General features: G+C 54.7%; 47 protein-coding genes and 1 tRNA gene (1 of these 48 running past the window's edge). 26 read left to right on the top strand and 22 right to left on the bottom strand.

The window, feature by feature from the left end:
* From ACFOWX_RS03010 to ACFOWX_RS02985, 6 genes are all read left to right on the top strand, one after another.
* Positions 1 to 1210 carry the 3' portion of a hypothetical protein gene (locus tag ACFOWX_RS03010; protein ID WP_381421166.1) on the top strand. The gene continues 131 nt to the left of window position 1, outside the view, so the window shows 1210 of its 1341 coding nt (coding positions 132-1341); its start codon lies beyond the left edge, outside the window; its stop codon occupies positions 1208 to 1210.
* A gap of 63 nt (positions 1211 to 1273) precedes the next feature.
* Complete coding sequence (locus tag ACFOWX_RS03005; protein WP_381421164.1) at positions 1274 to 1732, top strand: MaoC family dehydratase; 459 nt, start codon at positions 1274 to 1276, stop codon at positions 1730 to 1732.
* Positions 1729 to 2391 (top strand): hypothetical protein, encoded by a 663-nt coding sequence (locus ACFOWX_RS03000; RefSeq protein ID WP_381421162.1) that lies wholly within the window; start codon positions 1729 to 1731, stop codon positions 2389 to 2391. Before ACFOWX_RS03005 ends, ACFOWX_RS03000 begins: the two co-directional genes overlap by 4 nt.
* 73 nt (positions 2392 to 2464) lie before the next feature.
* Positions 2465 to 3568 carry a glycoside hydrolase family 43 protein gene (locus tag ACFOWX_RS02995; RefSeq protein ID WP_381421160.1) on the top strand — a complete coding sequence of 368 codons (1104 nt, stop codon included), beginning with the start codon at positions 2465 to 2467 and terminating at the stop codon, positions 3566 to 3568.
* A 121-nt stretch (positions 3569 to 3689) separates the two neighbouring features.
* Complete coding sequence (locus tag ACFOWX_RS02990; RefSeq protein WP_381421158.1) at positions 3690 to 5570, top strand: potassium transporter Kup; 1881 nt, start codon at positions 3690 to 3692, stop codon at positions 5568 to 5570.
* 215 nt (positions 5571 to 5785) lie between these two features.
* The gene (locus ACFOWX_RS02985) at positions 5786 to 7264 is read left to right on the top strand and encodes a S41 family peptidase (protein WP_381421156.1); all 1479 of its coding nucleotides are present in this window, start codon (positions 5786 to 5788) and stop codon (positions 7262 to 7264) included.
* A 42-nt stretch (positions 7265 to 7306) separates the two neighbouring features.
* Here ACFOWX_RS02985 and mutL read toward each other — a convergent pair whose 3' ends face one another.
* The gene (gene mutL / locus ACFOWX_RS02980) at positions 7307 to 9154 is read right to left on the bottom strand and encodes a DNA mismatch repair endonuclease MutL (protein WP_381421154.1); all 1848 of its coding nucleotides are present in this window, start codon (positions 9152 to 9154) and stop codon (positions 7307 to 7309) included.
* 187 nt (positions 9155 to 9341) lie between these two features.
* On the opposite strand from mutL, the gene ACFOWX_RS02975 reads away from it, so the two are divergent.
* The 6 genes from ACFOWX_RS02975 (at position 9342) to ACFOWX_RS02950 (ending at position 15134) form a co-directional block, all read left to right on the top strand.
* On the top strand, positions 9342 to 10379 hold the full coding sequence (locus tag ACFOWX_RS02975) for a rod shape-determining protein (protein WP_381421152.1): 1038 nt from the start codon (positions 9342 to 9344) through the stop codon (positions 10377 to 10379).
* 15 nt (positions 10380 to 10394) lie between these two features.
* The gene (mreC, locus tag ACFOWX_RS02970; protein ID WP_381421150.1) at positions 10395 to 11309 is read left to right on the top strand and encodes a rod shape-determining protein MreC; all 915 of its coding nucleotides are present in this window, start codon (positions 10395 to 10397) and stop codon (positions 11307 to 11309) included.
* A complete protein-coding gene (locus tag ACFOWX_RS02965) occupies positions 11306 to 11902 on the top strand; it encodes a rod shape-determining protein MreD (protein WP_381421148.1) in 597 nt (198 codons plus the stop codon). Before mreC ends, ACFOWX_RS02965 begins: the two co-directional genes overlap by 4 nt.
* Positions 11903 to 11915: 13 nt before the next feature.
* Positions 11916 to 13850: a penicillin-binding protein 2 gene (gene mrdA / locus ACFOWX_RS02960; RefSeq protein WP_381421146.1), complete on the top strand. Its 1935-nt coding sequence runs from the start codon at positions 11916 to 11918 to the stop codon at positions 13848 to 13850.
* On the top strand, positions 13847 to 14965 hold the full coding sequence (gene rodA, locus ACFOWX_RS02955; protein ID WP_381421144.1) for a rod shape-determining protein RodA: 1119 nt from the start codon (positions 13847 to 13849) through the stop codon (positions 14963 to 14965). Before mrdA ends, rodA begins: the two co-directional genes overlap by 4 nt.
* Before the next feature lie 93 nt (positions 14966 to 15058).
* Positions 15059 to 15134: transfer RNA gene (locus tag ACFOWX_RS02950), tRNA-Lys, on the top strand.
* A 125-nt stretch (positions 15135 to 15259) separates the two neighbouring features.
* Here ACFOWX_RS02950 and ACFOWX_RS02945 read toward each other — a convergent pair.
* The 3 genes from ACFOWX_RS02945 to ACFOWX_RS02935 all read right to left on the bottom strand — a co-directional run bounded on the left by ACFOWX_RS02945 (position 15260) and on the right by ACFOWX_RS02935 (position 19562).
* A complete protein-coding gene (locus ACFOWX_RS02945) occupies positions 15260 to 16741 on the bottom strand; it encodes a DUF3883 domain-containing protein (RefSeq protein ID WP_381421142.1) in 1482 nt (493 codons plus the stop codon).
* A 235-nt stretch (positions 16742 to 16976) separates the two neighbouring features.
* The gene (locus ACFOWX_RS02940) at positions 16977 to 18221 is read right to left on the bottom strand and encodes a DNA methyltransferase (RefSeq protein ID WP_381421140.1); all 1245 of its coding nucleotides are present in this window, start codon (positions 18219 to 18221) and stop codon (positions 16977 to 16979) included.
* Complete coding sequence (locus ACFOWX_RS02935; RefSeq protein WP_381421138.1) at positions 18222 to 19562, bottom strand: DNA methyltransferase; 1341 nt, start codon at positions 19560 to 19562, stop codon at positions 18222 to 18224.
* A gap of 493 nt (positions 19563 to 20055) precedes the next feature.
* On the opposite strand from ACFOWX_RS02935, the gene ACFOWX_RS02930 reads away from it, so the two are divergent.
* Both ACFOWX_RS02930 and ACFOWX_RS02925 read left to right on the top strand, forming a co-directional pair.
* On the top strand, positions 20056 to 20676 hold the full coding sequence (locus ACFOWX_RS02930) for a hypothetical protein (RefSeq protein ID WP_381421136.1): 621 nt from the start codon (positions 20056 to 20058) through the stop codon (positions 20674 to 20676).
* A gap of 557 nt (positions 20677 to 21233) precedes the next feature.
* Positions 21234 to 21533, top strand: coding sequence for a hypothetical protein (locus ACFOWX_RS02925; RefSeq protein WP_381421134.1), 300 nt, complete (start codon positions 21234 to 21236; stop codon positions 21531 to 21533).
* A 132-nt stretch (positions 21534 to 21665) separates the two neighbouring features.
* Here the strand turns inward: ACFOWX_RS02925 and ACFOWX_RS02920 are convergent, their stop codons facing one another.
* The 4 genes from ACFOWX_RS02920 to ACFOWX_RS02905 form a co-directional block, all read right to left on the bottom strand.
* On the bottom strand, positions 21666 to 23378 hold the full coding sequence (locus ACFOWX_RS02920; RefSeq protein ID WP_381421244.1) for a bifunctional DNA primase/polymerase: 1713 nt from the start codon (positions 23376 to 23378) through the stop codon (positions 21666 to 21668).
* A 50-nt stretch (positions 23379 to 23428) separates the two neighbouring features.
* Positions 23429 to 23635, bottom strand: a complete 207-nt coding sequence (locus tag ACFOWX_RS02915; RefSeq protein WP_381421132.1) for a hypothetical protein — start codon at positions 23633 to 23635, stop codon at positions 23429 to 23431.
* Between the two features lie 224 nt (positions 23636 to 23859).
* The gene (locus ACFOWX_RS02910) at positions 23860 to 24462 is read right to left on the bottom strand and encodes a hypothetical protein (protein WP_381421130.1); all 603 of its coding nucleotides are present in this window, start codon (positions 24460 to 24462) and stop codon (positions 23860 to 23862) included.
* Positions 24446 to 25594: a tyrosine-type recombinase/integrase gene (locus tag ACFOWX_RS02905; RefSeq protein WP_381421128.1), complete on the bottom strand. Its 1149-nt coding sequence runs from the start codon at positions 25592 to 25594 to the stop codon at positions 24446 to 24448. The genes ACFOWX_RS02910 and ACFOWX_RS02905 overlap by 17 nt, the downstream gene beginning before the upstream one ends.
* 371 nt (positions 25595 to 25965) lie before the next feature.
* Here ACFOWX_RS02905 and ACFOWX_RS02900 point away from each other — a divergent pair, with 371 nt between their 5' ends.
* Positions 25966 to 28257 carry a Rab family GTPase gene (locus ACFOWX_RS02900; RefSeq protein WP_381421126.1) on the top strand — a complete coding sequence of 764 codons (2292 nt, stop codon included), beginning with the start codon at positions 25966 to 25968 and terminating at the stop codon, positions 28255 to 28257.
* A 351-nt stretch (positions 28258 to 28608) separates the two neighbouring features.
* Positions 28609 to 29955 (top strand): hypothetical protein, encoded by a 1347-nt coding sequence (locus ACFOWX_RS02895; RefSeq protein WP_381421124.1) that lies wholly within the window; start codon positions 28609 to 28611, stop codon positions 29953 to 29955.
* Between the two features lie 44 nt (positions 29956 to 29999).
* On the opposite strand, the gene aroC is transcribed toward ACFOWX_RS02895, so the two are convergent.
* From aroC to ACFOWX_RS02870, 5 genes are read right to left on the bottom strand one after another with little or no spacing between them, the layout of a single operon-like run.
* Positions 30000 to 31076: a chorismate synthase gene (aroC, locus tag ACFOWX_RS02890; RefSeq protein WP_381421122.1), complete on the bottom strand. Its 1077-nt coding sequence runs from the start codon at positions 31074 to 31076 to the stop codon at positions 30000 to 30002.
* The gene (fabI, locus tag ACFOWX_RS02885; RefSeq protein ID WP_381421120.1) at positions 31073 to 31900 is read right to left on the bottom strand and encodes an enoyl-ACP reductase FabI; all 828 of its coding nucleotides are present in this window, start codon (positions 31898 to 31900) and stop codon (positions 31073 to 31075) included. Before fabI ends, aroC begins: the two co-directional genes overlap by 4 nt.
* 18 nt (positions 31901 to 31918) lie before the next feature.
* Positions 31919 to 32887 (bottom strand): YihY/virulence factor BrkB family protein, encoded by a 969-nt coding sequence (locus tag ACFOWX_RS02880; protein WP_381421118.1) that lies wholly within the window; start codon positions 32885 to 32887, stop codon positions 31919 to 31921.
* Positions 32887 to 33810 (bottom strand): DnaJ C-terminal domain-containing protein, encoded by a 924-nt coding sequence (locus ACFOWX_RS02875; protein WP_381421116.1) that lies wholly within the window; start codon positions 33808 to 33810, stop codon positions 32887 to 32889. Before ACFOWX_RS02875 ends, ACFOWX_RS02880 begins: the two co-directional genes overlap by 1 nt.
* Before the next feature lie 55 nt (positions 33811 to 33865).
* Positions 33866 to 34342 carry an ABA4-like family protein gene (locus tag ACFOWX_RS02870; RefSeq protein ID WP_381421114.1) on the bottom strand — a complete coding sequence of 159 codons (477 nt, stop codon included), beginning with the start codon at positions 34340 to 34342 and terminating at the stop codon, positions 33866 to 33868.
* Between the two features lie 55 nt (positions 34343 to 34397).
* On the opposite strand from ACFOWX_RS02870, the gene pdxH reads away from it, so the two are divergent.
* The 3 genes from pdxH to ACFOWX_RS02855 are packed head-to-tail and all read left to right on the top strand — an operon-like array spanning position 34398 to position 36825.
* On the top strand, positions 34398 to 35006 hold the full coding sequence (gene pdxH, locus ACFOWX_RS02865) for a pyridoxamine 5'-phosphate oxidase (RefSeq protein ID WP_381421112.1): 609 nt from the start codon (positions 34398 to 34400) through the stop codon (positions 35004 to 35006).
* A complete protein-coding gene (locus ACFOWX_RS02860; protein WP_381421110.1) occupies positions 35003 to 35986 on the top strand; it encodes a cation diffusion facilitator family transporter in 984 nt (327 codons plus the stop codon). The genes pdxH and ACFOWX_RS02860 overlap by 4 nt, the downstream gene beginning before the upstream one ends.
* Positions 35987 to 36009: 23 nt before the next feature.
* Positions 36010 to 36825 carry a PhzF family phenazine biosynthesis protein gene (locus ACFOWX_RS02855; protein ID WP_381421108.1) on the top strand — a complete coding sequence of 272 codons (816 nt, stop codon included), beginning with the start codon at positions 36010 to 36012 and terminating at the stop codon, positions 36823 to 36825.
* A gap of 105 nt (positions 36826 to 36930) precedes the next feature.
* On the opposite strand, the gene ACFOWX_RS02850 is transcribed toward ACFOWX_RS02855, so the two are convergent.
* From ACFOWX_RS02850 to ACFOWX_RS02840, 3 genes are all read right to left on the bottom strand, one after another.
* Entirely contained in the window at positions 36931 to 38100 is a 1170-nt protein-coding gene (locus tag ACFOWX_RS02850) for a glycosyltransferase family 4 protein (RefSeq protein ID WP_381421242.1), read from the bottom strand.
* Positions 38101 to 38111: 11 nt separating this feature from the next.
* Positions 38112 to 39011, bottom strand: a complete 900-nt coding sequence (locus tag ACFOWX_RS02845) for a UDP-2,3-diacylglucosamine diphosphatase (RefSeq protein ID WP_381421106.1) — start codon at positions 39009 to 39011, stop codon at positions 38112 to 38114.
* Between the two features lie 196 nt (positions 39012 to 39207).
* Complete coding sequence (locus tag ACFOWX_RS02840) at positions 39208 to 39657, bottom strand: peptidylprolyl isomerase (protein WP_381421104.1); 450 nt, start codon at positions 39655 to 39657, stop codon at positions 39208 to 39210.
* 230 nt (positions 39658 to 39887) lie between these two features.
* Here ACFOWX_RS02840 and mgtE point away from each other — a divergent pair, with 230 nt between their 5' ends.
* The 3 genes from mgtE (at position 39888) to ACFOWX_RS02825 (ending at position 42585) form a co-directional block, all read left to right on the top strand.
* Entirely contained in the window at positions 39888 to 41249 is a 1362-nt protein-coding gene (mgtE, locus tag ACFOWX_RS02835) for a magnesium transporter (RefSeq protein WP_381421240.1), read from the top strand.
* 6 nt (positions 41250 to 41255) lie between these two features.
* Positions 41256 to 41672 (top strand): DUF1489 family protein, encoded by a 417-nt coding sequence (locus ACFOWX_RS02830; protein WP_381421102.1) that lies wholly within the window; start codon positions 41256 to 41258, stop codon positions 41670 to 41672.
* A 109-nt stretch (positions 41673 to 41781) separates the two neighbouring features.
* The gene (locus tag ACFOWX_RS02825; RefSeq protein ID WP_381421100.1) at positions 41782 to 42585 is read left to right on the top strand and encodes a CPBP family intramembrane glutamic endopeptidase; all 804 of its coding nucleotides are present in this window, start codon (positions 41782 to 41784) and stop codon (positions 42583 to 42585) included.
* A 2-nt stretch (positions 42586 to 42587) separates the two neighbouring features.
* On the opposite strand, the gene ACFOWX_RS02820 is transcribed toward ACFOWX_RS02825, so the two are convergent.
* From ACFOWX_RS02820 to ACFOWX_RS02805, 4 genes are read right to left on the bottom strand one after another with little or no spacing between them, the layout of a single operon-like run.
* Entirely contained in the window at positions 42588 to 43256 is a 669-nt protein-coding gene (locus ACFOWX_RS02820) for a DsbA family oxidoreductase (protein WP_381421098.1), read from the bottom strand.
* Between the two features lie 3 nt (positions 43257 to 43259).
* Positions 43260 to 44129, bottom strand: coding sequence for an NAD(+) diphosphatase (gene nudC, locus ACFOWX_RS02815; protein ID WP_381421096.1), 870 nt, complete (start codon positions 44127 to 44129; stop codon positions 43260 to 43262).
* A 9-nt stretch (positions 44130 to 44138) separates the two neighbouring features.
* Positions 44139 to 45434, bottom strand: a complete 1296-nt coding sequence (locus tag ACFOWX_RS02810) for a serine hydrolase domain-containing protein (RefSeq protein WP_381421094.1) — start codon at positions 45432 to 45434, stop codon at positions 44139 to 44141.
* Between the two features lie 55 nt (positions 45435 to 45489).
* Positions 45490 to 46554, bottom strand: coding sequence for an A/G-specific adenine glycosylase (locus tag ACFOWX_RS02805; protein ID WP_381421092.1), 1065 nt, complete (start codon positions 46552 to 46554; stop codon positions 45490 to 45492).
* Positions 46555 to 46576: 22 nt separating this feature from the next.
* On the opposite strand from ACFOWX_RS02805, the gene ACFOWX_RS02800 reads away from it, so the two are divergent.
* Genes ACFOWX_RS02800 through smc form a run of 4 tightly spaced genes read left to right on the top strand, consistent with a single transcriptional unit; the run spans position 46577 to position 52140 of the window.
* A complete protein-coding gene (locus tag ACFOWX_RS02800) occupies positions 46577 to 47131 on the top strand; it encodes a DUF721 domain-containing protein (protein ID WP_381421090.1) in 555 nt (184 codons plus the stop codon).
* On the top strand, positions 47128 to 47919 hold the full coding sequence (locus ACFOWX_RS02795; protein WP_381421088.1) for a thioredoxin domain-containing protein: 792 nt from the start codon (positions 47128 to 47130) through the stop codon (positions 47917 to 47919). The genes ACFOWX_RS02800 and ACFOWX_RS02795 overlap by 4 nt, the downstream gene beginning before the upstream one ends.
* Before the next feature lies 1 nt (position 47920).
* The gene (locus ACFOWX_RS02790; protein ID WP_381421086.1) at positions 47921 to 48661 is read left to right on the top strand and encodes a thioredoxin domain-containing protein; all 741 of its coding nucleotides are present in this window, start codon (positions 47921 to 47923) and stop codon (positions 48659 to 48661) included.
* Positions 48662 to 48714: 53 nt separating this feature from the next.
* On the top strand, positions 48715 to 52140 hold the full coding sequence (smc, locus tag ACFOWX_RS02785) for a chromosome segregation protein SMC (RefSeq protein ID WP_381421084.1): 3426 nt from the start codon (positions 48715 to 48717) through the stop codon (positions 52138 to 52140).
* A 522-nt stretch (positions 52141 to 52662) separates the two neighbouring features.
* Here the strand turns inward: smc and ACFOWX_RS02780 are convergent.
* The gene (locus tag ACFOWX_RS02780; RefSeq protein ID WP_381421082.1) at positions 52663 to 53430 is read right to left on the bottom strand and encodes a hypothetical protein; all 768 of its coding nucleotides are present in this window, start codon (positions 53428 to 53430) and stop codon (positions 52663 to 52665) included.
* 7 nt (positions 53431 to 53437) lie between these two features.
* The coding region (locus ACFOWX_RS02775; RefSeq protein ID WP_381421080.1) for a putative toxin at positions 53438 to 57671 on the bottom strand (4234 nt) is incomplete at its 5' end.

Raw genomic sequence — 57671 nt, 5'->3', positions numbered from 1 at the left:
CGAAAAACCGGTCGATCATTCGAAAATGGATCATTCAAAGATGCAGCATGATATGTCGTCAATGGGTGATACGGCACGGGCAAATGCAACAGGCTCCGGCACGGCGCTACTGCCCGGCAATGAAGGCGGTCATCATGGGTTGCATCTCGCGACGGGTGATTGGATGGTGATGCTGCACGGCTTTGCGAACGGCGTGTATACCAAGCAAACCGGCCCGCGCGGCGATGACAAGGCCTATGTGCAATCCATGCTTATGCTGTCTGCGGAGCATGATACCGACTGGGGCAAAGTCCAATTCCGCACTATGAACAGCCTGGAACCTTTAATGTCCAATCGCGGCTATCCTAGTCTGTTCGCCACCGGCGAAACGGCGGGCGGCGCGCCGCTGGTCGACCGGCAGCATCCGCATGATTTCTTCATGGAGCTATCGGCGCGGGTGGATGTGAATATTGGCGATGCCGCAAGCCTCTTCGTCTATGGCGGCCCGGTGGGCGAACCTGCGCTTGGGCCATCTGTCTTTATGCACCGGAGCAGCGCCAAGCTGAATCCCGAAGCGCCGATCACGCATCATTGGTTTGACAGCACGCATATCACCTACGGCGTGGTGACCGCTGGCGTAACCACGGATACATTCCAGCTGGAAGCGTCCGCCTTTCGCGGGCGTGAACCTGATGAGGAACGCTGGGGCATCGAAAAGCCAAAGCTGGATTCGTGGAGCGTAAGGGCTACCTATAACCCATCGCCGGCATGGGCGATGCAGGTCAGCACCGGCCGCCTGAAAAGCCCCGAAGTTTCGCATCCCGATGAGGATGAGCAGCGGACGACCGCATCGGTGCATTATGCAAATACGGGCGGTTTTTCGGCGATGGCGGCCTATAGCAAAAAGAACATCATCGGCGGCGATGACAGCACCGCATTGGTGGCCGAGATGAATTGGGATATCACCGATCATCACACTGTCTTTGGCCGATTTGAAAATGTGCTAAACCGTGAATTATTTCCCGATGAGGCAGACCCGCGCCACGAGGATTCTTTTCGCGTGAGCAAATTTCAAGCGGGCTATGCTTACCGGCTGCCGCTGACCGGGCCTTTGAATCTGGCGTTAGGCGGCACGGTGTCTGCCTTTGCCAAGCCTTCCGCGCTGAACAGCGTCTATGGCAATAGACCGATGGGATACACGCTATTTACGCGGTTATCGATCGGCCATTAACCCAATTTAATCTCCCTTGCGCCCCCGCGATTATTGCGCAATTGAAGCGCAAGGGAGATTGTCATGCTATATTGGGAAGATATTGAAATCGGCAAGGTCAGCCGCTTTGGCAGCTATCCGGTCACGCGCGAGGAAGTGATCGATTTTGCCAGCAAATATGATCCGCAGCCTTTTCACCTTGATGACACCGCCGCCGCCGCCACGCATTTTGGGCGGCTGTCCGCCAGCGGATGGCACACCGCCGCGATGGCGATGCGGATGATGGTCGATAATATGAAAGAGAATGCGCAAGCTGGGCTTGGCTCCCCGGGACTAGATCGGCTGCAATGGAAAAAGCCCGTCTATCCCGGTGACACGCTGCGCTGTGAGAGCGAAGTGTTGTCTAAACGGCGGAGCAAGAACCGGCCCGAAATGGGCATCTTCAAAGGCGTAACGCGCGTCTATAATCAGCATGACGAGCTGGTTATGGAAATGGAAAGCAACGGCTTGATTCAGGTGCGTGATCCACAAGTCAGCGCATGAGATATCTAAGTCTATTTTTGGCGGCAACATTATGGGCAGCTTATCCTGCATTCGCCAAAAATCCCATGGAATTGCCGCCTCCTGCGCCTTTGCCGATCGAGATTGCACCGCAACGAAATCTGCCACCTGTGCTTGATATCGAAGCGGATCGGGAAAATCCGGAACAGGGCCCTGCCCAAGTCGCCAGTGATGGTGAATTGTCCATCATGCAAATAATGGCGATGGATTGTCAGGGGCAGGAGCAGTCCATGTTTGATCGGCATGCAATGCTGATTGAAAAGGCACAAAGCCTGCGGGCTGCGACGCTTAATGACCGGATCGAGCTCTATCACGCGGCAAAGGGATGCAAGACAGAGGCAAACGGCCTCTGCTCGCTAGCTTTAACGATCCAGTTTTTTAGACCGGATGGCACGTTACACAGCGGTGATGGCGAGCCGCAAATATTCGATTTTAAGCCCACACCCGAATTTGCCATGTTTACCTTCAGTCACATTTTCTTTTTTGATGAAAACGATAATCCTGGGACCTATCGCATAGCCACAACGCTGGCCGATCTGAATGCGGACAAGACGGTTACGTCAAACAGCCTAATCGAAATAGGTAAGGGCGACCCCGCCAATAGCCCAGCGCGTTGCCCGGTTACGGCAACTGCAGCATGAGCAAAGGATATTGCACGCGGCGATAATCCATGTCAGAGGCCTGCCATTCATAAAATTGAGATGGAGAATTGAAATGTCGGGGCGTTTGAGTAAATTTGGTAGCGCTATCATTGGGCTTTTACTTGCTTCGTGTCAAAGCTACAGCGCGGAAAATTCGCAAATAGCCCAAGCCGCTCCGCCTCCCGCTGCTGAAGGGAATTATCTCGCGCAGCCGCTAATCTCCGAAATTTACACCGCCGATCCCAGCGCCCATGTTTGGAATGATGGACGGATTTATATTTATCCCAGCCATGATATTGAAACCGGCGTTGCAGAGGATGGCGCAGGCAATCATTTTGCCATGCGGGATTACCGCGTTCTGTCGATGTATAAAGTCGGCGGTAAAGTGACGCTGCATGACGTGGCGCTGGACATAAAGGATGTGCCATGGGCCGGGCGGCAAATGTGGGCACCCGATGCGGCGTATAAGGATGGCAGTTATTATCTTTATTCTCCGGTAAAGGACAAATCCGGCATTTTCCGCTTGGGCGTGGCGACGTCGAAAAGTCCGACAGGTCCATTCAAAGCGCAGCCGCAGCCGATGAAAGGCAGCTATTCCATTGATCCTGCCGTTTTCCGGGATGATGATGGTGCGCATTATATCTATTTTGGCGGCATATGGGGCGGCCAGCTGCAAAAATGGGCCACCGGCAGCTATGATCCCAATGGATCGGAAAGCGACCTAGGTCAGCCCGGTGCCCCGGCCATTGCTCCCAAAATAGCACGGCTGCGCGGCGATATGCTGGAATTTGATGAAGCGCCGCGCGACATATTGATCACCGATGAAGCCGGCAAGCCGCTGCTTGGCGGAGATTTGGATCGCCGCTTTTTCGAAGGTGCGTGGGTGTTTAAGCGGGATGGCCTCTATTATTTCACCTATTCCACCGGTGAGACACATTATCTTGTTTATGCCACGGGCACGTCCCCCTATGGCCCATTTACCTATCGCGGCACGATATTGGAGCCAGTGGAAGGTTGGACCACCCATCATTCCATCACCCAGCATGACGGCCAATGGTATCTTTTCTATCATGACACCCAATTGTCGGGAAAAACCCATTTACGGAATGTGAAAGTTGCCCCGCTCGAATTTGATGAAAATGGCCAAATTCGGACGTTGGACCCCGGCGGTAAATGACGCGGCACTGGGCACTTCGCGCAGGGGGCGGTTTTTATCTATTTCCCAAGATTAAAAATAGCGATAAAGCGCCCCTCTTTGGACGACTCGGTGCAGTGGTCCGCCGCAGGATCATGATATTTTGAGCCAACATACCGAAAAAGACCAAAAAACAATACCGCTTACCTTGGGTGCGCTTGGCATTGTATTTGGCGATATTGGAACCAGCCCGCTATATGCTTTCCGGGAAAGTTTTTTGGGTCATGCGCATTTGGAAGTAAGTCCGTTCCATGTGTTCGGCGTTTTGTCGATGATCACCTGGTCGCTGATCCTCGTTATCTCCATAAAATATATTATGGTTGTTATGCGCGCCGACAATGGCGGCGAAGGCGGGATCATTGCGCTCGTATCGCTGCTGAAAAAGAAGAGCGACGATAATAGCAATTTCAAAAAATGGCTGATTATCGCGGGGCTATTCGGCTCTGCACTGCTATATGGTGATGGCGCAATCACGCCTGCTATCACAGTATTGGGCGCGATTGAGGGTCTGGAACTGGTCAGCAACCGGTTTGAACCCTTTATCATCCCGATTACTATCGGCATCATCATTGGGCTATTTTCTATACAGCGTTTTGGCACCGGTAAAATCGGTAAAGTATTTGGGCCATTACTGCTCATTTGGTTCTCCACGTTGGCGCTACTGGGGATACGCGGCATTTTCTTGAATCCCGGCGTGTTGGTGGCGCTCAGTCCGCATTATGCCCTCGCCTTCCTGTTCAGCGAGCCGGGCACCGCTTTACTCGTTCTGGGCACGGTATTCCTGGTGGTGACAGGCGGTGAGACGCTTTATGCTGATATGGGACATTTCGGCGCCCCTGCCATCCGCCGGGCGTGGTTCTTCCTCGTCTTGCCCGCGCTGCTGCTTAACTATTTTGGCCAAGGCGGATTGGTGCTGTCCAACGCTGCCGAGGTCGCCAATCCCTTTTACCACCTCGCCCCCGAATGGGCGCTGATCCCGCTAATCGTGTTGGCTACATTGGCCGCAAGTGTGGCGTCGCAAGCCGTGATTTCTGGGGTATTCTCGCTAACGCGGCAGGCCATGCAGCTCGGCCAATTGCCAAGGATGCAGGTTGTGCAAACGGATGGGCAAGCCTTTGGCCAGATTTACATCCCGCTGGTAAACTGGATGCTGTTGGTTGCGACGGTGCTGTTAGTGTTGATGTTCCGGTCATCGGGCAATTTGGCTGCGGCCTATGGTATCGCCATCGCGCTGGATATGGTGATCACCACGGTGATCGTGCTCGTGGTGCTGTATGGTTGGGGCTGGCGGCGGCCATTGCTGGCTCTCTTGGCGCTGATTTTCCTGCCGCTCGATATTATCTATCTGGGCGCGAACCTCGTCAAATTCTTCGACGGCGGCTGGTTCCCGGTCATTGTGGCGCTGTCGATATTTGCTTTGATGAGCATCTGGGCAAGCGGGCGGCTGCGGCTGCGCAGCGCAACGCAGGCAGATTTGATGCCGGCACAAACATTTGTGGATCGTTTACCGAAAAGCTCGATCCTGCGCACACCGGGCACGGCCATATTCCTAACTTCGTTGAGCGACGGCGTTCCGACCGCCCTGCTCCATCATTTGAAACATAATAAGGCGCTGCACGAAAATGTAGTGCTGCTCCATGTCGAAGTGTTACCGACCGGCCGGATCAAGCAGGATCAGAAAATATCTGTGGAAAAACTCGGCCCTAATTTCCACCGCGTGACATTCAATTATGGATTTAACGAACGCATCGACGTGCCCCGCCGGTTGCGTCAGTGTAAGCCCATGGGGCTGGATATCGATCCAGCGCAAGCCAGCTATTACCTCGGCCGTGAAACAATCACATTCAAATCAAAAGGCAGCTTAATCCGCAAAATCAGCAACAGCATTTTCGCGTTTCTGAACCGCAATGCCGGCCGGGCCACGATATTTTTCCGCATCCCGCCCAACCGAGTGGTCGAAATGGGCGCGCAGGTTGAAATCTAGCTGGTATTTACGTCGAAATAATTTCTCAACATCGCTTAGCGATCGCTTCAGCCAATTGCCTGGGCAGGGTCCTCTGCGCCATGTGAGGGTGCCGGAATTGACCTTTAACGATGATGGCAGAATTCAGACGTTGCAACCTGGCGGAAAATAATGCTTAAATAGCGCTGGCGTAAGGAATCCATGGCAGGGATCAGCCAGCAAGAAAGCTATAGTCTATGATGCTAACAAGACGATCTGTGGTTCATTTGGGTTGCTCCGCTGCTATACTGGGCATGGGGGGAACAGGACAAAAATTATTCGCAGAAGCGCCAACAAATGCCAAAACATATGCGGATGACATAACAATTTTGCGCGAGGCGCTTACCGCGCTCCACCCCGGTCTTTATCGTTATCTTTCACCGCGGCAAGCCGATGCAGGCATAAAGGCGCTGGAACGCAGTTTTGTCAATGCACCCGATCTGGCTCAACGCTATCTTGCCCTTTCCCGCTTCCTTGCCAGCATCCGCTGCGGGCATAGCTACGCCAATTTTTACAATCAAAGCGAAGCTGTTCAAACGGAGCTGTTCAAACGAAAGACGCGTCTGCCTTTTGCGTTCCAATGGATCGAATCCGCGATGGTGGTTACCGCCGATCATGGCAGCGGCATTGCCTTACAGCCTGGAACGCAGGTGCTGCGCATTAACGGCGTGCCTTCGAAAAAGATACTGGCCGCACTCCTGCCCTATGTGCGGGCTGATGGACATAATGATGCCAAACGCCGGGCATTATTATCCATTTCTGGATATGAAGATTTTGAAACATTCGATGTTTTTCACGGGCTGATTTACGGCGCGCCCGCCAACGGGATGCATGAAATTGACATGCTATTGCCCGCAGGCCAACGAAAAATAGCGATGATACCCGCGATTTCATATGAGGACCGGCAATCATATCGCCGATCAAAAGCGGTGAAGGCTGATGAACCGTTATGGCAATGGGACATGCGGCCAGACGGCATTGCGGTTTTGACGATGAATGATTGGGGAACGTATAACAGTAACTGGGATTGGCGGGCATGGTTGAACGATCGGCTGAACACGCTTGAAAATGCGCGCGGATTGATTGTTGATATCCGCGCTAACGAAGGCGGCGAAGATTGTGGCGATGAATTGATCGCCCGCTTTGCGAAGAACAATGTGCCATTGACCGACGAGATAAAGCTCGTTAGCTACCGAACAACGCCCAAGGCAATCGATCCTTATCTCGACACATGGGATGACAGCTTCAGGACATTGGGCGAAGGCGCTACGCCCCATGACACACGGCTTTTTGCGTTGGCGCGGAGCCAGGAAGAGACACGCATTGCACCGCGCGGCCCGCGTATTGTTGCGCCGATGATAATACTCACCGGGCCGCAAAACAGCTCTGCCACTTTCCGCTTTTCCTCCCTTTGCAAGGGAGCGGGTTTTGCGACGCTGGTGGGTGAGCCGACCGGCGGTAATCAGCGCGGGATCAATGGCGGCCGGTTCTTCTTTGTGAGATTGCCTGCATCTGGATTAGAATTTGATTTGCCTTTAATTGGCTTTTTCCCCAAAAATCGGGCGCCAGATAAAGGGATTGAGCCGGATTTCTTGGTCAAAACAAAGCCAGCGGATATAGCAAATGGACGCGATGTGATTATGGAGACAGCATTAAATCTGCTTAAATCCAAATAGCATTGCGTGTAATGGCGCAATGCGTCCTAGAACCAGACAGGCTCATTTCCTCCCGAACAATTTCTCCACATCGCCCAGCGCGAGTTTCACCCATGTAGGCCGCCCGTGATTGCACTGGCCTGAATGCGGCGTGACCTCCATTTCGCGCAAAAGGGCATTCATCTCATCCACGCGGAGCACCCGCCCAGCCCGTACGCTGCCATGGCATGCCATGGTGGAAGCGACCAAGTCGATCCGCTCTTTCAGCGACAATGCCTCGTCATAGGCCGCCAAGTCATCGGCGAGATCCTCAATCAGCGCGCGGACATCACCCCCGCCCAGCACAGCTGGAGTAGCGCGCACGAGTATCGCAGCCGGGCCAAAGCGTTCAATATCCAGCCCGAAGTCAGACAGTTCCTCCGCCCGCGCCTCAAGCCGGTCGCAGGCAGGCTCGTCCAGTTCGACAACTTGCGGCATTAACAATGCCTGCGACGGCACTGCGCCGCCCGCCTGCGCCATGGCTCGGCGCATCCGTTCAAGCACCAGCCTTTCATGCGCGGCGTGCTGATCCACGATAACGAGCCCGTCCTCGGCCTCCGCCACAATATAGGTGTTGGCCACCTGCCCCCGCGCGATACCTAGAGGATGGCGCTTGCTTTCGGGCACAGCCTCATGCGCTTCGGCGGCGCGGCCCATCAACGGGGCGAGGTCTTCGCCTGTTATCCGGCCCATATCGGCGAAGCTGCTGCGGCTTTCGGCAAGCGACGAAAAAACCCCGCTTGGCGGGCGCGATTGATAGTGGCCAGAGGGTTCATAGGCCGGATGCGGCACCTGTCCCTGCGGCGTAAAAATATTGCCTTGCGGGTCCGGGATAGCTGCAATTTCCTCGCGCTGCCAATTGACCTCGGCGGCGCGCTGCACGCTGCGGAAACCGGATTGGTCGAGCGCGTGGCGCAGGCCCGATACAATCATGCCTCGGATCAAATTGGGCTCACGAAAACGCACCTCGGTCTTCGCTGGGTGGACATTCACATCAACCTCGCTTGGCGGCAGGTCAAGGAATAGCGCGACAACCGCATGCCGGTCACGCGCGAGCATTTCGGCATAGGCGCCGCGCACCGCACCGATCAGCAGCCGGTCCTTCACCGGGCGACCATTCACGAACAGAAATTGATGATCGGCAATGCCGCGATTAAATGTCGGCACGCTGGCAATCCCGCCCAGCCTGACGCCTTCGCGTTCATAGTCGAGCGCAACGCTGTTATCCGCCAAATCCTTCGATGTCAGCGCCGCGACCCGCGATGGGCGGTCCATATCGCCCTGCACCTGCAACGCCCGCCTGCCATCATGCTCCACGGTAAAACCAATATCAGGACGCGACATGGCCAGCCGCTTCACCACATCCATCGCCGCGCCATATTCGCTGCGCGCCGAGCGTAAAAATTTGCGCCGCGCCGGGATTTTGGCGAACAGATTTTCTACCCGTATCTTTGTCCCCGGCGGGATTGCCGATGGTCCTTCCTGTGCCAAGACGCCGTGATCAACCACCCGCCGCCAGCCATCTTGACCGCGCACCCGGCTTTCGATGGTCATCATCGACACGCTGGCAATGGAGGGCAAGGCCTCACCGCGAAAGCCCAATGTTTCAACCAGCTCAATCGCCTCGTCGGGCAATTTCGAGGTCGCATGGCGTTCCAGAGCCAGCGCTATGTCGTCGCTGCGCATACCGCAGCCATCGTCGATCACCTCAATCAGGTCCAAACCGCCGGCAGACAGCCGGATTGCGATATTTGCGGCACCAGAATCGATTGAATTTTCGATCAGTTCCTTTAACGCACTGGCCGGTCTTTCCACCACTTCACCGGCTGCGATGCGGTTGATGAGTATCTCGGGGAGTCTTCTTATTGACATATCGTTAATCCTAACCCAAGTGGGCGTCGCAAGCGACTCCTAATCGCCCTGTCCTGCTAGGTTTGATCCGACAAATATCTGTTTCGAAAAACAGCAATTTCCGCTAGGACAGCGCGATTGGACGGCGCTTAATTTGACCAAGTCTAGACAGGGGCCGCCCGCTCCTGCAAAAATTGATGGATTATATATGTTTAATAAGTTTTTCCGCTTTGCTTCCCAAGATATGGCAATCGACCTCGGCACCGCCAACACGGTCGTTTATGTCCGCGGCCAGGGAATTGTTTTGAATGAGCCGAGCGTTGTTGCGATTGAGACGCTGAACGGGATTAAGCGGGTAAAAGCTGTGGGCGATGATGCGAAGCTGATGATGGGTAAAACCCCAGACAGCATCGAAGCCATCCGCCCCCTTCGCGACGGGGTGATTGCCGATATTGACGTGGCTGAGCAGATGATCAAGCACTTCATCCACAAAGTGCACGGCAAACGCCGGATGTTCAGTTATCCCGAAATTGTCATTTGTGTTCCATCGGGATCGACCAGCGTGGAACGCCGCGCCATTCGCGATGCCGCATCCAATGCCGGCGCATCGGAAGTGTTCCTGATCGAAGAGCCGATGGCTGCGGCTATTGGCGCGGATATGCCGGTTACGGAACCCATTGGTTCGATGGTGGTCGATATTGGCGGGGGCACAACCGAGGTTGCCGTCCTATCGCTGCGCGGCTTGGCCTATACCACGTCGGTCCGCACCGGCGGGGACAAGATGGACGAAGCCATCGTGTCTTATGTCCGCCGCCACCACAATCTGCTGATCGGAGAATCGACTGCTGAACGGATCAAGAAGGATTTTGGCACCGCGCAGGCACCGGCCGACGGCATTGGCCATACCATTCACATCAAAGGCCGCGACCTTGTAAATGGCGTGCCCAAAGAGATTTCGATCAACCAAGGTCAAATCGCTGAAGCACTAAGCGAGCCGATTGGCACGATTATAGAAGGTGTGCGGATTGCGCTCGAAAATACTGCGCCTGAACTGGCCGCAGATATTGTTGACCAAGGCATCGTCCTGACCGGCGGCGGCGCGTTGATGGCAGGCCTAGACGAATTTATGCGTGATGAAACGGGGCTGCCGGTGACGGTCGCCGAGGACCCGCTTACCTGCGTAGCCATTGGCACCGGCAGGGCGATGGAAGACGAAGTCTTCCGGGGCGTCCTGCTGACCGCTTAACCGGCGCTGCGCCCCATGGCGCCGTCCAAAAACCGGCCTTCGGGTTTTTCCCGTAAAGCGCAATATAGCCTGTTCGCGGCCTATGTGCTGACGATTGCGGGCGCGGTTTTTGCGGGCCTATTGCTCGTCATTTCGGTCATTGACCCGACCGGATTTGCCGCGCTGCGTAAAATCGGCACAGAGGTGACTGCGCCGGTTGCCCGCGTGTTCGATAGTCTGCGCCGGTCGGTCAACGATCTGGGCAGCAACACATCTGCTTATTTTGACGCTGCATCAAAAAATGCTGCACTGACAAAAGAGGTAAAGGCAAACCGCACCAAGATTATCGAAGCGCGGGCGGTGAAGCTTGAGAATAAACGGCTGCGCGCTCTGTTGCAGCTGAAAGAGACGGAGACGGGCCATATCGCCATTGGCCGGCTGATTAGCAGCAGCGCGAGCAGCAGCAGGCGCCTTGCGACCTTATCCATCGGCGCAAATTACGGCATCGAAACCGGACAGCCGGTGCGCGGTCCCGAAGGGCTGATCGGCCGGATTGTTGAGGTTGGCCCGACGACTGCGCGCGTTCTGTTGATCACCGATGCGGGCAGTCCGGTTCCGGTCATGCGGATCGCCGATGGCATAGCTGCATCAGGCGAAGGAACCGCCAATGGCATGGTCATGATCCGGCCGGTCAACCTAGGCATTAACCCATTCAAAATTGGTGATATAGTTGTCACTTCTGGTAATGGCGGCCTGTTTCGACCCAATATCCCCTATGCCAAAGTGGTAAAGATTATCCCCGATGGCGCATTGGCCCGCCCGCTCGCCAACCCTGCTTTCACGCCCTATGCCATGGTTCTGCCGATTTATGAGCAGGAAGCGATGGAAACGCTGGCCATCCCGGGTGACCAACCTATGGCGCCGGGCGAAGCGGCAGAGGCTCCGGAATGAAACGGGCAGATAACAGGTTAAAAAAACGCCCGATCAGCCGATTGACCAAAAGCCCGATTGCGGCATTTAAACGTCCGGGGCGAACCTATGAGTCGCGGCTTTACCGGGAACAATCCCGGCTGTCGATGATCGCCATTCCCATTGCCTCTGTGCTGCTGGGGTCAATGGTCACTGCAATGCCCATCATTGAAAGCCAGCCGATATTGCCACCATTTGGCCTGATGATATTCCTTGCTTGGCGGCTGCTGCGTCCCGGATTATGGCCGATGTGGGCTGGCCTGCCCTTTGGCATGTTTGACGATATATTCAGCGGACAACCATTTGGCAGCGCCGCATTGATATGGTCGCTGATCATGATCACGCTCGAAATTATCGACATCAGGGCGGTTTGGCGCGACCATTTGCAGGACTGGCTGATTGCGTCCTTCATGATGGTCCTTGCCCTATTCGGCGGGCTTTTATGCGCTGGCCTCGTATTTAAGGCGCGTCCGGATGCGATCGTGCTATTGCCGCAGATCCTGCTATGCTTGCTGTTATATCCGTTAATAGTAAGAATTGTCGCGCGGCTTGACAGGTGGCGGCTATCGACATGATAATGGCCCTGTCATGAAATCTCCCAAGCCGGTTTCTTCTGCCCAGCAAAATTTTACTTTCACGCGCCGAACCATGTTCATCGGCGGCGTGCAGGCGGCGCTTGGGCTCGTGCTGTCCGCTCGCATGGCCTATATTGCGGTGGCGGAAAATGAAAAATATAAGCTATTGTCGGAAAGCAACCGGGTTAATCTGACGCTTATTCCGCCGCGCCGGGGCTGGTTTATCGACCGTTACGGCAAGCCCATCGCCACCAACCGCGCCGATTTTCGGGTCGATTTGATCCCTGAACGTGTGGTCAATAAAGAAAAAACCGTTGCTACGCTGAGCAAGCTGTTGAACCTGTCGCAGGATGCCACCGAACGGGTCAGCCGGGAATTGAAAAAGGCAAAGGGGTTTCAGCCAATCCAAGTGGCCGACGGCCTAGATTATGATAGCTATGCCAAGGTCAGCGTGCGTTTGCCCGAACTGCCCGGTGTATCCCCGCGGCAGGGTTTTTCCCGCTATTATCCCAGCGGCCCGGCCGTCGGTCATTTAATCGGCTATGTCGGCGTTGTATCGGCCGAAGAATATCAGGAGCGACGCGATCCCCTGTTGATCACGCCAGGTTTCAAAATCGGTAAGGCCGGACTTGAGAAAAGTTATGAGGAACAATTGAAGGGGACACCCGGCGCAAAAAGGGTGGAGGTGACCGCACGCGGTAAAATCGTCCGTGATCTTAGCACCAAAGGCGATATTCCGGGCGACCCAGTGCAGCTGACGATCGACATTGATCTCCATAATTATGCCGCCCGGCGTTTGGGACAAGAATCGGGATCGGTGATAATTTTTGATTGTTGGACCGGTGATCTATTGTGCATGGTGTCCATGCCGAGCTTTGACCCCAATAGTTTCTCGGATGGCATTGGCTCGCTCGAATATAAATGGCTGCGCGAAGATGATCATATCCCGCTGCTCAATAAATCATTGCAGGGGCTCTATCCCCCCGGATCGACTTTGAAACCGATGGCTGCGGTCGCTTTCCAAAAACATGGTATTGACCCCGATGAAACCGTATTTTGCGGCGGGGGTTACCGGCTTGGCAACCGTGTGTTCAAATGCCTCGGCCATCATGGCACGATGAATATGCGCAATGCGATCATGAAAAGCTGTAACACCTATTTCTATTCGATGGGCAACCGCGTTGGTTATGACGCAATCGCGCCTGTGGCCCGCGAGTTTGGACTGGGTCAGGAATTTGATCTGCCTTTCCAATCGCAATATTATGGCACCATCCCCGATAGCGAATGGATGAAGCGCAAATATGATAAAGAGTGGGCCCGGTCAGATACGCTGAATGCCGTGATTGGTCAGGGCTATGTGCTGACCAGCCCGTTGCAGCTGGCGGTTATGGCGGCGCGAATTGCATCGGGGTTAAAGGTCGATCCCCATATCCTTTATAAAAAGCGTAAAGCCGCGCCGCACTTGCCTTTTCCTGAGGAACATTTGGCGGTGGCGCGCGATGGTATGGATTTGGTCGTCAATGGGGCAGGCACAGCGGTGCGGAGCCGCCTTGATATCCCCGATGTGAAATTGGCGGGCAAAACCGGTACGGCGCAGGTGCGAGCTATCACCGGCAGTTACCGGGGCAAAGGCGGGCTTTGGAAGCACCGCGACCATGGTCTGTTCGTATGTTTCGCGCCGGTGGGAAACCCCCGTTATGGCGCGTCGGTTGTTATCGAACATGGGATGGGAGGCGCACGCGCTGCGGCTCCGGTGGCCAAGGATGTGCTGACATTCCTCTATGACCGGGAACAAGCGATGGCGACGCTTGAATCGCTTGAAGCAGGCTGGGGCGGCACACCGGAACAACGCATGGCGCGTTCGCTCGCTGCCTTTACCGCAGCCAGCAATGGACCAAGCAAAGCCGACAGCGAAGCCGCGCAGAAAAAAGAGGCCGACCCGATATGACACGCGGCATCATTCCTGCCCCTATCGCCTCGCTGCCTTGGCGTCTAATCCTGCTGTTATTCACCATGACCAGCTTTGGCACTATGGTGCTTTATTCGGCGGCCGGCGGAAGTTTTCAGCCATGGGCCGGGCAGCATATGATCCGCTTCCTCGTTTTTCTGGCGATGGCCATTGTAATGTCCCGGTTTCCATTGGATTTTTGGAAAAAACTCACCTGGCCGATTTACGTTGGTACTTTGGCGATGCTGTTCATTGTGGAAATGATCGGGCAAGTTGGCGGCGGCAGTCAGCGGTGGATCAACATCGGATTTATGACGATCCAGCCGTCTGAGCTGATGAAACCAGCGGTCGTGCTTGCGGCTGCATGGTTTTTTGACCGGCTACCGGCGACAAAGATTAACAGCTTTGACGCAATATGGCCGCTTGGCCTGCTCATTGCCCTACCCAGTGCGCTGGTGATCCTGCAACCTGATTTGGACTCTTCCATCGCCTATATTTTCGGTGTAGCCGTCGTCGGCTTTCTGGCGGGCTTACCGCTGATCTATTTTTTGGGGGCTGGCGGCGCATTAGCGGTCCTTACGCCGCTCGTCTATTTTTTCGGGATGAAGGAATATCAGCAAAATCGCGTTTTGATATTCCTGGATCCAGAAAAAGATCCGCTAGGCGCAGGATACCATATCACTCAATCGAAAATTGCGATTGGTTCGGGCGGTATATTCGGCAAAGGTTTTGGCAATGGCACGCAAAGCCATTTGGATTATTTGCCCGAAGGTCACACCGATTTCGTCTTTGCCACCATGTCCGAGGAATGGGGCCTGATGGGCGGGCTGTTCACGCTATTCTGCCTGTTCCTGCTGTTCCGCTGGGGCTTGCGCGTCTCTATGGCCAGCAAATCCCGTTATGGGCAGCTGGTGGCGGCCGGGCTGACTTGCACGATATTTTTCTATGCGGCGATTAACCTGTTGATGGTGGTGGGATTTGCACCGGTCGCTGGCCTACCGCTTCCGTTTATGAGCCATGGCGGCAATAATATGCTGACCATGATGCTATGCATTGGGATTATCATGTCGATTGAGCGGCATCCAGGATCCCGCCAAGGCAAATTCGCAGGATAGCAGCGCCGCAGCCCTTGACATTGACCGTATAAAGCACCAAATCCTCGGTCGTAGCGGAATGATGTGATATCATGTCTGCTCCTCAAAAAATGTGGACGCTTAGCTCAGTTGGTAGAGCAGCTGACTCTTAATCAGCGGGTCGTGGGTTCGAACCCCTCAGCGTCTACCATTTCTTTCAATGACTTGGATCGGGCGTGTGGGCTATTTAGTTGATCGGGGTCCCGATTGGGCACCAGAGACCGATATGAAAACTCTAGGCTAGAAATCTAATCATAGATCGATTTCACAAGGTGTTCACACACGCGCGCGGAATGTCATTGGTTCCAATTTAAGTGCGATAATTGGATCCCCAGAAATCACAAAGAGCTTTGGGCCTTTGGCAAACCGAAAAACGCGGTATAGGCAATAATTGTCAACCTTGTCGCGCCACACCTCAAGTTCGTTCACAGAAATGTAGAATGGTGTTGCTTTACCCCCATTTGTTGTCTTCACTTCGATGTGAAACTTGGTTCCATCTTCCTGAAAAGAAAGGATGTCATACCCCAAGCCATCGCCAATCTCTTTGGATACCCATTCAACCTTTTGGGCAAGGTCATCTCTTCCGGTGCGGACCAACCGTGCTTTTTCATATTCCACAACGAATTGCTCGCCTTGGAAACCGAGCTTTCTGTTTTTGGCATCTTTCTTGGCGTGATCTGTCTTGGCAACTTTTGAGCCAGCTTTAGCCTTCTGCGGCTGTTTTGATGGCTCAGGCTGATCTTCCAAAAGTTCCTCAAAGGCCTCGACTATATAGGCTGCAATGCTCGCCAGATCTGAATTTGTTTCATCATCCAGCGACGACATTTCATCACTGGGCGAAACTTGATCACCCGTCTCACCGGGCGGCATCGCGTCACCTTCGATCTCGGGTGCATTGTTAGAATTGTGCAGAGACTTTTGAATCGCTTTCCAAATTTTCGGGGCATTCTCAATGTCAGTTTGCTCTGCAATTTTATTGACAAGCTCGAGCAGCTGCTCTTCATAATTGTCCCACTCAGTGATCAGATCGCTATGCTCGGAGAATTGCTCAGCAGCCACTCGAAAAATGCCCGGATTTGCTCTCGACTCTGCAATATCTTCAAAAATCGATGTTAGAAGATTAGGCTTTCCCAACGCAGCTAATTTCTGATCGACCTTCGTGAACTCGGCTATAACATCAAATCCGGCGGAGCGCATTGCTCGCGAATAAATCCCACGCTGTGCTTGGGCCCAAAACAAGGCAGCCTTCGCTTTGGCTATCTCATTAATGTTAATTTCATTGTTCGATACAATTTCAGGAATATCTTGCAGATTGAATTTCTTATTTGGTTTATTCTCAAAATCGAATAGAAGTTCGTTCACTGACGATCTGTCAATATAGGGTTGTAAGATCAGGTTGCGGTCGGCACTATCGAGCGTGTTGATCACCGCTCCTGACAGATAGCGCAACTCGTTATCGGTTAGCTGCTTGCCAAGCTGGAGTTCGAGCTGCGCTTTTATTGTTGCCATAAGAGATGCTGTGACGAACCATCGATCATTAGCTTTAAAGCCAACATGAAGAATTTGGCTACATGCCAGCAAGTCGAGTGCAGCATCAAGTTCAGCCGTTTCTCCATCGCGCCACGCGCGCCCAACAATATACGAATAATTACCGAGCGTTGTCAGCGGAAGCTGGCCATCGATAACCGCAGCCCAGCCAAGCGGAACCCCGACCGATCCAGCTTGTGCCCTAACCAAGCGACCGGTTAGTAAGCCCAAATTGTATCCTTCTAGCGCACGCGTACGGGTTCCAGACGACGAAGCGCCTAAAGTTTCCTGAAAGCCTGTGCTCAGCCTATATTGCGGAGGCGGAACCGACGCCAAGGGCCCTTCGACCCAATCAACCAGGTCGCCACTAACAAGCTGGTCGGTATAGGAATATAAGAATTGACTGCTGACCATGCCCCACCCCATTTGCCGGATGGCTCAGATTGGCATCATAGATCGATTTAATCTACGAGTTTTTATTCTTGGTCAGCTCGACGACATGCTCAATGTCAATTTTTCCACCGCGATCACCTCGAGGAATTGAGGTGCGATGATCTTTGATTTTGTAAGTAAAATAGCCAGACCAGTCAAAACCCAGCATTATCGCGATCTCTGCAATGATTCGGTGCGTTTCAATCTCCACGCCGCGTAATCGACTATTGCCGATTATTAGATAATATTTGCCGTCCTCGGTCAACGCTTGCTGTACGGAACTTAAATTTTTCGCCATATCATCGAAATATGCAACAGCAGTTCCAAACCGCGCATTATCCAACTCAAGCAAGCGACCAAATTTGCTTCGGCAAAGCTCGTCTATCCAATTTTCAACAGATTGATGACGCCGTGAAGCTTCTCCCAACTGCAAAGATTTTGTCTTTTGTAGCGATGCGTCGTCACAAGTTCCAATCCAGGCACTCTCAAGCTTGATGCAGCGCGTATAGTCCATCGCGTTAATATATGGCGGTGACGTGATCGCGAGATCGATAGGAGCTTCCGCCTCAAAGGCGGTCGCATCATGGCCCAGCCACTCAATCGCACAAAAATCAGTAGGATCGAGTTTTTCAATTGCATTAAGGTACTGCCGCGCAACTTTTTGAAATTCCGGAATGGTAGGCTTGATCTGCTTGTCATATTTGGTCGAGATATATGGCTTGAGAGACTGTCGCTCAGCTTTTGAACAGGCTCGAATAATGTCACCAAAAGCCGTGAGAAGCAGATTATGCTCCGCTACGTCGAGCCCTAATCCAAAGAGATAACTTTTGAGCGACAGCAGTTCGTCGAAACTTTGTTCGGTGAACCAATATTCGATATTAGCCAGTGAAGGCCTTAGTTTGGGATCGCCGGCGACAGCGCCAGCCTTTTCAATATCATCCAATACTCGATACAAACGTTCTATCGATTGCCTACTCAGGGGAGTGGTGGAGGCCGTCGCAATAAGTCTCGCATAAGCATCAACTTCAACACCATAAACGGCATTCGCGAGGGTGCCTGCTTCGATAGCTGTCGTGCCTGACCCCATAAACGGATCAAGGACGGCAAAGTCGCGCTTTACTTCGGCAGTTTTCTGAAGGATCATTCGCGGCACAAAGGCAACGCTTCTACAGGGGTAACGTCCCCCCACATAATGTGGTGACCCTCTAAGCTCTCTACTCGACGGAAATTCAATATTGGCGCCCCAGGATTGAGACGAGATAAATCTTCTATCCAACATTCAAGCGTTCCTGATAACCACTAGGCTTTCACGCATGTATTTGCGATTGGCGCCCATATTTCGATACTGTTGTGACGAAGGAATGACCCCGCGATAAACTCGAATTCTGTCAATCGCATAGCCATGCTTGCGTGCGAGGTCAGCAAGTATTAGGTCAGTCGCTACCGTAACACCACCATAGAATGAATTTCCCACCACAAAGCCAAGAGGTGCGCCAGCCGCGAGCATGGGCTTTATTGCAACGAGGAAATGACCTAGATCCTGAAAATATCCAGATAGCATAGTTCCAATCTTCGGGGACCATAACTTCTGCTCCTCAATCTGAGGTTTGATGAGCCGATCAACCAAATCGGAACCGAACTCCGAATTGCGCGGATCCCAACTTGCATGTACGTGTGAACGCACAGACTGGGTCCGAAAGTCGGCTTGATCGTTTTTGTTTTGAAAAAAATCGCCCAGCCAAAGTTCCGACATATATATTTTGCTGTAATCGAAACAGTTTGCATAGGGAGGCGATGTCAAAACACATGAGATTTTTTCATCGAAAGCAAATCCACTTTCATTCAAAGATGATTTTAGTCGATATTCAGGCGGATTGAAAATACTGTCACTTTTGATATCTTCAAAGTATATTTCTAACTGACGAACTACGAATTGACGGATTTCGTCAAACGCTATTTCTTCGTTGGGCGGTCGGGAAAATTTCTTCTTTCGCTTGACCCCATTTCCGGCTTTACGATGAGTAGAAAAAGGCTCGATCGCACCGAGAAATGCAAGCTTGATGAGCGATGCGACAGAGGCATTGGAAACGTCTCGATAATATGCCTTGACCCTTAGCAGCGCAGCTAAGTGCTCTGGGTAAAAGTAGCTACAAACTGTCGCATTTTCCGGCTGAGTAGCCATTTTCCGCAGCGGCACACTTTTGAACTCCTCGATTGCCAGCCTGAACAGAGCAAGTTCGGATTCATCAAGCACAAGAGCTTTTGTGCGAGCAATAAAGGTTGTCAACGCGCTCACATCAAAACCTATCGCTGGTCTACCCATGCCAGCAGCCACCAAAGCTGTGGTGCCAGAACCGGAAAACGGATCAAAAATGATGCCTGTTTCATGTGCAAACTCACCGATAAATTCACGCACAAAACTGGGGGAGAACCCTTCCTTATACGGAAACCACCGGTGCCTTGAAACTTGCATTGATTCGATAAAGTTCACTGCCGACCTATAGGTCGTTCGAGCATCTTCATTTTCGATAACGGTCTGGTTTTCAATAGCCGCGTAGCTGTGCAAAATTTCGCCGTATCGTGAAGCTGTTGCTCCAGAGTTCTTAGCAAAATCGATCATTGCGTTCACACCTTTCATTTGTTCACCCCAAAATCGACGCAGATGCCGGTACACACATCAGGCACTCGAACAACAAACTCTTTCGCCGTGTCGCTGGCGTGTATGGGACAGGTATGTCGTGCAGGCAATGGAAAGCTGGGTGAGCAGGGCATTTCGCCTGATCTTAATCAAACTATTTCGTGCAAAGCGTTTCCATCGACAGCCAGAGAGAGCACAATGATGGGCAGCGCCTGCTTCGGCAGGCCGCTTAGCACAATAGGGCAGCAGTGGAGCATTATCCCTGCGTTGAGATATCCAAATTAACGCCCAACTGCGGTACCGCTAAAGAACGTCTGTTACCGTACTCGACTGACATCTTACCTGCCCCAATCCACAGTATTTCGTTGAATAGCTAGCTTGAGAGACTCAAAGCCGCTACTTGCAGAGCCGGATTTTAGGCCTGAGACGTGGACGCTCTCGATGTATAATCCGGTCCGAAATGTAGGAGGCTTTCATGGGTGGCATCGGATCAGGTGCACGGCGATCAACACAGATTGGCAATGTCGAGGAAATGTTGGCACTCGACATTCGCGTTTTGCGGCGAATAGGCCTCGTTTGTCAGGGCGAATGTATCATCGACATCGTTTGCTGGACAATTAACGGCCTCAGTGCTGCTAGCGCGCGCCTTCGCGTCGATCTCAGCGACATTGAGCGTGGCGGCAGCATGACAATTTGGGGCGATATGCCCGATGGTGCCATCAAGCAGCATGTTGCCATCGAAATGATGCCAACACCGTTTGGCGGCTATCGTTGCTATTTCATCTGCCCGTTTACGGCGCGGCGATGTGAAGTGATCTATTATGCCAGAGGCCGGTTCGGCTCACGCGAGGCGCAACGGCTGAACTATGCGGTGCAGGGCATGAACGACGTTTCCCGCGCTCGCCGCAAGGCCGAAAAGCTGCGCAGCCGACTAGGCGGGCCGGGTGGTCAACCACGACCGCGAGGGCGCAATCGGATCGATACCGTGAGACGCCTTCACAATGCGGAGTATGAAGCGAAGACGCTATACCTTGATCGGCTGCGCGCCCTTGCGGACCGGTCTGGTTCCCCTCAGATGCCCGGCGAAAGACTGTAGCTCGCCCGAGATACGGATGTCCAAGTGTTTGGTCGCATCGACCATCTGATTCAATATCAGCGGGTCCTCCCAACGTTCCGCTTCTGACGTCGAGCTGCTGCGCTGTATAGCCGAACCAAAGAGGCACCTTCTATGGCCAGCGCTTCTGCCCGAAGATCTATGTCGCCTATTGGGATTGATCCTTCTGCCATGGCGTGCATCAGATCGTTGCGCGCATCTTTCCACGCGTTAAGCCGCGTATACTCGAAATTGGCGGCCAGCGAAGAATCTGATGCTGCCCTAGTTTGCAGAGCACCGATTTTTGGTCCCATCATTCGCATGCTTGGATTTCCGCCACTCGACTCGAGCAATGATATCAATCGATCTTCAAGAAGTGCATACGCATACCAAGAAGCCTCAAGAAAATATCGGCAAGCAATCGCTGCTTCCAATCGCGCGATCATCTCTCGATAAATTACAAACTTGCCCACTTTTACCTCGAATCTGGGATTTGGCCTGACACGCCGTCCCGACCCGTCTTAATGGAAAGGTCGTTCAACACCCAAGGAGTAAACGACATGACCGATACGACGATCCCGACCGTCCCTGCCCCAGCTGTAAAGGTGCAACCCGATGCTGGGAAGAAGGCGACCGCTGCCAAGGACGCCCCGAACATGGTCACACTCGACCAGCTCGCCCGCGAAATGAAGATGACACCGCGTGACGCCCGTTTGCTGCTTCGGCTCGCTGCGAAGCAGACCAAACTCTACCCGACATTAGGCAAGGATCACATCGCCCGCCAGCCATGGCAGTGGACGCCGGGATCGAAAGCGCTGGAGGAAGCCCGCAAGGCTCTGTCTTCCACCCCTGCGGTATAACGCCCACTTTCCAAGTTTCCATGTTTTCACCACCGACGATGACGCAAAAAAAAATGCCGGAAGCCGCATGTATTCGTGTGAAAGCGACACATTCAACCCCCGGCATGAAAACTTGGAATCTTGGAAAGTAGATCAGCCCTCAGGCGGGATTGACCAGTACCACCGGCCATCCTCGCCCTTGGCCTTGATCACGCCCAAGGCGTCCGCTGCACGGTTTAGAGTCGAGGAACCTATTCCTCGCGCTTCAGCGTCAGTTTTGAGCGCCTTCACCGGCTTAGGTCCATCTGTGAGACGCTCTGCCAGATATCCCTTAGCGTCTTCCTGCTCATTTTGGACTGGTCCACGTTTAGCTAACGGTTCGGAAAAAAAGGTGTCAGCATCGATATCCTCAAAACGGTCGAAGGTAATCTTCGGCTGTTCGCCTTTGCGTCCATCGGCATCGCCCATGGTAAAGAGCATAGCTTGACCTTTTTCTGAGTTTGCCTTGAAGTGGAATACGATAAAGCCGCGCACACCGTCCCGGCGTCGGGCTAACCCCCATTGACTGCGGGCAATACCAACAAAGTCGGTTGCACCTATACCTTTCTTCATCGCCCTGTCTTGCGGGCCTTTGCCAAAGTGCCTGACGGTGATGATCGCGCACCGCTGTCTTTCGGCAATCTCGACTAGCTTTTCCATGAAGCCCCGGACTTCAATGTTGTTGCTGGCATCAACGCCCGACATGAAAGCCTGTATTGGGTCGAGGAAGACCAGCCGAGGCTTGTGCTTCGCAATTTGCGCCTCCAACCAATCGACCATTTCCTGCGTCAGCTGGAAGCGGCGCGATTGGATGAACACCCGCGATAGGTCGGCCCCGTTTGCCTCGAGCCGCTTTCGAATTACTGCACCGGGCAGATCTTCGAAATTAAACAGGAAACAATTGGCTGGCGGCATAGGATCGCCGTTGGGCAATAGATCGCCTTGACTAACGCGAGCGCAGACCCAGACACATAGCTGACTCTTCCCCTCCCCCGGGTCGCCGTCAAGCAATCCAACAGTTCCAGCGCAGATATAGGGATACCAAATCCAATCCAACTCTTCCTCTGGCACTTCCGAAAACGGCACCAAAGTAGGCCATTCCTTACCGGGTTTTTTTGATATGCTACGGGCGATGGATCGCAGTTCGCTGTCCGGCAATGGGTCATCGGAAAGCGCGTCGTTTGCAGCGCGCAGAGTATCCAATATCGCTTTACTAGGAGCACCAAGACGACGCAAATAGCCCGCCCAACCTGTCAAAATGGTATTTCGCTGACCTTTCGGGATTAGCGACGTGTTGTTGGCAGTTTTATCTTCTGGTGGCTCTGCTGCAATACTGGCGACGTTGTCGGGCAAGTCCGCAATCGGTTCATCTTCCCACACCGCGTAGATAGCCCCGGACGCATGTCGCGACCCCGGCCCGACCACATAAGAACCGGGACCACTCTTGATATCCAGCTTACTGCGCACACCGTTCCGCGCATGCATCTCGCCCCGATAGTAGTAGTGGAAGCCGCGCGCGGTTTTCACGGTAAAGGTCGGCGGCGGACGATAGCTAGACCGGAACGCCTGCAAAGCAGCCTTGCTGTCGCAGTCGATTACGGCAAGCCCTTTGGTCGCGATAGCATAATTCATGTTCGGATACTTGCGATGCCAACGCCTGATCGTTTTCAGGTCGATCGTGGCGTCCTTGACCCCGTGGGAAACCAATGAACTGATCGGATGCTTGCCGGGGCTTGTGCATTTATCGACGCCACATGTGCAGCAGCCATCAACAATACCGTGGATTGGCAGGACAGGAATTTCCTGCCCTGCGAACCATTGCATCATACCCAAAACGCTGGCGCTCCTATCAAGCTTAATGCGCAAAGTCTCAGTCCTCATTGCCCCTCCTCCTTACTCGGCGAGTAGTTTTCCTCCAGCCACGCTTCGGCAGCGGCCATGTCATCCTCGGATTCCACCTCGAATAGAAATACACGTTCCCACTCGCGCCCGGTTTCGGGATCATGCATAGGTCGGACGAAGGCGACGATTACCGCCCCTCCTTCAGTCCCTTTATGTGCTGGTCCACCTCCTCGGCCAGCCAATGGGTCTTTGCGCCTACCTTTACCCTTTTGGGCCATAGGCCTTTGGCTTCGAGCCTTAGCAGTGTCGAATTGTGAAGTTTTACGCCGCGAGCGCGAAGGCCGGCGTGAACGATTAGGATTAGATTGGTCATTCATAAAAGCCCTTTCTGTTGGAAAGAGCCTTCCAAATATACGCGGCACGCGGCGGCGCACCACAATTCTCATTGTAACGAAATTCTCAAAAGTCAGCCGACTTCGCGTGCTGCAACACGAGCACCGTCGACAAGTCGATACCGCGAAGATTTGGGCACTGCGTCGTCAAGCATCGGTTCATGGGTCTTGATGTGTTCAATGACCACTCCAGTTTTCACCATTCCCGGGTTTGCTTGCCAAAATGCCATGGCAGCGAAAAAGTAGTCTGGATATTTCTGCGGCCGCCCCATCCGCGGCAGTGGAGGATGGTCCGCTTCATAGACCCGCTTGAAGGAAGTGATGTCCGCAACGGCCTCAATCATTGCCCCGTCGACCAACTCGACCAGCCCACGCCCTCGCGATGATTGCTTGGATGTCGAATACAAAGGGTAAATCAACCACACCAACGATGGCGAAATCCGTTCTGAGGCCTCCACACGGCCATAGGGATACAGCGGCAATACCCCTTCGCGTGCATAGCGCGAAAGCTCAAACAGGGTCTCCCACGCGCCACTATGGACTTTGCGCGAAAACTTGCTTCTCTGGCCGGGTAGTGCTGCCGAAACATGGCTAGGAGACCAATCCCGAACCATTCGCCGCCCCAATTTCTCAAAAGGATCAATCAAGTCAACTGGACCATCACTCTCCAAGGCCATCAAGAAAACTCCCCCACTTGTCGAGTGCGGCCCGCCGCTCGGCGTCATAGCCATAGCGATTGTATACCGCAGCGACGCCAGAAATCGTCCCTGAAATGTGGTTGAGTACCTTCTCGACCACGTGCGGCGCGATCCCGGCCCTTGCCATGCCGGATGCGGCAGTGCGGCGAAGGTCATGGAAACGCCAATCCGAAGTCTCGGAATGTTCGTGGATGTGTCGCAGCGCCTTGCTGAACCCACTTATCGGTGAACGCCGCGTTGTGGTAAACACCCAATCGCAATCGGCGAAGCGAGGAACTTCGGCCAGCAACCGCAATGCAAAGTCATTCAGCGGGACAACGTGCGGTTTTCCGTTCTTGGACAACTCCGCTGGAATCACCCAATGCTCAGCGACTAGGTCTATTTGGCTCCACTTCATCTGTGACACCTCGCCTCGCCGTTGCGCGGTTGCTAGCAGCAAGGGCACGAATTGACCAAAGGGATAAGCCTCTTTGGCACAAGCACGCAACATCGCACGAATTTCGTCATCCGTTAGCACACGATCCCGCGCCTGTTCACGCGTGGGCGGCTTGGTTCCCATGACGGGCGATGCATCTACAATACCGCGCTCCATGCACCAGTTAAACAGCTTGCGTAGATTAGAATGGATGCGGTTGGCCTGATAGGACGCGCCGCGTTCGATAGCTCCGTCCATCAATTCGAGAATGTCGTGGCGTTTGATCTCGCGAATGTCGCGTTGCCCATACACAGCGACGAACTCGCGCCCAAGGATGCGTTCCGCCTCTTTCCAACTGCGATTGCGCGGGCGGGCATATTGGCGGATGAAATCAGCGCAGATGGACTCGACGTTCATTCCAAGCTGGCGACGACGCGCGGCGGGATCGATCCCGTCATCTACCAATCGCAAGGCTTCGATAGCTTTGCTGCGTGCTTCGGCAAGGGAAATGCGGGGATGAACGCCAATAGGCAACCGTCGCTGCTTTAAGCCATAGCGATATTTAACAGTGAACACTTTCTTGCCGGTTGGGAACACGCGAAGGCTGAAACCCGGGCATAAGAGGTCATGGACCTCATACCGCTTTGCCTGAGGCTTAAATAATTCAATTGCCCTTATGCTGAGCGTTTTGCGCATATGCCGTTCCTTTCAACGGCGCATTAATAATCATGGATTTTCCCGAATCTCAAAGGAAATCCTGATCGTGGACGGGATGCTTCAGAAAACTATGCGCTGCTACATGAGCGACGACAACCGGGGGTGCTTAGAACCGAAATCCGGGCACGGAACGCGTACCAAGTGCCGCGCGACAGGCTGGGCATTTTTCGCTCTCACGCAATTTCGTTCAACTTTCTGGTCTAGAGCCGAGCCTCCGAAATATCGGTTCCCGCTGAGCATTGGAGAAATACGCCCATAAAAAATGTTGTTCCGCGTTGTTCCAAAAAAGCTTGACGCCCGATAAGTCACGACCTATCTCTGTTGCCACAACGTGGAACAACGAGGATAGCATGACCACTTACACTGCATCAAAATCACAGAGCCAAGGCCGTCCCGGCTGGAGTATAAACTTTCGTCATCCGCTGAGGCGTGATTCCAGAAACAAGCCGGGACTAAAAGTGCGGCGTGGGCTAGGCACCACATCTGCTGATGAGGCAGACGACCTTGTTCGGCAAATGAATGCGCTTCTTGGCGACGATCGTTGGTGGAGCATCACCCGTCGTGCTGAAGCGTTGGTTGAATTCGACAGCCGAGTGGTGGATGCCTTTTATGATGAAGTCGAACCGGCTCAAACAGATACTCGCGCCCTCCGTCAATCGCTGCTGCCGTTGCCCGGTCGTGAAGATGGCTATTCGCGCGTTTTCCTAGTCGGCACCACCGGCGCTGGAAAGACATCCTTGGTTCGCCAATTGATCGGCACCGACCCTGATGAAGATCGCTTCCCGTCAACTTCAACTGCAAAGACGACAATCGCAGACACCGAAGTCATTATCGCTCCTGGGAGGTACCAAGCTGCCGTCACCTTCTTTCCAGAAGCGGATACAAGAGGGGGCATTGAGGAGTGCGTTTTCAATGCATGTGCGGCAGTGCTGGAAGGCGACAGCGATGAGCGCGTTGTTGAAAGGCTGCTAAATCACCCCGACCAACGGCTGCGTTTGAGCTACATCTTAGGTGGCTGGAAAAAGCGAAAGGCGACCGAAGAAGTCGCAAGTGATGACGATTGGGATTTTGGTGACGGTGAATCATCAGGCATGCAGGGACAAGTCGATGACTTAGACGCTGTGCCGGAAGCCGATGCGGCAACTCATCAAGAACGACTGAAAGCATATCTAGCGCGGGTGATCGAGCTTGCGGAAACGGTTGCGAAACCTATTCTCGCCGAGCTTGAGATTTCATTTGATACCGCCAAACCTGACGAACAAGACGCTGCTTTGGAACTGATTGAACCGGAGCTTGGGCAGTCGTCGCTATTCAGCGATCTGGTGAATGACATTATCGACGACATTCTGACCAGAGTCGATTTAGTCGGCGCGGGGATGTTTGATCGGAAGCGGTCCGGCTGGCCGATCCAGTGGTCGTTTGAGACCGACAATCGAGATGAATTTATTCAGCAGGTCCGTTGGTTCTCCAGCAATTATGCGCCATCTTTCGGACGCTTGCTAACGCCCTTGGTCGATGGCGTCCGCGTGCGCGGTCCATTCGCCCCGACCTTCACTGACGATCTGCCCCAACTCGTTCTAATCGATGGGCAGGGGCTCGGACACACAGCAGATAGCACTGCCAGTGTCACGACCAAAATCACGCGCCGCTTTTCCGAAGTCGATGTGATCGTGTTGGTCGACAATGCAGAACAGCCCATGCAGGCCTCGCCGCTTGCTGTCCTATCGGCAGTCGGGACCAGCGGCCACTACGGCAAATTGGTTGTGGCATTCACGCACTGCGACCAGATCAAGGGCGATAATCTTCCCGGTCCAGCCGAAAAGCGTCAACACATTATGGCATCCGTTCGCAACGGCGTGGGATCGCTGAAGGAAGTCATCGGCGGAGGCGTCGCAAACTCTTTGTTGCGGGCCGTCGAAAACGACGCCTTCATGCTGGGTGGACTTCACAAGAACGCGGGCAAACTACCCGGAGCCGTCAAAGAGCTACGCCGCTTGGTCGAACGCTGCCTCAAGGCGGTTGCACCACCCAAGACGCCCGACGCCGCACCGGTCTACAACCTCTTAGGTCTCGATTTTGCGATCCAAGCAGCGACACAAAAGTTTCATGATCAGTGGGCCACAAGGCTAGGCCTTGCTGCCCGCTCCAATGTTCCAAAGGCCCACTGGGCGACGGTGAAGGCGCTTAACCGTCGTGTCGTCTTCGGCTTGGATAGCTATGGCTCTCTCCAGCCGGTCGCGGATGTCATCCGTGAATTGCAGACTCAGGTCTCACGGTTTCTAGACGCCCCGTCAAAATGGACCCGCGCGCCAATAGATGAGAACGAAGCTCAAGAGGCGCTTGCCAATGCGCGGCAGGCGGTATTTGCAACGCTCCACGACGTTGCCCGCACCCGTATCATCGATCAGGAACAACCTCAGTGGAATGCGGCATACGACTTGAGAGGGCCGGGATCGACCTTTGAACGTGCTGAAGAGATCAAGGGAATTTTCGATGATGCTGCGCCAGTGCCCGGTCCGGCAATGAAACCTAGTGCGATTGAATTTCTCAACGCGGTTCGCAAACTCGTGGCGGACGCCATTGAAAAGTCGGGTGGCAGCTTGGAGGGCAGTCATCCACATACATCGAAGGGAGATGGCTAATGCCGAAACTTTTAATCGAGTGGGGCATCAACGGGGCATCAGAAGCTGACAATTGGCTGCTACAGAGCACAAAAGCCTGCAACGCACTGCAAAAGTCCAAACCGCGCAATTGTGCGTCCCAAGCAATGAAATGCAACGAGTTACCACGTAATACCAAGAGCTTAAGGCCAACTCTTAATCAGCGGGTCACAGGTTCGAACCCTGTAGCGTCTACCATTTTCTGTTTTGGCATCCGATTTTAACCGCATATCGGCCCAACAAATCCTGCGCGTCAATTAACTGCATTTTAACCATCTAACGCCATTGTGGTCGCTGAAAACCAATCAGCAGATGGGCGAACAGGACCAGTATATGGATAATTTGCGGGGAATCGACCCTTTGGGCTCGGAAAATAATGCCGATGAGGCAGGCTATGTCAGCTTTGATTCCGAAGAAACCGAAGATGCAGCCATTGAAGCGCCGCCGGCCATTGGCACGGATGAGCGCCGGATGCAGGTGCGCGCCTATAATTTTTGGACCTCGCAACTGCATGACAAAAATTACCCCAGCATAGAAGAATTGCAACCCGAAATGGTTGAGGATTTCCGCGACTATAGCGTGCTGCTCGATTTCACATCGGGCATTGAAAATCCGTCGATCGAGTATCTCGGCAAGACCTTGCGCACCGAATGCGGTCTTGGCGAAGAGGTGAGCTATCTCGATGAAGTGCCCAGCCGGTCCTTGCTTTCGCGCATCACCGATCATTATCTGCAAATCATCGCCAACCGTGCGCCGATTGGTTTTGAGGCGGAATTCGTCAATGATCGCGGTCTGACCATCATGTATCGCGGTATCTTGCTGCCCTATTCATCCGATGATGACACGATTGATTTCATCTATGGCGTGATCAATTGGAAAGAGGCTGCACCGCGCGGTGAAAGCGCCGCTTTGGAACAAGAGATCAGCAGCGCGCTTCACAATATCGCCCCGCGCAAAGAACATGTGCCGGTTTGGGCCGATGGTCCCGCAGGCGACAATTTTGATTTGCCGCCATTGGAGCTGACCGGTTCTGACACGTTTGAATTGGGCGCCGAATTTGCAGAAGCGGCAGAACCGGATGAAGATTCTTCGCTCGCGGACTGGTTATATGCCGCTCGCAGCATCGCCGACACCGCAAAGGACGAAGATGCACGCAGCCGCGAAACTTTATACAAAGCCATTGGCCGCGCCTATGATTTCTCCCTGATCGCCGAAAAAAGCCCGGAAGACTATCACGAGTTGCTGGCTGATTCGGGTGTTAAAGTGCAGGAACGCGCGCCAATGACGCCGGTCGCCAAGCTGGTCTTTGGTACCAATTATGACAAAACCCGTCTCACCGAATTTGCGACTGCGCTCAATTATGCGCACCGCAATGCGGTACCGATGGGCGGCCTGTCGGACCTGATATCCAAACACGAAGGCGGCCTTAAAGGCATTGTGAAGGCCGAACGCCAAGCCCGAAAGGTGGCTAAGGGCGAGCATGTCAAACAAGTGTCCGATCCGCGCGACAAGCTGCGCAGCGCACGGCCTCGCGATATCACCGAATTTGCCGGGGAGGGTGATGAGTTTATCATTCTGGTCGCTCGGCGCGAAACCGATGGCAGCGTGGCCATTGTCGCACAGGTAGATGGCGACAAAGGATTGACCGAACGGGTGCTCGGTAAAGCCGCTTTAGACTGAATTAAATTGGGGCGTGGTTAGGCTATAGCCTGCGATCAGAGGGCCTAACCACATTGTGCGCGGTGGAGCAATTTTTGATCCGCCAGCACCAATGCCATCATCGCCGCAACCACCGGCGCGCCGCGTATCCCGACGCAAGGGTCATGCCGCCCCTTGGTCACAATATCGGTCGCCTGCCCATCGCGTGTGATCGTTTCCACTGGCGTCAGGATTGAGCTGGTTGGTTTGAACGCGACGCGGCAAATAACCGGCTGTCCCGTAGAAATGCCGCCCGCGATACCGCCCGCATTATTCGCCAAAAATTCGGGATGGTTGCTGCCTTCCATTGCGGGCCGCATCCGGTCCGCATTTTCTTCACCCGATAGCCGCGCCGCGTCAAAGCCAGCACCGATCTCAACGCCCTTTACGGCATTGATGCTCATCATTGCGGCGGCCAGCTCGCTATCCAATTTGGCATAGACAGGCGCGCCCCATCCGGCAGGAACGCCGCTCGCCACACATTCGACCACTGCGCCCAACGAGCTACCCGATTTGCGGGCATCATCGACCAGCTTCTCCCATCGTTTCGCCGCCGCTTCATCGGGGCAGAAAAAAGGATTCTGGTCAATTTGGGAAAATTCGAAATTATCCCTATCTATACGGTCGCCGCCAATTTCGCTGACATAAGCGGTGATTTCCACCTCGGGTATCGCCGCACGGGCAACCGCGCCCGCCGCAACCCGCGCCGCTGTTTCCCGCGCCGAGCTACGCCCACCGCCGCGATAGTCGCGAAAACCATATTTGGCATCATAGGTGAAATCGGCATGGCCGGGCCGGTATGCCTTTGCGACATCGCCGTAATCCTTGCTCCGCTGATCCACATTTTCGATCATCAGCGAAATGGGCGTGCCCGTGGTGCGCCCTTCAAAAACGCCCGATAAAATGCGGACTTGGTCCGGTTCCTGCCGCTGTGTTGTATATTTGCTGGTGCCCGGGCGCCGCTTATCCAAAAAGGGCTGAATATCCGCCTCCGACAGCGCAATTCCGGGCGGGCAGCCATCAACAACCGCGCCCAGCGCTGGCCCGTGGCTTTCCCCCCAGGTCGTAAAGCGAAAAACGCGGCCAAATGTGTTAAAGCTCATGTCAGTGCAATATCCGGCGCGTCTTCCTGTTTCATGCCGACGGTATGATAGCCTGCATCGACATGATGCGTCTCACCGGTCACACCTGCCGAAAGGTCGGACAGCAGATAAAGCGCCGCGCCGCCCACATCGTCAATCGTGACATTGCGGCGCAGCGGGGCGTTATATTCGTTCCATTTCAGGATATAGCGGAAATCGCCAATGCCCGATGCGGCCAGCGTCTTAATCGGGCCAGCGGAAATCGCGTTAACGCGGATACCTTGCGGCCCCACATCATTGGCCAGATATTGCACCGACGTTTCCAGCGCGGCTTTTGCAACGCCCATGACGTTATAATGCGGCATCACCCGTTCTGCGCCATAATAGGTCAGCGTAATCATCGCGCCGCCGCCCGTGCCGGTTTCGCGGTCATAGGCAGGCATCATCGCTGCCGCTCGTTTCGCCACGGCGGTAAAACTATAGACGCTGATATTCATCGTCATCAAAAAGTCATCAAGGCCTACATCATAATATTTGCCGCGCAAAGCCTCTTTATTGGTAAAACCAATGGCGTGAACGACAAAGTCGATAGTCGGCCATTTTGCGGCAAGGTCGGCAAAAGTCTTATCGAGATTGGCCATATCCGACACATCACAATCAAGCAGCATATCACATCCCAGCTGCTCGGCGAGCGGCTTGACCCGCTTTAACATCACTTCGCCTTGATAGCTGATGGCAAGCTCTGCGCCTGCTTCTTTCAGCTTTTTCGCAATGCCCCATGCCAGCGACTTATCATTGGCCAGCCCCATGATCAGGCCGCGTTTGCCTTGCATCAGCTTTGTCATATTCCATCTAACTCCAATTTACGCATCAATATTTTTATCGCCATTTTGCCTAGCCGTTTCGGTGGCATTGGCCAAAGCAGCATTTAGCTGCGCCCCTGTAACCATGCCAAGCCCAATTAGGTAGAAAAATATGAGAGCAATCATTACCCCAGCAAGGCTGCCATAGGTCAAATCATAATTGGCCATTTGCGACACGAATATCGGCAACAACGATGTGCAGCCGAGCCACCAGAGGCTGACCAATGCCGCGCCGGGCCATTTGGGAAAGTGGCGCGGGCGGTAGCGGCGCGGTGTAAGCCCACGAAACACAACATAAATCGCAAGGAAAAGGGCGAAAAACGGAATGATCCGCCCCCATGCAAAATAAGCAGACGCGGTTTGTGCGACCGGCAGATATTGATAGACCAAATCTTCCAACGTCAACACAATGAATTGCGCACTAAATGCGAACATCGACAGCAGGACGCCGACGATAATCGCGGCCAGTGACACAAGCCGATATTGCCAGAAATGCCGCTGCCCCTCCGTGCCATAGGCGCGGTTCAGCACGTCTCGAAACGCCTCCATCAGGCTGGCGGTTGTCCATAGGCCGACGGCTGCGCTCAGCCATAATAGAGGCCCTGACCGCGCCTGCATCGCATTTTCAACCGGCCCGCGTAGCGCCTCTGCGGCGCTGGGCGGAACGGTGCGAAAAAAGGCCTCAATCAATTCCATCCCGCTTTGTGTCTGCCCCAATGCACCGGCGACAGCAGCGGCAACGATGCAAAAAGCAAATAACGCAACCAGCGACAAATACGCAAAATTGCCCGCATGGATAAATCCGTCGCTATAGACGCCGACAATGACCCGTTTGACAATCTCATAGGATTGAGCGCGTTTTCCCAAATGGCTGAACCAAGCGGCCTCACTTCCCCCGTGCACCGCGCTATCGAGTGAGCTTGCGGCGCGTGCTCTTGCGGTGGGAGAGAGGGGGGAATGATCCGACATCAGGCCCCGGATTTTGATCCTGCAGAAATATTGGCCGACAGCATTTCGGATAGCTTTTTCAATTCGGCCTGATCGGTTGGCAGATGGATCATCAACGTCACCAATTGATTGCCGCGCTGCCCGTTTTTCCCGGTAAAGCCGCGCCCCGTGATCCGCAGCGTTGTACCCGAATTGGTCGCAGGCGGTACGGTCAGCATGACCGCGCCGTCCACCGTCGGCACCTTCACTTTCCCGCCATTCACCGCCTGCGCCAAGCTAATGGGCAGGTTCATGCGGATATTGTCGCCATCGCGCACAAAATCGGGATGCGCGCCAATTTTGATCGTGACCATGGCATCGCCATTGCCGCCGGGGCCAGCCTGTCCTTTGCCTGGGATGCGTATCTGCTGCCCAGCGACAATGCCGGGCGGCAATTTGAATTCCACGGTTTTGCCATCGCTCAGCGTGATGCGTTGCGGCGTCAATGTGGCGGCATCGGTGAAGGATACCAAATGGTTATAGGCGATATTCGCGCCCTTGGGCGGCGGAGCGGATGGGCGCCCGCCAAAGCTGCCTTGCGGCCCGCTGCGCGCTGCGCCGCCACCGCCAAATAGCCCTTCAAATATGTCGCCAAGGTCGACGCCGCCTGCTTGCCCGCCGAAACCGCCAAATCCCCCTTGCGGTCCGCCGCCGCCGAAGCCGCCGCCAAAGGGCCCTCTTGGATTGCCATCCCCGTCAATTTCACCGCGATCATATTGCGCGCGTTTTTCCTTGTCGGACAATAGATCATAGGCCTGCGTTACCTGAGAAAAGCGGTCACTGGCGGCTTTGTTATCTTTATTCTTGTCAGGATGGAGTTCCTTGGCGAGCTTTCGATAAGCGCTTTTGATCGCTTTTTCATCCGCCCCTTTAGAAACGCCCAATATGGAATATGGATCGGTCATTTTTACCCTACAAACACTGTCTTATACGCCTAAATCGGTATTGATGCGCCAAGAGTCAACGTGGGGTGAATCCATTTTCCAAGCTTTTCCCCAGAAAACTGCGCAAAATAAGATAAAGTAACAATCCAATCGGTCCGAACATCAATGTCAGAAACAAGCAAGGAATCTGCCATAGTCGCGCGATCGCGTGCCGGTCGGCATTGCGGGCGATCCAAATTCCGACAAATAGGTCAAAGGCGAGATAATGTATCCAGCCGATGGTTGCGCCGCCGGGGCTGTCGAATAGCGCCATTGCCCCTGCGAGGGTCGTTAGGTCCGCATTGCCCCCTGCCCCGCCGCCGCCATCAAAAGCACCGCCGAGTAGCCCGACGATCAATATCGCATAGCTGACCGCCAACAAACCGCTACCCAGTAAAAATATACCGCGCAGCACCATTTGCCGCCGCGGTCCAAAGGCAAGGAGCAGCCAAAAGGGCAAAATCCCCACATTGGCGACCTTAAAAATAGTCTCCCACGGCAATTCTATCCCCATGATATTTTACCTTTCCCTCTTTTGTGTTGCACCGGTCTAGCCTATCGATAGCGATATGGAAACCAAATCACCCTATGATCTGTTTGACGCATGGATGGCCGAAGCGCGCGCCAGCGAAATTAATGATAGCAACGCCATGGCATTGGCGACGGCGGATGCCGATGGAAAACCATCGGTTCGCATGGTGCTGTTAAAAGGACATGGACCGGATGCCGATGGGCGCAGCGCCGATGGCGGCGGGTTTATATTCTACACCAATTTGGAAAGCCGCAAGGGCGGCGAGCTGGCGGTGAATGGCAATGTCGCGTTGCTATTCCATTGGAAAAGCCTGCGCCGACAAATACGGATTGAGGGGCCAGCAGAGCGGGTGAGCGATGCAACCGCCGATACCTATTTCGCCAGCCGCGCCCGCGAATCACAGCTGGGCGCGTGGGCGTCCGATCAATCGCGCCCGCTGCCCGACCGATCGACATTTGAGGCTCGCTATGCCGAGGCAGAAGCGCGATTTGCAGGCGGCGACGTGCCTCGCCCGCCGCATTGGAGCGGGCATATTGTCCTGCCGCGATCAATCGAATTTTGGCAGGACCGTGAGTTTCGTCTACATGAACGCTGGGTCTATACCCGCGATGGCGATGGCTGGCGCACAGGGATGCTCTATCCATGAGCGGCGTTCATATCCATGATCATGGGCACAGCCACACACATGGCCATGGCTCGATGACTACCAAGGCCGCGATCGCCAGCGTCAGTGTTGCGCTGTTCCTGCTCGTCATAAAGCTATTTGCCGCCGCGCAAACGGGGTCTGTTGCCATGCTGGGCTCGCTGGCAGACACTGGGCTGGATCTGGTGGCCTCGCTCGTCACGCTTTTTGCCGTGCGTTACGCCATGCAGCCAGCCGATAATGAACATCGTTTCGGCCATGGCAAAGCAGAGGCTTTGTCGGCGCTGTTTCAGGTGATGCTGATCGCTGCGTCTGCGCTGGCTATTGCCTGGCGGGCGATAGAGCGGCTGCGCGGCGGGGCGCAAACGACGGAGGCCGAATATGGGATTGGCGTGTCGCTGATCGCCATTGTGGTCACGCTCGGCCTGCTGGCATATCAGCGGATGGTGATAAAACGAACTGGATCGGTCGCCATCCATGCCGATCATGTCCATTATCAAACCGACTTGCTTCTTAATATGGCGGTGATCGCAGCAATCATCCTCGACACCATATTGTCTGTCAAAGGCGCGGATGCAATGTTCGGTCTCGGCATTGCTGCATGGCTGCTTTTCGGTGCGTGGCGGGCGGCAAGCTCTGCCATCGACCATTTGATGGACCGCGAATGGCCAATTGAGAAACGTCAGAAATTTATCGAAGTGGCGATGACGCATCCTGAGTTGAAAGGCATACATGACCTGCGCACCCGCTCCAGCGGCTCTGATGATTTCTGTCAATTTCATGTCTGGGTCAATCCGAACATGACCGTGCTAGAGGCCCACCGCGTGATGGATGAGGTTGAGGCGAAGCTGATGGCTGAATTTCCCGGTGTCGAAGTGCTGATCCATCCCGATCCCGAAGGCCACAAGGACGAAATGGGATATATCCCCAGCGAGACAGTCGAACATCATGCCCACCATGATGATCACAGCCATCAGCATTGATCCCCGAAATTTAAGGAAACCAAATGACCACCCTGCCCTATTTCCATGTCGATGCCTTTGCCAGTGCGCCCTTTACCGGCAATCAGGCAGCAGTGATGCCATTGCCAGAATGGCTGCCGGACGAATTGCTGCAGAAAATAGCCGAGGAAAATAACTTCGCCGAAACCGCTTTTTTGGTCGGCGACCCCAGCGGCGAGACCGATTTTGAACTGCGCTGGTTCACCCCGTCGGTCGAAATCCGTCTGTGCGGCCATGCAACACTCGCCAGCGCGCATATTGTGATGGCGCAGGATGCGGAGACCGACATCGTGACCTTCAAAACGCGCAAGGCCGGAATATTAACCGTTGAACGCGCAAAAATGGCCGATGGCAGTGACGGTTATGACATGGCCTTGCCCGCGATATTTACCGAAGAAACCGCCATGCCCGAAGCGGTAGCGGCGATGGGCGGCAAAGTGCTCAGCACATGGCGCAACCCCGATCACTATAATTTGCTGCGGTATGCGAGCGCCGACGAGGTTCTCGCCCTGCGGCCCGATATGAAGGCGCTGGCGGCACTCGGCGACGACAGCTTCACCGCGACCGCGCCCGGGACCGACACCGACATCGTCAGCCGCGTCTTTGTACCCGGCGCCGGCGTGGATGAGGACTCCGTCACCGGCAGCGCCCACTGCGTCCTGACCGCTTATTGGGCGAAGGAACTGGGCCGCGACAGCTTCACCGCCTATCAGGCGAGCGCGCGCGGAGGCTATCTCGGCTGCCGTCTGGACGGAGACAAAGCTATACTAAGCGGAAATTGCGTGACCGTGGTGGAAGGCGTGTTTACGATNGAGGTTTGAGTCAATTTTGTTCAGACCCCATTAGCGTTCTGGGGAAAAGAGCCGCTGCACTAGCCTGCTAATGCAAGGTTCTTTGACGCAGGGCTGGGCAAAATTGGCCAAATCCTATGGGACAAAGAAATGGCTTCCATCTCGAATAAAAGCATCCTTGCAAACAGAACCACTGTTCGCGGCGGATGCTTTCATCCGATATGTTCGGCATTTCTTTGCCTTAGACGCGGAATTAATAGGTCCTGACCCTAACGCATCGCGCAGCGCGGCGGCGAATTGGTCTGTGCATTCATCCCAGTCAAATTGGCCGCCATATTCGGCGCATAACTGCCTGTCCGATGCTATGGCGCGGTCAATTGCCTGTGACAGATCATCATGCACTGCACCAATCATCGCCGGCAGCTTGCCATCCGCGCCGCGCCCATTTTCGCCGACGATATCCAACGGTCCCGCTACCCGATATCCCGCCACCGGGACACCGCAAGCCAGCGCTTCGATCATAACCAGTCCGAATGTATCGGTAAGGCTGGGGAACACAAATATATCGGCGGCCGCATAGGCGCTGGCCAAGGCATCGCCCGATAATTTGCCTAGGAAAATCGCATCGGGATAACGCGCTTTCATCATTGCTAATGCGGGGCCATCCCCAACCACCACTTTCGTGCCGTTAACGGACGATGACAAAAATGCATCGAGATTTTTTTCAACCGCGACCCTGCCAACAGATAATAGGATCGGACGCGGTAATTTTGCCATCGCTGGATGCGGCGGCAGGCCTGGCTGGAAAATGCGGGAATCGATGCCACGCTGCCACAAACGGGTCTGCGCGATACCCCGCAGCGACAATTCCGCCATCAAACGCGGGGTGGCCGCCAGAACCGCACGAGACGGACCATGAAAGCGCCGCATCAATGGCCAGAAGCGGTCCGGCGACAAACCTGTTCTCACTGCTGCATAATCGGGAAATCTGGTGTGAAATGCGCTGGTGAACGGAATATCATATTTCATGCACCAACGCCGGGCGCTCCATCCGATTGGCCCCTCTGTTGCAATATGCACAATATCGGGCCGGAAAGCTGTCAGCGTTTTGCGGGCACCAAAGCGCGGAGCCACGGCCAGCCTGATCTCTCGGTAGCCCGGACAGGCAACGGTTCGAAACTGGTTTGGCGTTATCAGTTCAACCTCATGGCCGCGCGCCAAGAGCCGGTTCGTGGTTTCAGTCAAAGTTCGGACCACGCCGTTCACTTGCGGCGCCCAAGCATCTGTGGCGAGCGCAATTCGCATTGGATCATTACTCATGCCGTCACCTGTGCGGTTTGCGATTTGACGGCGTCCGACTTTTGGCTTGTTGTGCGCTGCATCACAATATCGGCCCAATCGATAATCGCCATACTGCCGTCCTTCGTCTCGATTAACGCAGTGCAGCTTTCCACCCAATCGCCGTCATTATAATAGACTATATCGCCGATATTGCGGATTTCTGCGGTATGAATATGGCCGCACACAACGCCGTCTACTTCGCGTTTTGCGGCCTCCCGCGCAACCGCCTCTTCAAATTGATAGACAAATTGAACCGCATTTTTGACCCGCTTTTTCATATGCTTGGACAACGACCAATAAGGCAGGCCCAAACGGCGGCGGATCCGGTTCAAAACAATATTCGCACCCAGAAGCACAGTATATGCTTGATCCCCCAAAAAGGCGAGCCATTTGGCATAGAGAACCACGCCATCATAGGCGTCGCCATGCGTGACCAGCAATTTTCGGCCATCAGCGGTATGGTGAATTGCGTCCATATGAAGTTCTATCCCGCCAAAGCTGAAACCGACATAGTCGCGGAACATTTCATCATGGTTGCCCGGTATATAAACCACGCGTGTGCCCCGATGCGCCATTTTCAGAAGGCGGCGAACCACTTCATTATGCGCCGCCGGCCAATACCACCCTTTGCGCAGGCGCCATCCATCAACAATATCGCCGACCAGATATAAAGTTTCACATTCCACCGAGTGGAGAAAATCAACCAATAAATCCGCATTACACCCTTTGGTTCCCAAATGGATATCGGATATCCAGATCGTGCGATATTTGCGTTTGGGCCGAAAACTTCTTGGTTCTGGGTTCAATAGCCATGTGGGTGGCTGTACAAATTTATCGTCTTTTAGCGCTGATAGTAACTGGCTCGCTGCTGTCATACCCTGACCCCTTTTTGTTCATGCTCGGCAAAGCGCTAGCGCAGTCAAATGAAGGGATGATGGAATTTTTCTTACATTATTGAGTCATGAGGGACGGGGTCGGGACACATTTAGGGTCCAGACTCAATAGCCTAGGCAAAGAAAAAGGCGCGGACCATTCATGCCGCGCCTTTTTCTTTGCCAATATTAGAGAGGTTTACGCAACCTGAGCTGATTTGATCACCCCTGGATTTGCCGGTGGCTCGCCTTTTGGCAAGGCGTGGACATGCTCCATACCGCTTTCGACTTCGCCCCACACCGTATATTGGCGGTCAAGGAAGCTGGCATCGGCTAGGCAGATGAAAAACTGGCTATTCGCGCTGTCGGGGTCCATCGTTCGCGCCATTGAACACACGCCTTCTTGATGGCTGTGATCGTTAAATTCTTGCGCCAAATTGGGCTTGTCACTGCCGCCCATGCCGGTTCCATTGGGGCAACCGCCCTGCGCCATGAAGCCGTCAATGACCCGGTGGAATTTCACGCCATTGTAAAAGCCTTCATTGGCAAGCTCGGTGATCCGGGCAACATGATTTGGCGCGAGGTCTGGGCGCAATTGAATAACGACGTCGCCGCTATCGAGCGACAATGTGAGTTTTTGACCGGACATGGATTTCTCTCCTTCAAATTGATTCTTGCGGACCCTCTAATGCAAGGGGACGGATATGGGAACCCCCGAAGGCAGCCAGATCAGATAGGCTTGCTTTTTGCCGCGTTCCATTTAGGACGAGGCGCAAGAAACAGCCCAGCCCCCTGTGAAAGGAGATGCGAAAAATGACAGACAATATCGCAGATCCCGAAACAGAAACCGGCATCTTAACGCATACCGATACACCCGATATGGTGCTGGACGAAGACAACCGGCTGACCCGTGATTTTGTCAACCGCGTGCTGCAAGCGGTTGAGGATGGGGATAATCACGAAGCGTACCGGCTTGTCGAACCGCTGCATGAAGCGGATATTGCCGACCTGTTTGAGCTGACCCCATCGGATGAGCGCGGACCGCTGGCCATCGCGCTGGGCGATGTGATGGGCGCCGAAGTGCTCGCGGAAATGAATGACTATGTCCGCGAGGATATTGTCGATGCCCTGCCTGCATCGGTCGTCGCCGCCTTTGCCGAGCAGCTTGAGACCGATGACGCCGTCGCCATTATTGAGGATATGGAGGAGGATGACCAGCGGGCCGTCCTTGCCGAACTTGATCCCGAAGACCGCGCGGCGATCGAAGACGCCTTATCCTATGCCGAGGAATCCGCAGGCCGCATCATGCAGCGCGATCTGGTCGCTGTGCCGGAACATATGAGCGTCGGGCAGCTGATTGATTATTTGCGCGACCACCACGACCTGACCACCGAATTTTGGGAAATTTTTGTCGTCAATCCGCAGCATCATCCCGTTGGCACTTGCCGGCTGAGCTGGATATTACGCAATCCGCGCAGCACCCCGGTCAGCGAGATCATGCAGACCGAACAGACATTGATCCCGGTTGATATGGATCAGGAAGAGGTCGCGCTGCGCTTCCAAAAATATGCGCTGATCTCCGCCGCTGTGGTCGATGGCAATGGCCGCCTCGTCGGTGTCATTACCGTGGATGATATTGTTCACATCATTCAAGAAGAAGCCGATGAGGATATACTGCGCCTATCGGGTGCGGGCGAAGGCGATATTAACGAACCGCTGCGCGAAAGCTATTCGGCGCGGGTTCGCTGGCTGATTGCCAATTTGGGTACGGCGATGGTGGCGAGCTTTATCATCGCGCAATTTGGGGCGGCGATCCAAACGCTGGTGGCGCTGGCGGTGCTGATGCCGATTGTTGCCAGCATTGGCGGTAATGCAGGGACGCAGACATTGGCGGTTACCGTGCGCGCGCTGGCCACTAATCAGCTGACCCAATCAAATACGGCGCGCACCATATGGCGAGAAGTGCGGATTGCCGTGCTGACCGGATTTACCGTCGCAATATTGGCCGGGCTTGGCGCGGGGCTATTTTATTCCAATTGGATATTGGCGGCGGTTATTTCCGGCGCGATATTGTTCAATATACTCATCGCCGCTTTCTCAGGCGTGGCCATTCCGGTTTTCCTCGACCGGTTGGATCAAGATCCAGCAGTGTCCAGCTCCATTTTCGTCACCATGATAACCGACAGCATGGGCTTCCTCATCTTCCTCGGTTTAGCGGTGGCCAGCGGACTCGTGGGATAGCCGCCTATGCCCCTGCACATCACCAAAATCGCCTATGGCAGCGAAAGCCCCGAAACATTGGCCGCCTGGCTGGCCCGGGGGGCAAAGCAAAATGGCGGGCCGGGCTATGCGTTGATGACCACGCGCTATATGCCCAAAAGGGTCGATGAAATGACCGGCGGCTCGCTCTATTGGATACATAGCCATACTATTGTAGGGCGCAGTCCGATTATCGGATTTCAGAAAAATGACGAGGGCCGCTATTCGCTGCTACTCGAACCGCGCTTCATTCCGGTGCGGCGAAAGGCGAAGCGCGCGCATCAAGGGTGGCGCTATCTGGAGGAAGAAAATGCACCGCCCGATCTGAAGAATGGTGAGACGGACGGCTGCGATGAAATGCCTCCGCAAATGCTAGGCGAATTGACGCGGATGGGGCTGGTTTAATGGCGCCCGATTTTCCATTAGAGTTAACACAATTGACCCGCCCGATATTCAGGGTGATAGGAGCGGGAAAGAATGACATACCGCCCGCTGGGGCGATCAGGAGCGAAATATGACAATCGATGTTCGAAACAGCATAATGGACGGCCAGCAAGCACCCAATGCGGGAAAGCCATTTCCCGGCTTATTGGTCAGCTTCATTTGGATCGTCATATTTTTCGTCCTCCAAATCACCGCCTCGATCATCGCCGTGGCCAGCACTATTTTGGCGAGTGGCCGGGCCAATGAGCTGGTTAAAAATCCCGAATTATTGTCGCAGGACATGTCGTTAATCGCCATGCCGACCATCTGGAGTCTGGTTATTTCCAACCTGATTACGCTGGGCATGCTGATGGTTTACTTGGCCCAAAAAGGGCGGCTCGACATCATCCGATTTAACAATTGGAGCGAGCTGAATTTTTCGAGAACGATTATAATTGGCGTCATGGTTGTCGCCATTGCACTGGGTTTCAATTACATTTATTCTGAATTCATCATCCCCGGCATCGAATTGCAGGCAGATTTGAAAATGCTGTTCGACGCGATACCCGATACCCTGTTCAACACTATATTATTATTCATCATGGTGGCGATATTGGCGCCTGTGTTAGAAGAGTTTCTGTTCCGCGGCCTGCTGCAAAATGCGCTGAAACACCGCATGCCGGTTTATGCCGCGATCGCCGTGTCGGCGGCCATATTTTCGCTGGCCCACGTCAACTGGTTTGCCGCTGACCTCGAATTTTATATCTTCCCGCCAATCTTTATTTTGGGAGCCGCATTTGGCTATCTCTACCATGTAACAGGCTCGCTGCGCACCTGTATCATATTACATATTATCAATAACAGCGCGGCCCTATTGATTGGTTTTAACAGCTAAAATTACGCAGCGCGCTTGGCGAGCACCTTACCGATGACATTAGCGAATGTCTCGGCACTTTGCGCGCCGGGCACCATGAATTTCTGATCGAAAATTATGGCGGGCACGCCGGTGATATTTTCGTTCAGCCATTGGCGCTGTTCGGTGCGCACAGCTTGGGTCAGCGCTTCATCCGCAATCCATGCGGCGGATGCCCTGCGGTCCATTCCCTGCCCCTCTGCAATGTCCAGTAAGACCTGGTCATCGCTGACATCTTCACCATCTTGAAAATAGGCTTTGAATAACGCGAGCTTCAGCGCGGTTTGCGCTTTCCACCCGCGCTCATTGGCCGCGATGGTCAATAATTTATGCGCCTTGAACGTATTATATATCCGCCGCCCTTCGCCATAGCTGAACGGAAAGCCCACACTCTCGCCAATATCCTGCAATCTTTGCCTGTTGGCTTTCGACTGTTCTGCACTGCTGCCATATTTGCGCGCAATATGCTCTGCAACATCCTCGCCCTCTGCGGGCATATCGGGATTGAGCTCAAAGGGGTGCCACCAGGTTTCCACAGCCAGATTATCGCCGCGTCGGGCCAAGGCGGCCTCCACCTGCTTATAACCAATGATGCACCACGGGCAGACGACATCGGACACAATATCAATGCGCAGTGGTCCGGCTTCGGTCATATCCTAATCCTCCTCTGCCCAATATTTTAGCAGCGTATGGGCAATAGCAAAGGGTGGCGGCGCATTAAAAACACGGGCATCGGCCCCTGTAAGCGCATCCTTTGCCTGCGCCTTGGTCACCCACATCGCATCTTCCAATTCATTGGTATCGAGCGTGATCGCATCGCCATGCGCCTCGGCAATGCAGGCCATCATCAACTGCGACCCGCCGAACGGCCATGGCTGGCTCGTGACATATCGAACCGCGACGCATTGGACGCCGGCTTCCTCGTGAATCTCCCTGCGGACGGCTTCCTCCATGCTTTCACCGGGTTCCAAAAAGCCAGCAAGCGCGGAATAATTACCCGGCGGAAAACGCGATTGCCGCCCAATCAGCGCCTTGCCATCATATTCGGCAAGCATGATGACAACAGGATCAGTTCGCGGAAAATGCTCTTTCGCACAGGCCGTGCATTTGCGCCCCCATCCTGCACGAAACAAGCTTGTGCTGCCCCCGCATTTACCGCAATATTTATGACTGTTATGCCAATCAATCAGGCTGCGTGCCGTTCCGTAAATAGCGGCATCTTCGGCAGGGAGCATCGACAATGCACGCCAAATGGCAGGTGACCGGAATACATCGCCCTCCGCCTCCACCAATGGCACAAAATGCGGCTTTTCATCCGCCAGACCGAGCAGGATCAGTTCGGCTTCTACGTGTATTTCCGCGATGGTCGACCATGCCAGACCGCCATCAGCAGTGACCACCGGATCAAGCCCATCCAGCGTTAATATCCGCGCGCGCCAATCCGACAGCACGGCTGCATAACCGTCAACATCTGAGCGCAGGCGGTCTGCCCTATCGAGCGGCGACCCTGTGAAGCCGGGATTCATTGCCCCGCCCTATAGCCCCATTTGCGCCAACACATCAGCGATCACCCATTCGGGGAATTGGCGTTGAAATGGCAATACGTCCGCTGGCATATATTGGGTCATGCCCGTTGCCCGCAATTTCAGGCCAGTATGAACAAACGCATTGGTGCCCGCCGCGCCGCCCCAGCCAAAGGAGCCGGCTTGTTGACCCAGCCCGACGCGTCCGCCCGCGCCATGCCCCGCTTGGTCGATCCAAGTGCCCGACACATCAACGCCAGCGGGCAGCAGATTGGACATGCCCAGTTTTGCGGTTTCGAGCGCCATGATCCGTTCCCCGTCCAGTTCGCCAAAATTCATCAACATATGCAGGAACCGGTCATAATCGCGCGCGGTCGAAGCCATGCCGCCGCCGCCCGAGGGGAATGCCGGGGCATCAAGATACACGCTATCTGCCGCAGGGTCGATCGGGATCAAGCTTCCGAATAACAAGCCGTAATTGGTCGTAAGGCGCGGAATTTCGGATTTGGGCACTTGGAAATAGCTACTGTTCATTTTCAACGGATCGAATATCCGCGCTTTCAAAAATGCACCAAATTCCATGCCGCTGACCACTTCGATCACCCGGCCCATCAGGTCGAGGCCAAGCGAATAGCTCCATTTTGTTCCAGGTTCGGCGATCAATGGCAATTTCGCGAGCCGTTCGGAAAATGTTTTGAAATCGGGCGTGGGCGCGGGCTTGGGGAAGCCGGGAAGCTCTAATTTGCTGACCGCGCCGGGGGCAAGTCCATTTTCCAGATAGGCCTGAAGCAACGGGCCTTTCGTTATGATCGTATAACCCAATCCTGCCGTATGGGTCAGCAGATGGCGAACGGTAATGGCATTTTTGGCGGGCACGGCCTCTAAACTATTGGCCGGATCGGTCAGCACCGTCATGTCCTTAAATTCTGGTAGGAAATCGGAAATCGGTTGATCCAGCTTCATCTTGCCTTCACCGATCAGGATCATCGCGGCCATGCCGGTTACAGGCTTTGTCATTGAATAGACCCTGTAAATCGTATCAATGTCTACAGCGTTGCTATCGCCCAGCGCCAATGTCCCCGCCGCAATCACCTCTGGCGCGGCGCTGCCCCGGCCGATCGCGGCCAAGGCGTTCGCAACTTTTTTCTGCGCAACAAATTCGGTGATTTTCGCCCGCACAGTGGGATAGCTGTCTTGCGCCATCGCCCATAACGGCGCTGGCATCGCCGCCGCCGCAGCGCCCAAACCCGCCAAACCCAAAAAGCCCCGCCGGCCTAAATTGGCAGTTTCTATTTTCCGATATTGCATAATAATCTCTCACCCTTCTTGCCTGCCCTTATTGGTTCAGACGGTATCTCAATCTTCAATCTCTCCGTTCGGCCAATATGGCACGAATTGCTTTGGAGAATAAGGTCGGCAAACCCGCTTTGTCGAGCGAATTTATCGGCCAATATTCTCCAAAATCTGCGCGTGGCGGCCCTTCCGTAACGGCAATGCGCATCTCAAGCGTAAAATGGGTGAAGCTATGCTGAACAATTTTATCCGACAGTTGCCAATTGGCCGCAAAAGGGGGCTGGCCATCTCCGTCGCTGCGCGCTGTCCAGCCGTCATCGGGCAACGCGCGCATATCGGCGAGCATCCCCTTGTTTGCCCTTTTCACGAGCAGGATATGGCCCTCCCGCTGCACCCAAAAAGCGGTCCCTTGGCGCAGCGGCTTATCCTTTTTGAGCGGCTTTACCGGATATAACTCCGCCTGCCCCGCCTGATGCGCTGTGCAAAAGGGTGCCAGCGGGCAACGCGCGCATTGCGGCGATTTTACGCTGCATAGGCCCGCGCCCAAATCCATCATGGCCTGCGCAAAATCGCCGCTGCGCGCGTGTGGCGTAATCGCATCCATTGCCGCACGAATGGCGGGTTTGGCGGCGGGTAATGCCTGCCCTATGGCAAATAACCGCGTAACCACCCGCTCCACATTGGCATCCACGACAACCGCCCGCTGACCAAAGGCGATCGCGGTTATCGCCGCTGCTGTATAAGGCCCAATGCCGGGCAGTTTTAACAGTTCAGCCTCGCTTTGCGGCAGGAAGCCGCCATATTGATCCACCACCACCCGCGCACATTTCAGCAGGTTTCTGGCCCGTGCATAATATCCCAGCCCCGCCCATGCCGCCATAACATCGGCATCCTGCGCCGCCGCCAGCTGCGCAAATCCGGGCCAGCGGGCGGTGAATTTTTCGAAATAGGAAATGACCGCTGCAACCGTCGTTTGTTGCAACATGATTTCCGACATCCAGACATGATAGGGGTCAGGAAGGCCGCCGCCGGGCGGCACTCGCCAAGGTAATGTCCGCGCATGCACATCATAATGGGCCAGCAAAATGGCCGATATATCCCCAGTTTTTTTACCAAGATGTTGGACGATGCTCATAGAAAATGGCATGGAATGAAGCATGGATGAAAGCAAGTCATCAAAAAGCCCTAAGGCCGTAAAGGGCACGGCAAAGCCCTATCGCCGCCCGCGCGGCGGGGACGCGAGGGCCGTATCCGATTTAATGCCCGAAATTGGCCGCGCCGCTTTCCGCCGTTTTGGCTTTGTGCAAAGCAGCGTGGTTAGCCGCTGGCATGAAATTGTGGGAGATCGCTATGCTGCTGTTTCCGAACCGCAATGCATCCGTTTTCCCATGGGAAAAAAATCCGAGGGCACGCTGGAGCTGATCGTCGAAGGCGCGCATGCCCCCATGATGCAGCATGTGTTTCCAGAGATTATGGAGCGCGTGAACCGCTTTTTTGGCTATACCGCCGTTGCCAAAATCAAAATGCGTCAGGGCCGGGTATCGCGCCCTGATAATGTTCATAAACCATCCATCCCGCCCTCTTTAAAGCCTATACCATTGGAATTGGGCGATAGCCTGCGCGATATTGCCGATCCAGAATTGGCGGCGGTATTGGAATCTCTCGCACAAAGCCTTGTGCACAACGATAGCCTTGCCAAAGCGGACAAGTGAATGCAGATGGTGCTGACAATAATAAACGGGTCGATGATATGAATATTTTGAAAATAGCAGCAATGCTGTCTGCCGCAATTCCTGCAACGATGGCTATATCAGCCAGCGCAGCCGGCAGCGCGGCCGCCGAAATTTCTGCAGATGGCGAGGCGCCCGCCGTTACCAACTGGACCGAAAATTTTGGCGAAACGCCGCTTGGCAGTTTCATCGTCGGTAACCCCGATGCGCCGATAAAGCTTGTTGAATATGCGAGCTATACCTGCGGTCATTGCGCAACATTTGAAAGCAACGACGCTCCAATTTTGAAGGCGGAAAAAGTCGCAAATGGTTCGGTAAGCTTTGAAATTCGCAGCCTGGTGCGTGACCCCATCGACCTTATCATGGCGTCGCTTGCCCGGTGCGGCGGTAAGGACAAGTTTTTTGGCAACCATCAATTCCTGATGGCGAAACAGCGCGAATTTTCGGGCCGCGCGGCGCAGTTAACCGATCCAACGATTGATTTGCTGCGTAAGCAAGATTGGAACGGTTTCCTTGTTGCGGCATATGCTGAAATGAAATTAGGCGAATTGATGCAGGAGCAATCCATCACCGATACGCAGGCAAAAATCTGTTTGTCGGATAAAGCGGCGACCGAAAATCTACTCGCGGTTACCGATGATGCTGGCCCCAAATATAATATTCAGGGAACACCCAGTTTCCTGATTAATGACAAATTGTCAGACGCGCATAATTATCTATCGTTAAAACCGTTATTGGCGGCTCCAACTATTGAACAAGAAGGACAGTGAGATGAAAAGCAAATTTGCATTATTGGCATTTTCGGCAATGGCGCTATCGCTATCGGCCTGCGGATCGGACAAAAGCGGCGCCCCTGTATCAGGCGAGCCCTTGGCAAAAGTCGCCGCTCCTGATGGCAAAAGCTGGACCGAAGTCATCAGCAAAACCGAACAGGGCGGCTATAAAATGGGCAATCCTGATGCGAAGCTACAACTGGTCGAATATGGGGCCATCACCTGCCCCGGTTGCGCGCAATTTCACGTCCAATCAAAAACCGAATTGGAAGAAATGGTGGCAACCGGCGTTGTCGCATTTGAATTCCGGCCCTTCCTTGTCCACGGTATTCAAGATGTGCCCGGTTTCCTGCTCGCAAAATGCAATGGCCCCGAGGCGTTTTTTGGGATTAGCGACCAAATGTATAACCGGCAGGCCGAATGGCTCGGCAAAATGCAGACTTTGAGCGAAGCCGACCGAGCAAAGGCTGGGACGCTGCAACCTAATGACTTGATCAAATTCCTCGCCGAAAAAATGGATCTGGTGAATTTTGTGAAGCCTTTGGGGGTTAGCGAAGACGCGGCCAATCAATGCCTGTCCGACCAAAAAACATTCGAAGCCTTGGTCAAGGAAAGCGAAACCGCCCAAAAAGACCAGAAAGTATCCGGAACGCCTGCTTTCTTCCTGAATGGCGCAGATTTGCAAGTCGGCAATTGGGCAGGAGTGAAAGCGGCGCTTAAAAATGCAGGCGCCAGTTAAACGGTGCAATTGATGACCAGACAGTTTGACGGTAATCACAAGGGCATAAAAGCTTGCGGATAAAATCGCTCAAACTGGCTGGCTTTAAAAGCTTTGTTGAACCTGCTGATCTGAAAATCGAAAGCGGCTTAACCGGCATTGTCGGGCCAAATGGCTGCGGCAAATCCAACCTGTTAGAGGCGATCCGGTGGGTGATGGGCGAGAACAGCGCGAAATCCATGCGCGGCGGCGGAATGGAGGATGTCATCTTTGCTGGCACGGCGTCGCGCCCGCCCCGCGATTTTGCCGAGGTGACGATCCGCGCTGAACGCGATGTGGGGGAACCGGCCGCTGGATTTGCGTCCAATGATGATGACCCCGAATTAGAGGTTACCCGCCGGATAGAGCGCGGCGCGGGCAGCGCTTACCGCGCCAATGGCCGCGACGTGCGGGCAAAGGATGTCGCGCTAATCTTCGCCGACGCGGCCACCGGCGCGCATAGCCCTGCGCTGGTCAGTCAGGGACGCATCGGCGCGATCATCGCCGCCAAGCCGCAGGAAAGGCGGCAAATGTTGGAGGAGGCAGCCGGAATATCCGGTCTTCATGTCCGGCGCAAAGATGCCGAGCAAAAATTGCGTGCCGCCGAAAATAACCTCGAACGATTGAGCAATATCTTGGCCGATATGGATGCGCGGGCCGGGCAGCTGCGCCGTCAGGCCAAGCAGGCCGAGCGTTACCGCAAGCTGACCCAAGACATCGCACAAGCCGAAGGACGGTTAATCTTTGTCCGCTGGCGCGAAGCCAAGCTGGCGGCGGATGCGGCGCGGGCCGAAGCAGAGGCAGCCGCCGAAAAAGTTACAGCCGCCGCCGCCGTGCAAAATGCTCTGTCGGAAAAGCAACATGCCGCCGTCCAACGCCTTGCCAATGACCGTGCCGCCGCAATGGCAACACGCGATTCAGCCAGCGACATAGCCGGAAAGCTGATCCAGTTATCCGGTGAACGCGACCGTATCATGCAGCGGCAGGCCGATTTGACGGCCCAAGCTGCACGGATTTCCGGTGATGCGGCGCAAGAGGATAAGCTGACCCACGATGCCGCCGAAGCGCTCCAATCCTTGCAGGCGGAGACGGCGAAGCTGGCCAAAGAAATTAAACAGGTTGAAGAAGGGCGCCCCGCGCTTATCCGCGCCGCAGACACAGCCGAGCGGCAAGCGCGCGAAAGCGAAGTCGCGCTGGCCAACGCGATGGCAGAACAGGCCAAGGCGGAGGCGGAGCTGCGTGTGGCCGATGCCGCAGTGACGGCAGCGCAAAATAGGCATGAGCGTGCCAACAAAGACCTGACGCGGGTAAACGAAGAGTTGGCCGCCATCGGCAGCGAGGCCGAACTGACCCGCATTCGGGACGATGCCATCGCGGCCGTCGCCCGTTTGCAGGCTGAGCTAGAGGCGGCAAATGCTGATATTGCCAAGGCCGAAGACGCCCGCACCGGCCTATATGCGCAGCGCGAACAGGCCGAAAGCGCCCTGTCATCGGCCAAGGCAGAGCTGGCCGCGCTAACGTCCGAACAATCCGCCTTGGAACGGGCGGTCCGGGGGCATGGCGGCGATAAAGCCATCGATCAGATTAAGGTGCAGCCCGGATATGAACGCGCCCTTGCCGCTGCGCTAGGCGATGATTTGAGCGCCGCGATCGGGGGCGCGCAGGGGCGCCGCTGGACCGCCAGTGTAACCAGCAATGCGGCGGACGGGCCAAATCTGTTGGACCATGTCGATGCACCGGCAGAGCTGCAGCTGCGGTTATCGATGATACAGGTGGTGGAGCGCGACGATGGGCAATGGCTTAATCCCGGGCAGCGGCTGGTTACCAAAGACGGCAAATTGCGCCGCTGGGACGGATTTATCGCAGAAGATGATGGCGCAGCCGCCGCAGAGCAGTTGATCCGCAGCAACCGGCTCGACCAATTATCAAAGGCAATCCCGCACTGCTTACAAACCGTCGAGGCACAGCAGAACGAAACGCGCGCCGCCGCCAGCGCCATCGACGCGGCACAATCCGATTTACGCGCCCGGCAACTGGCGCGGCAGGAAACAGAAAATGCCCTGCGTCAGGGCTTACGCGATGCCGACAAGGCGGAGGATGCGCTGGTTCGGATGCGCGAGGCGGAGGCGGCGTTATCCGCCCGCCTGACAAGCGCGACGGAAGAATCTATAGCGGCACAGCAAGAGGTTACCGCCGCCCGTGCCGCCCGTGCGGGCCTGCCCGACGCCGCGCAGCATAGCCAGTTGGTCAACAAATTGCAGCAAGAGGGCAATGCCGTGCGGCAAATGCTGATGCGGGCGCAGGCCGATTTATCGGCGCTGGATCAACAATTGGCGCAAATGAAACAGCGCCGCGCGGTGGCGCAGGCCGAAATCCGCAGCTGGCAAGACCGCGCCGGAGAGGCCGAGCGGCGCATCTCCGAAATGCATAAGCGCAAAGCCGACATCGCCGAAGAGCTTACCGCGATGGAGGGACGGCCCGATAGGCTGTCCGCCGAGATTGCGAGGGCCGAGGAAACCAAATCCTCTATCGCAGAAAAGCTGGCCGCGCTGCAAACCGCCGAGCAGGCGAGCGAAGCCGCGCTAAAGTCCTTAGAAGGCGAGCTGGCCGATGCCTCAGAAACGCTGTCTTCGGCCCGTGAAGCGCGAGCAGGCGCGCAGGCACGGGCGGAAAATCAGGAGCTTCGCCGTGTCGAAATGGGCCGCGTGTCAGGCGAGCGTTTTGAATGCCCACCCCCGGTTTTGCCGCAAAAATTGGGCTTTGACGAAGCCGATTTGGAGGAGACGGCGGCGGAGTCGGCACGTCTGGAAAGACTGCAAGCCGACCGCGAACGCATTGGGCCTGTCAACCTGATCGCATCGGATGAACTGGCCGGGCTGGAGGAGGAACAGGCCAAAGGGCTCGCCGAAAGTGAGGAGCTGTCCGAGGCGATAAACCGCCTGCGCGGCTCAATTGGCAGCTTAAACCGAGAGGGCCGGCAAAGGTTGCTCGCCGCGTTTGAAGCCGTGGATCAACATTTCCGCCGCCTCTTCACTACGCTGTTTAACGGTGGTCAGGCGCATTTGGAGCTGATCGATAGCGACGATCCCTTGCAGGCGGGCCTTGAGATAATGGCGCAGCCGCCGGGCAAGAAACTCGCCTCGCTCACCCTGCTATCGGGCGGGGAACAGGCGCTGACCGCCGTGGCCTTGATATTCGGCCTGTTCCTCACCAACCCCGCGCCAATCTGCGTGCTTGATGAGGTCGATGCGCCGCTCGACGATGCCAATATCGAACGCTTTTGCGACCTGCTCGACGTGATGCAGCGGGAGACCAACACCCGTTACTTGATCGTCACCCATAATGCCGTGACGATGAGCCGGATGCACCGCCTATTCGGTGTCACCATGGTCGAACAAGGCGTCAGCCGCCTGGTCAGCGTGGACCTTGGCGGCGCAGAGGAATTGCTGGCTGCGGAATAGGTGCCATTTTGGCCAAGGTGACAAAAAGTTTCAGATGTTACGCGGAGGCGCGGGGGGTTACGACCGCACCTTCATCGGATCACGCAGGCCGAGCGCACCGCGGATGGCACAGCGCCACTTAATCGCGCAATGACGCAAAGGAGAAGAAGGGGCTAGGCCTGCCCCGCAACCTCAACGCTCCGCCCCGCCATCTTCAAAATCTTTGCGCCTTCGCGTGAAATATTCTGTCCTCCGCCTCGGGCGCAAGGATCAGATGGACATGATTGGGTACCAACACCCAACTCCAAATTCCAACACCATTCGCAACGGCATGTTCGCGCAGCAAATTGCGATAATGCACATAGCCTGCGTCCTCAAAAAACGTCAGCTACCGGCCATTACCACGCTGCGTCACATGATGCGGAATTCCAGGAACAACAATGCGTGCCAGACGAGCCATGGCATGCGCATAATCGGGCAACAGAGTAATGCAATAATTAAATGCACTGTCACCGTAATTCCCCGGGCCTGCGGCCTTGGGATTTACAACGGACGTTGGGTCGGCTCTTCCTTGATCCAGAACAGGTCTGGCCGGAACAATGTCTTCAACTCCGCGCGACGCGCAGAGAAGCGCTCGAAGTCATCGACCACATCATTGAGCTTGTCGGTTACCCGCACAACCGTCACCCCGTCCAGCTCATCAACCGGGAACCCCGCAGCTCTGATCCGTGCCGCGTCCACTTCGCCCGCATAACCTTCGCCATAAGCCATCGCCCAACCAATATTGGGAAGACCCGGCTTGGCAGGGCCGCCGAAGGAACCTGTGCGGAACCATGAGTCAACCTCATAATCCTGCCAATGCAGTTCCGGTTCTGTGAACACATGCAGCATCCCCATTTCAGGATGCGAAAGCTGAACCCAGCCGTCGAACAGATGGTTGAAGTCAACATCCTTAATCCAGCGGCACTCAAACCATAGACCAGCAAGATGCTTGTGATATTTAATGTCAACTATCCCGTGGTTGATCATCCCACGACTGGCCAGACTGGACTTGCGCTTCCATGCCGGTCCATGGAAGTCTTCGCTAAACGCCTTCCCATCGACCAGCGTCTTGACTGGCATAGCCCACCAATTAGCAACAAAGTCATCGATTCCGAGAAAGGGGTTCTTGTAGCTTTCGGTCGTTGACAACCACTCCGGAACGAGCCGCTTATCTTCGTCGCAAAGGCTTTGGATGAATGCACGACCAAAGGCTTCCGCTTCTGTTTCGGCATTGGTGTCGATTGAAATCAATATGGTTGGCTTGGTCATGCTGGGCTCACTTTCCGAACGGCGTCAAAATATCGGTTGCCGGATCATAGCGGTAGACGCCGCCGCCAACCTGCCGGGTAACTGCACGAATTTGATCGAGTAATGGTTTGGAAATGTTTTGATTTCTAGGGCTGACCACAAGATTATAGGGCTGCCCAGTCTTGACCGCATACTCCAACTGTGCGGTCAACTGCGGGGACCGCGAAAGATTGATTACATCCTTGAATTCGACAAGGCCAGCTGGTCGCCCTGCAGCATCAAAAATTGTCGTTACGCCATTCTGTGTTATCGAAGTGGTGTTCTTGCCCAAACCGACATGGCTAAGAATTCCCTTGATCCCCGCCTGCTCAAAGGCACGCCCATTAGCAGCATTCAACGCAAGCTGTTCTGCCTTGGAGAGCGCTCCACCCTTTGCGGCGTTGCTTAGTCTGAGCGCGGCTGCGCTGCTAACTGTCAAAACTGGGGTTGTAACATTCACTCCTGTTACGCCTTCACCAACAATTACAAGACCGTTGGTAATTTGCGGCGCATAGGTCAATGAAGCGGTATAGACAGCGGGTGCCGCAACGCCCAGGCCCGCGAGTCCCGCAGGTAATCCGATCCCTGCAAATGCAAGCTTATATATCTCAAAATAAGCTGCATCGCGGGCTTCATCAATAAAACGCTGTTCCTGTGCGAAGGCGTGTAGCACGGCGTTATCCTGTTCAGAACCGATAATCCGTTTATCGCTATTTAGAAAGCTTGCAAGCCGTTTATCATGCTCCCGTTGGAATGGTGTTGGAGCGGCTGGTTTAGCGCCAAGGGAATGGAGGTAATCGTTGTAGCTAAAATCGTCTGTTTTGCTGGCTGTATCGGTTCCGGTCTCCGTGGTTTCCTCTATACCTGCTTTTTGTTTAAAGATTTTTTGGTGAATTTCTTCAAATAAAACATTTGCCTTACGATTCATGTGTATGTTGGCGCGAAAAATGGCCTTTTCACTATCAGAGAGAAGAGAATAACTCTCAGGCATAGAATAAGCAAATGGGTGGCTGTATCCGACCAAGGAGGAGAGATCAGCGGTCACAACGATTGCATCCTCGCCAATAGTTTGGCCTCCCTCGTTCACCGCGCTGTTGCCGGTCGCCTGTGCATTGTTGCTGCTGGCTATGGTCAAGGGAGCGTTGCCGCCCCCGCCTCCTGCTGTGACGCCATTGCTGATGGCGCTGAATATCGCCCCGCCGATGACATCGGGGATGGCGGCGAGGATGTTGCGGCCGAAGTTTGAGCCTTCAATCGCCGAGCGGGTTGCCGCAATGGCCAGTGTGGACACTGCGCCGGTCCCCAAATGCGCCAGATGGTTGGTGATTGTGTTGTTATTTTCAAGGCCGGACAAACCGCCTCCTGCAAGATGCCCCGCCGCCGCGCCCGCACTCGCCGCTGCTACACCGGCCCAACTAAACTTATCCTGCAAGCCGGTCGCCCTGCCAATGCCTTGCGTAATCGCGCTCGACAATCCAGCGCGCACGGTGCTGCTGACAAAGCCGGAGTCGCCAAGGAAACTCGCGACCTTGCTGAACGAGCCGAGTTGACCCACCTTACCAAGTTCACTCACCCCTTTAAAGGCGCCGCCCACCGCCCCGCCGAGCGCGGCAAGGCCGACGGCTTTCCAGCTGAACTTTTCTTGTATCTTGGTGGCGACGCCTATCCCTTGGCTGATAATAGAGGATGCCGCGCCGACCAAAGCGCCGCCGACAATACCCCCTGCCACAACAGCGCTGCCCCCCGTTAACGCCGCCCCTGCTGCTGTTATCGCCCCAATGCTTCCCGTCGCGCCGGAAAAAAGGCCAGAGAAGAAATTGGCAACGGGCGATGCCGTCAAAGCGGTAATGGCGATTGCTATAGCCGCAAGCAGGATGAAGCCCAACACCCCGCATTTGGGTTTTTTCGGCGGGGCGGCGGTGGTGGGGAGGAGGTCGCCGATGGCCTCGCTGGGGTTATAGGGGGTGACCGTGCTGGCGTTATAGCTATTGCGCGTGACGCCTGCGGGCAGGATCAGGCTTTGGCCTTCGGTTAGGCTGGACGCAGCGCTCAGCCCGTTGGCCTGCGCGATTTTATACCAGAGCGAGGCATCGCCATAAAGCTGCTGCGCGATCGATTGCAGCGTTTCCCCGCCGCGCACGGTGTAACCGCCGCTGCCCGATCCTTGATTATAGCTGTTGAGCGGATCGTAGCTGTTGATAAAGTCGCTGTAGGATTTGCCAGAGATGCCGCCGCCGCGGAAGGTGCCTTGGGTGGTCGGCGCGGCTTTTTGCCGTTCGGTTATCGAGGCGGCGGCGCTGATATCGCTGGTGCCGTTATTGCCGACATAGCCCATTTGCCGCCCGCCAAAGCGGTACCAAACCTCATGCGGATTGCCGCTTTGTCCAGCGATCGTGCCGCTTTCGCTGCGCCGGATAATCTGACCCAGCTCGTCATTGGTGAAGTTGACATTGCGCGGTTTGCCGTCGGCAATATACGCGCGGGTCAGCTGTCCTTGAGTGTCATAATAGAAGGTGGTGGTGTAGATGGGGTTGGACGATGATCCGGTATCGCTGTCATTGGTGATCGTCGCCTGCACCGCGCCGTCGCGCCAATAATATGTGTTGGTCGTCAGCGTATCGGGCGCATCGCCATCAATGCCATTTTTCCAATTGCGGCTCGATACACTCGTCGCGCTGCCCAAGGCATAGCTTGCCGCATTATTCGCCGTGCCGTCATAATCATAAGTGGTCAGCGAGCGAAAGGTGTCATAGCTTGTGCTGGTCGGGCTGCTTAATCTGCGGTTGGAAACATCGTCGCTGGTCAGTTGGCTTTTTCCATTATAACTTGCCGTGCGGCTGTAAGCCACCGTGACACCATCGGCCTCATAATCGGTTTGGCTTGTCTGACGGCCCATCAGGTCATCGCCAAAGACAGAACGTAGCGTGCCTTTGCCCGGTGTACCAATGCTGGTTGACGCGTTTAATTGTCCATAATTATTATCGTCAACCAGCTCTAATGAACCGGTGCTATATATTTTCGTTAATGTGCCATTAGCAGCATATTCAAAATCTTCCCGTTGGTTACTAACATAATTAACTAGGCGTGTTAAAAATCCGTAGCCGACATAATAGGTGTCGGTGAAAGACCCTTGGTAACTTTGCACTACATATTCACGTTGACCCGCCGCATTATAGACTATTTCCTGTCCGCCCGTTGAGGTGGCATTTCCGACCTTCCTTATGATCGTGGTGCCGGCAGCGCCTACGGCACCAGACAGTTCACCGCGATCGGTGACAAGGCGGTTCATACTATCGAAGCGGAACCAGTAATCTTCGGTTTTTGTACCAGAAGCGGTCCCCGTTGCACTGAGTATACTATTTACACTTGTCGTGCGCCGGATATTACCAGTGGCGTCATATTGATAGGCGATGCTGGCCGCTGGGGCAATTGTGCTGCCGGTTTCAGCCCAGCTGGTTAGCCGGCCCAATGCATCATAAGAGGCGGTTTGGTTTTTACCCGAGTTTGCCGTTGAAATTTGCGTACCAGAACTCCACTGCTTATATGCTATGACAGTAGCATTGCTTGCGACCGCAGTGGTTATTACGGTTCCAATCTCGGATAATCGTTGGCCCAATTTGTCATAGCTATAATCAACGCCAGTATTGTAATTGTTAGCTATTGTACCAATCGGCTGTGCATATTGGGCAGGGATAATTGTTTCAACATATTGTGAAAATTTATATATCCGCGCCAGCTGCCCTGTATTGAAGTAGCTATAGTTGGTGGCGAGACCATTGGTGATCGCTGCAGTCATCCGTCCTGCGATATCATAGGCGTAGGTTGTGATGTTAGAACCGAGATCATTTTTATAGGTTGCGCGGCCATAGACGTCGGCTTTTTCGGTCAACGTCTTGCCGGTTGATGTCGAGTCATAAAAATAGGTGGTCACTTGTGTCCACCCGCCGGTGACGATGCCGCTGATCGCTGCGATGCTTGCGTCCCATGTGTAGCTGGTAGTGGTTAGGTCGCCGCCAAAAGCGCGCTGTGATATGATCCGGCCTTGCGTGTCATAATCGGTGGTTTCGATGCCAAGGCCCAATGCTGCGGGAGCGTTATTCCAATGTTTGATCTGCTGGCCCAGGCCATCATAGGCATAATAATCGGTCAGCCCGCCTGCCTGATTGACCTGGATCACCCGGCCCAACCGATCATAGACCATGGTGGAGACGCGGCCGATCTCA

Origin of the sequence: Sphingorhabdus arenilitoris (assembly GCF_042651485.1) — a bacterium.
Classification (GTDB): Bacteria; Pseudomonadota; Alphaproteobacteria; order Sphingomonadales; family Sphingomonadaceae; genus Sphingorhabdus_B; species Sphingorhabdus_B arenilitoris.
Note: the sequence above shows the minus strand (reverse complement) of the source record. Positions and strands in the feature narration are given on the sequence as shown.

Bases quoted from the DNA above. Each gene is read 5' to 3' on its own strand.
- ACFOWX_RS03005 (WP_381421164.1), top strand. From the start codon at position 1,274: ATGCTATATTGGGAAGATATTGAAATCGGCAAGGTCAGCCGCTTTGGC.
- ACFOWX_RS02820 (WP_381421098.1), bottom strand. From the start codon at position 43,256: ATGACCGAAGCCGGACCACTGCGCATTGATATTGTGTCCGATGTCGTC.
- aroC (WP_381421122.1), bottom strand. From the start codon at position 31,076: ATGAGCTTTAACACATTTGGCCGCGTTTTTCGCTTTACGACCTGGGGG.
- ACFOWX_RS02845 (WP_381421106.1), bottom strand. From the start codon at position 39,011: ATGACAGCAGCGAGCCAGTTACTATCAGCGCTAAAAGACGATAAATTT.
- ACFOWX_RS02860 (WP_381421110.1), top strand. From the start codon at position 35,003: ATGAGCGGCGTTCATATCCATGATCATGGGCACAGCCACACACATGGC.
- ACFOWX_RS02975 (WP_381421152.1), top strand. From the start codon at position 9,342: ATGTTTAATAAGTTTTTCCGCTTTGCTTCCCAAGATATGGCAATCGAC.
- ACFOWX_RS02985 (WP_381421156.1), top strand. From the start codon at position 5,786: ATGATGCTAACAAGACGATCTGTGGTTCATTTGGGTTGCTCCGCTGCT.
- ACFOWX_RS02920 (WP_381421244.1), bottom strand. From the start codon at position 23,378: ATGATGCAATGGTTCGCAGGGCAGGAAATTCCTGTCCTGCCAATCCAC.
- ACFOWX_RS02830 (WP_381421102.1), top strand. From the start codon at position 41,256: ATGCCCCTGCACATCACCAAAATCGCCTATGGCAGCGAAAGCCCCGAA.
- mgtE (WP_381421240.1), top strand. From the start codon at position 39,888: ATGGTGCTGGACGAAGACAACCGGCTGACCCGTGATTTTGTCAACCGC.
- ACFOWX_RS02810 (WP_381421094.1), bottom strand. From the start codon at position 45,434: ATGCAATATCGGAAAATAGAAACTGCCAATTTAGGCCGGCGGGGCTTT.
- fabI (WP_381421120.1), bottom strand. From the start codon at position 31,900: ATGACAAAGCTGATGCAAGGCAAACGCGGCCTGATCATGGGGCTGGCC.
- ACFOWX_RS02800 (WP_381421090.1), top strand. From the start codon at position 46,577: ATGGATGAAAGCAAGTCATCAAAAAGCCCTAAGGCCGTAAAGGGCACG.
- ACFOWX_RS02840 (WP_381421104.1), bottom strand. From the start codon at position 39,657: ATGTCCGGTCAAAAACTCACATTGTCGCTCGATAGCGGCGACGTCGTT.
- ACFOWX_RS02850 (WP_381421242.1), bottom strand. From the start codon at position 38,100: ATGCGAATTGCGCTCGCCACAGATGCTTGGGCGCCGCAAGTGAACGGC.
- ACFOWX_RS02930 (WP_381421136.1), top strand. From the start codon at position 20,056: ATGGGTGGCATCGGATCAGGTGCACGGCGATCAACACAGATTGGCAAT.
- ACFOWX_RS02965 (WP_381421148.1), top strand. From the start codon at position 11,306: ATGAAACGGGCAGATAACAGGTTAAAAAAACGCCCGATCAGCCGATTG.
- mutL (WP_381421154.1), bottom strand. From the start codon at position 9,154: ATGTCAATAAGAAGACTCCCCGAGATACTCATCAACCGCATCGCAGCC.
- ACFOWX_RS02910 (WP_381421130.1), bottom strand. From the start codon at position 24,462: ATGGCCTTGGAGAGTGATGGTCCAGTTGACTTGATTGATCCTTTTGAG.
- ACFOWX_RS02925 (WP_381421134.1), top strand. From the start codon at position 21,234: ATGACCGATACGACGATCCCGACCGTCCCTGCCCCAGCTGTAAAGGTG.
- ACFOWX_RS02935 (WP_381421138.1), bottom strand. From the start codon at position 19,562: ATGATCGATTTTGCTAAGAACTCTGGAGCAACAGCTTCACGATACGGC.
- ACFOWX_RS03000 (WP_381421162.1), top strand. From the start codon at position 1,729: ATGAGATATCTAAGTCTATTTTTGGCGGCAACATTATGGGCAGCTTAT.
- ACFOWX_RS02790 (WP_381421086.1), top strand. From the start codon at position 47,921: ATGAAAAGCAAATTTGCATTATTGGCATTTTCGGCAATGGCGCTATCG.
- ACFOWX_RS02805 (WP_381421092.1), bottom strand. From the start codon at position 46,554: ATGAGCATCGTCCAACATCTTGGTAAAAAAACTGGGGATATATCGGCC.
- pdxH (WP_381421112.1), top strand. From the start codon at position 34,398: ATGGAAACCAAATCACCCTATGATCTGTTTGACGCATGGATGGCCGAA.
- mreC (WP_381421150.1), top strand. From the start codon at position 10,395: ATGGCGCCGTCCAAAAACCGGCCTTCGGGTTTTTCCCGTAAAGCGCAA.
- ACFOWX_RS02875 (WP_381421116.1), bottom strand. From the start codon at position 33,810: ATGACCGATCCATATTCCATATTGGGCGTTTCTAAAGGGGCGGATGAA.
- ACFOWX_RS02870 (WP_381421114.1), bottom strand. From the start codon at position 34,342: ATGGGGATAGAATTGCCGTGGGAGACTATTTTTAAGGTCGCCAATGTG.
- ACFOWX_RS02895 (WP_381421124.1), top strand. From the start codon at position 28,609: ATGGATAATTTGCGGGGAATCGACCCTTTGGGCTCGGAAAATAATGCC.
- ACFOWX_RS02900 (WP_381421126.1), top strand. From the start codon at position 25,966: ATGACCACTTACACTGCATCAAAATCACAGAGCCAAGGCCGTCCCGGC.
- ACFOWX_RS02880 (WP_381421118.1), bottom strand. From the start codon at position 32,887: ATGTCGGATCATTCCCCCCTCTCTCCCACCGCAAGAGCACGCGCCGCA.
- rodA (WP_381421144.1), top strand. From the start codon at position 13,847: ATGACACGCGGCATCATTCCTGCCCCTATCGCCTCGCTGCCTTGGCGT.
- ACFOWX_RS02780 (WP_381421082.1), bottom strand. From the start codon at position 53,430: ATGACCAAGCCAACCATATTGATTTCAATCGACACCAATGCCGAAACA.
- mrdA (WP_381421146.1), top strand. From the start codon at position 11,916: ATGAAATCTCCCAAGCCGGTTTCTTCTGCCCAGCAAAATTTTACTTTC.
- ACFOWX_RS02995 (WP_381421160.1), top strand. From the start codon at position 2,465: ATGTCGGGGCGTTTGAGTAAATTTGGTAGCGCTATCATTGGGCTTTTA.
- ACFOWX_RS02905 (WP_381421128.1), bottom strand. From the start codon at position 25,594: ATGCGCAAAACGCTCAGCATAAGGGCAATTGAATTATTTAAGCCTCAG.
- nudC (WP_381421096.1), bottom strand. From the start codon at position 44,129: ATGAATCCCGGCTTCACAGGGTCGCCGCTCGATAGGGCAGACCGCCTG.
- ACFOWX_RS02825 (WP_381421100.1), top strand. From the start codon at position 41,782: ATGACAATCGATGTTCGAAACAGCATAATGGACGGCCAGCAAGCACCC.
- ACFOWX_RS02940 (WP_381421140.1), bottom strand. From the start codon at position 18,221: ATGTTGGATAGAAGATTTATCTCGTCTCAATCCTGGGGCGCCAATATT.